The sequence below is a fragment of the Janthinobacterium lyxosi genome (assembly GCF_051380665.1).
Taxonomy (GTDB): Bacteria; Pseudomonadota; Gammaproteobacteria; order Burkholderiales; family Burkholderiaceae_D; genus Janthinobacterium.
Window position 1 is genome coordinate 1 of sequence record NZ_JBNYXM010000040.1, and the last position, 41,275, is coordinate 41,275.

Annotated in this window: 44 protein-coding genes and 3 pseudogenes; 19 read left to right on the top strand and 28 right to left on the bottom strand. The window is 63.2% G+C overall.

Features of this window, described 5'->3' with window-relative positions; genetic code table 11:
* Nucleotides 1-148: 148 nt before the first annotated feature.
* Together ACQ4WP_RS25985 and ACQ4WP_RS25990 are read right to left on the bottom strand one after the other, a co-directional pair.
* Complete coding sequence (locus ACQ4WP_RS25985; RefSeq protein WP_436525694.1) at nucleotides 149-643, bottom strand: MarR family winged helix-turn-helix transcriptional regulator; 495 nt, start codon at nucleotides 641-643, stop codon at nucleotides 149-151.
* A gap of 45 nt (nucleotides 644-688) precedes the next feature.
* A complete protein-coding gene (locus tag ACQ4WP_RS25990; RefSeq protein ID WP_436525696.1) occupies nucleotides 689-1,894 on the bottom strand; it encodes a citrate synthase in 1,206 nt (401 codons plus the stop codon).
* 76 nt (nucleotides 1,895-1,970) lie between these two features.
* Here ACQ4WP_RS25990 and ACQ4WP_RS25995 point away from each other — a divergent pair, with 76 nt between their 5' ends.
* The 3 genes and pseudogenes from ACQ4WP_RS25995 to ACQ4WP_RS26005 all read left to right on the top strand — a co-directional run bounded on the left by ACQ4WP_RS25995 (nucleotide 1,971) and on the right by ACQ4WP_RS26005 (nucleotide 3,588).
* Nucleotides 1,971-2,513, top strand: coding sequence for a GNAT family N-acetyltransferase (locus ACQ4WP_RS25995; RefSeq protein WP_436525698.1), 543 nt, complete (start codon nucleotides 1,971-1,973; stop codon nucleotides 2,511-2,513).
* Nucleotides 2,514-2,537: 24 nt separating this feature from the next.
* Nucleotides 2,538-2,918, top strand: a pseudogene (locus ACQ4WP_RS26000) (NAD(P)/FAD-dependent oxidoreductase); the annotation flags it as partial.
* A gap of 46 nt (nucleotides 2,919-2,964) precedes the next feature.
* Nucleotides 2,965-3,588 (top strand): NAD(P)/FAD-dependent oxidoreductase, encoded by a 624-nt coding sequence (locus ACQ4WP_RS26005; RefSeq protein WP_436525700.1) that lies wholly within the window; start codon nucleotides 2,965-2,967, stop codon nucleotides 3,586-3,588.
* Nucleotides 3,589-4,058: 470 nt separating this feature from the next.
* On the opposite strand, the gene ACQ4WP_RS26010 is transcribed toward ACQ4WP_RS26005, so the two are convergent.
* The gene (locus ACQ4WP_RS26010) at nucleotides 4,059-4,940 is read right to left on the bottom strand and encodes a LysR family transcriptional regulator (RefSeq protein ID WP_436525702.1); all 882 of its coding nucleotides are present in this window, start codon (nucleotides 4,938-4,940) and stop codon (nucleotides 4,059-4,061) included.
* Nucleotides 4,941-5,037: 97 nt separating this feature from the next.
* Here ACQ4WP_RS26010 and ACQ4WP_RS26015 point away from each other — a divergent pair, with 97 nt between their 5' ends.
* Both ACQ4WP_RS26015 and ACQ4WP_RS26020 read left to right on the top strand, forming a co-directional pair.
* A complete protein-coding gene (locus ACQ4WP_RS26015; protein WP_436525704.1) occupies nucleotides 5,038-5,619 on the top strand; it encodes a GNAT family N-acetyltransferase in 582 nt (193 codons plus the stop codon).
* A gap of 118 nt (nucleotides 5,620-5,737) precedes the next feature.
* A complete protein-coding gene (locus ACQ4WP_RS26020; RefSeq protein ID WP_436525772.1) occupies nucleotides 5,738-7,216 on the top strand; it encodes an MFS transporter in 1,479 nt (492 codons plus the stop codon).
* A 4-nt stretch (nucleotides 7,217-7,220) separates the two neighbouring features.
* Here ACQ4WP_RS26020 and ACQ4WP_RS26025 read toward each other — a convergent pair whose 3' ends face one another.
* The 4 genes from ACQ4WP_RS26025 to ACQ4WP_RS26040 form a co-directional block, all read right to left on the bottom strand.
* Nucleotides 7,221-7,463, bottom strand: coding sequence for a hypothetical protein (locus ACQ4WP_RS26025; RefSeq protein ID WP_436525706.1), 243 nt, complete (start codon nucleotides 7,461-7,463; stop codon nucleotides 7,221-7,223).
* 33 nt (nucleotides 7,464-7,496) lie between these two features.
* Nucleotides 7,497-8,264 carry an alpha/beta fold hydrolase gene (locus ACQ4WP_RS26030; RefSeq protein WP_436525708.1) on the bottom strand — a complete coding sequence of 256 codons (768 nt, stop codon included), beginning with the start codon at nucleotides 8,262-8,264 and terminating at the stop codon, nucleotides 7,497-7,499.
* A 29-nt stretch (nucleotides 8,265-8,293) separates the two neighbouring features.
* Nucleotides 8,294-9,745 (bottom strand): alpha/beta hydrolase, encoded by a 1,452-nt coding sequence (locus tag ACQ4WP_RS26035; RefSeq protein WP_436525710.1) that lies wholly within the window; start codon nucleotides 9,743-9,745, stop codon nucleotides 8,294-8,296.
* An 85-nt stretch (nucleotides 9,746-9,830) separates the two neighbouring features.
* A complete protein-coding gene (locus ACQ4WP_RS26040; protein ID WP_436525712.1) occupies nucleotides 9,831-12,131 on the bottom strand; it encodes a heavy metal translocating P-type ATPase in 2,301 nt (766 codons plus the stop codon).
* A 98-nt stretch (nucleotides 12,132-12,229) separates the two neighbouring features.
* Between ACQ4WP_RS26040 and cadR the strand changes: the two genes are divergently transcribed.
* Nucleotides 12,230-12,661, top strand: coding sequence for a Cd(II)/Pb(II)-responsive transcriptional regulator (gene cadR, locus ACQ4WP_RS26045; RefSeq protein WP_034787498.1), 432 nt, complete (start codon nucleotides 12,230-12,232; stop codon nucleotides 12,659-12,661).
* Between the two features lie 12 nt (nucleotides 12,662-12,673).
* A complete protein-coding gene (locus tag ACQ4WP_RS26050; RefSeq protein ID WP_436525714.1) occupies nucleotides 12,674-13,756 on the top strand; it encodes a hypothetical protein in 1,083 nt (360 codons plus the stop codon).
* Here ACQ4WP_RS26050 and ACQ4WP_RS26055 read toward each other — a convergent pair.
* The 7 genes from ACQ4WP_RS26055 to ACQ4WP_RS26085 all read right to left on the bottom strand — a co-directional run bounded on the left by ACQ4WP_RS26055 (nucleotide 13,753) and on the right by ACQ4WP_RS26085 (nucleotide 18,702).
* Entirely contained in the window at nucleotides 13,753-15,303 is a 1,551-nt protein-coding gene (locus ACQ4WP_RS26055; RefSeq protein WP_436525716.1) for a methyl-accepting chemotaxis protein, read from the bottom strand. The two genes, ACQ4WP_RS26050 and ACQ4WP_RS26055, sit on opposite strands and share 4 nt — an antisense overlap.
* 72 nt (nucleotides 15,304-15,375) lie before the next feature.
* Nucleotides 15,376-15,843, bottom strand: a complete 468-nt coding sequence (locus ACQ4WP_RS26060; RefSeq protein WP_436525718.1) for a cache domain-containing protein — start codon at nucleotides 15,841-15,843, stop codon at nucleotides 15,376-15,378.
* A 227-nt stretch (nucleotides 15,844-16,070) separates the two neighbouring features.
* Nucleotides 16,071-16,508 carry a hypothetical protein gene (locus ACQ4WP_RS26065; RefSeq protein ID WP_436525720.1) on the bottom strand — a complete coding sequence of 146 codons (438 nt, stop codon included), beginning with the start codon at nucleotides 16,506-16,508 and terminating at the stop codon, nucleotides 16,071-16,073.
* Between the two features lie 13 nt (nucleotides 16,509-16,521).
* Nucleotides 16,522-16,902, bottom strand: coding sequence for a hypothetical protein (locus ACQ4WP_RS26070; RefSeq protein WP_436525722.1), 381 nt, complete (start codon nucleotides 16,900-16,902; stop codon nucleotides 16,522-16,524).
* 103 nt (nucleotides 16,903-17,005) lie between these two features.
* A complete protein-coding gene (locus ACQ4WP_RS26075; protein WP_436525724.1) occupies nucleotides 17,006-17,557 on the bottom strand; it encodes a DUF4142 domain-containing protein in 552 nt (183 codons plus the stop codon).
* A 98-nt stretch (nucleotides 17,558-17,655) separates the two neighbouring features.
* On the bottom strand, nucleotides 17,656-18,306 hold the full coding sequence (locus tag ACQ4WP_RS26080; RefSeq protein ID WP_436525726.1) for an SMI1/KNR4 family protein: 651 nt from the start codon (nucleotides 18,304-18,306) through the stop codon (nucleotides 17,656-17,658).
* A gap of 3 nt (nucleotides 18,307-18,309) precedes the next feature.
* A complete protein-coding gene (locus ACQ4WP_RS26085) occupies nucleotides 18,310-18,702 on the bottom strand; it encodes a MerR family transcriptional regulator (RefSeq protein ID WP_436525728.1) in 393 nt (130 codons plus the stop codon).
* A 70-nt stretch (nucleotides 18,703-18,772) separates the two neighbouring features.
* Between ACQ4WP_RS26085 and ACQ4WP_RS26090 the strand changes: the two genes are divergently transcribed.
* Nucleotides 18,773-19,567: an SDR family NAD(P)-dependent oxidoreductase gene (locus ACQ4WP_RS26090; protein ID WP_436525730.1), complete on the top strand. Its 795-nt coding sequence runs from the start codon at nucleotides 18,773-18,775 to the stop codon at nucleotides 19,565-19,567.
* A 3-nt stretch (nucleotides 19,568-19,570) separates the two neighbouring features.
* On the opposite strand, the gene ACQ4WP_RS26095 is transcribed toward ACQ4WP_RS26090, so the two are convergent.
* From ACQ4WP_RS26095 to ACQ4WP_RS26105, 3 genes are all read right to left on the bottom strand, one after another.
* Nucleotides 19,571-20,872 carry an NRAMP family divalent metal transporter gene (locus tag ACQ4WP_RS26095; protein WP_436525732.1) on the bottom strand — a complete coding sequence of 434 codons (1,302 nt, stop codon included), beginning with the start codon at nucleotides 20,870-20,872 and terminating at the stop codon, nucleotides 19,571-19,573.
* A 98-nt stretch (nucleotides 20,873-20,970) separates the two neighbouring features.
* Nucleotides 20,971-22,983, bottom strand: a complete 2,013-nt coding sequence (locus ACQ4WP_RS26100; protein WP_436525774.1) for a c-type cytochrome — start codon at nucleotides 22,981-22,983, stop codon at nucleotides 20,971-20,973.
* 204 nt (nucleotides 22,984-23,187) lie between these two features.
* The gene (locus tag ACQ4WP_RS26105; RefSeq protein WP_436525734.1) at nucleotides 23,188-24,099 is read right to left on the bottom strand and encodes a LysR family transcriptional regulator; all 912 of its coding nucleotides are present in this window, start codon (nucleotides 24,097-24,099) and stop codon (nucleotides 23,188-23,190) included.
* A gap of 101 nt (nucleotides 24,100-24,200) precedes the next feature.
* Between ACQ4WP_RS26105 and ACQ4WP_RS26110 the strand changes: the two genes are divergently transcribed.
* Entirely contained in the window at nucleotides 24,201-25,637 is a 1,437-nt protein-coding gene (locus ACQ4WP_RS26110; RefSeq protein WP_436525736.1) for an amidase, read from the top strand.
* Between the two features lie 9 nt (nucleotides 25,638-25,646).
* Here ACQ4WP_RS26110 and ACQ4WP_RS26115 read toward each other — a convergent pair whose 3' ends face one another.
* From ACQ4WP_RS26115 to ACQ4WP_RS26135, 5 genes are all read right to left on the bottom strand, one after another.
* Nucleotides 25,647-26,069, bottom strand: coding sequence for a DUF2061 domain-containing protein (locus ACQ4WP_RS26115; RefSeq protein ID WP_436525738.1), 423 nt, complete (start codon nucleotides 26,067-26,069; stop codon nucleotides 25,647-25,649).
* 150 nt (nucleotides 26,070-26,219) lie between these two features.
* A complete protein-coding gene (locus tag ACQ4WP_RS26120; protein WP_436525740.1) occupies nucleotides 26,220-26,639 on the bottom strand; it encodes a hypothetical protein in 420 nt (139 codons plus the stop codon).
* Between the two features lie 166 nt (nucleotides 26,640-26,805).
* Nucleotides 26,806-27,591 (bottom strand): LytR/AlgR family response regulator transcription factor, encoded by a 786-nt coding sequence (locus tag ACQ4WP_RS26125; protein WP_436525742.1) that lies wholly within the window; start codon nucleotides 27,589-27,591, stop codon nucleotides 26,806-26,808.
* A complete protein-coding gene (locus tag ACQ4WP_RS26130) occupies nucleotides 27,588-28,643 on the bottom strand; it encodes a sensor histidine kinase (RefSeq protein WP_436525744.1) in 1,056 nt (351 codons plus the stop codon). Before ACQ4WP_RS26130 ends, ACQ4WP_RS26125 begins: the two co-directional genes overlap by 4 nt.
* A gap of 196 nt (nucleotides 28,644-28,839) precedes the next feature.
* The gene (locus ACQ4WP_RS26135; protein WP_436525746.1) at nucleotides 28,840-29,241 is read right to left on the bottom strand and encodes a nuclear transport factor 2 family protein; all 402 of its coding nucleotides are present in this window, start codon (nucleotides 29,239-29,241) and stop codon (nucleotides 28,840-28,842) included.
* Nucleotides 29,242-29,333: 92 nt separating this feature from the next.
* Here ACQ4WP_RS26135 and ACQ4WP_RS26140 point away from each other — a divergent pair.
* Nucleotides 29,334-29,423, top strand: a pseudogene (locus ACQ4WP_RS26140) (hypothetical protein); the annotation flags it as partial.
* A 22-nt stretch (nucleotides 29,424-29,445) separates the two neighbouring features.
* Complete coding sequence (locus ACQ4WP_RS26145; protein ID WP_436525775.1) at nucleotides 29,446-29,937, top strand: TetR family transcriptional regulator; 492 nt, start codon at nucleotides 29,446-29,448, stop codon at nucleotides 29,935-29,937.
* A gap of 36 nt (nucleotides 29,938-29,973) precedes the next feature.
* On the opposite strand, the gene ACQ4WP_RS26150 is transcribed toward ACQ4WP_RS26145, so the two are convergent.
* The 6 genes from ACQ4WP_RS26150 to ACQ4WP_RS26175 all read right to left on the bottom strand — a co-directional run bounded on the left by ACQ4WP_RS26150 (nucleotide 29,974) and on the right by ACQ4WP_RS26175 (nucleotide 37,565).
* Nucleotides 29,974-31,311: a chitinase gene (locus tag ACQ4WP_RS26150; protein WP_436525748.1), complete on the bottom strand. Its 1,338-nt coding sequence runs from the start codon at nucleotides 31,309-31,311 to the stop codon at nucleotides 29,974-29,976.
* Nucleotides 31,312-31,532: 221 nt separating this feature from the next.
* Complete coding sequence (locus ACQ4WP_RS26155; RefSeq protein ID WP_436525750.1) at nucleotides 31,533-32,681, bottom strand: porin; 1,149 nt, start codon at nucleotides 32,679-32,681, stop codon at nucleotides 31,533-31,535.
* Nucleotides 32,682-32,717: 36 nt separating this feature from the next.
* Complete coding sequence (locus ACQ4WP_RS26160; protein WP_436525777.1) at nucleotides 32,718-34,352, bottom strand: 3-(methylthio)propionyl-CoA ligase; 1,635 nt, start codon at nucleotides 34,350-34,352, stop codon at nucleotides 32,718-32,720.
* 151 nt (nucleotides 34,353-34,503) lie between these two features.
* Nucleotides 34,504-36,096 (bottom strand): PA domain protein, encoded by a 1,593-nt coding sequence (locus ACQ4WP_RS26165; protein ID WP_436525752.1) that lies wholly within the window; start codon nucleotides 36,094-36,096, stop codon nucleotides 34,504-34,506.
* 148 nt (nucleotides 36,097-36,244) lie between these two features.
* A complete protein-coding gene (locus tag ACQ4WP_RS26170) occupies nucleotides 36,245-37,045 on the bottom strand; it encodes a PAS domain S-box protein (RefSeq protein WP_436525754.1) in 801 nt (266 codons plus the stop codon).
* 190 nt (nucleotides 37,046-37,235) lie between these two features.
* A complete protein-coding gene (locus ACQ4WP_RS26175; protein WP_436525756.1) occupies nucleotides 37,236-37,565 on the bottom strand; it encodes a DUF3693 domain-containing protein in 330 nt (109 codons plus the stop codon).
* A gap of 234 nt (nucleotides 37,566-37,799) precedes the next feature.
* Here ACQ4WP_RS26175 and ACQ4WP_RS26180 point away from each other — a divergent pair, with 234 nt between their 5' ends.
* The 8 genes and pseudogenes from ACQ4WP_RS26180 to ACQ4WP_RS26215 all read left to right on the top strand — a co-directional run.
* A complete protein-coding gene (locus tag ACQ4WP_RS26180; protein WP_436525758.1) occupies nucleotides 37,800-37,991 on the top strand; it encodes a hypothetical protein in 192 nt (63 codons plus the stop codon).
* A gap of 2 nt (nucleotides 37,992-37,993) precedes the next feature.
* Nucleotides 37,994-38,260 carry a hypothetical protein gene (locus ACQ4WP_RS26185; RefSeq protein WP_436525760.1) on the top strand — a complete coding sequence of 89 codons (267 nt, stop codon included), beginning with the start codon at nucleotides 37,994-37,996 and terminating at the stop codon, nucleotides 38,258-38,260.
* Nucleotides 38,260-38,541: a hypothetical protein gene (locus ACQ4WP_RS26190; RefSeq protein WP_436525762.1), complete on the top strand. Its 282-nt coding sequence runs from the start codon at nucleotides 38,260-38,262 to the stop codon at nucleotides 38,539-38,541. Before ACQ4WP_RS26185 ends, ACQ4WP_RS26190 begins: the two co-directional genes overlap by 1 nt.
* The gene (locus ACQ4WP_RS26195; RefSeq protein WP_436525764.1) at nucleotides 38,541-40,313 is read left to right on the top strand and encodes a replication endonuclease; all 1,773 of its coding nucleotides are present in this window, start codon (nucleotides 38,541-38,543) and stop codon (nucleotides 40,311-40,313) included. The genes ACQ4WP_RS26190 and ACQ4WP_RS26195 overlap by 1 nt, the downstream gene beginning before the upstream one ends.
* The gene (locus tag ACQ4WP_RS26200; protein ID WP_436525766.1) at nucleotides 40,310-40,462 is read left to right on the top strand and encodes a hypothetical protein; all 153 of its coding nucleotides are present in this window, start codon (nucleotides 40,310-40,312) and stop codon (nucleotides 40,460-40,462) included. Before ACQ4WP_RS26195 ends, ACQ4WP_RS26200 begins: the two co-directional genes overlap by 4 nt.
* Entirely contained in the window at nucleotides 40,459-40,602 is a 144-nt protein-coding gene (locus tag ACQ4WP_RS26205) for a hypothetical protein (RefSeq protein WP_436525768.1), read from the top strand. The genes ACQ4WP_RS26200 and ACQ4WP_RS26205 overlap by 4 nt, the downstream gene beginning before the upstream one ends.
* Nucleotides 40,603-40,632: 30 nt before the next feature.
* Nucleotides 40,633-40,944 (top strand): hypothetical protein, encoded by a 312-nt coding sequence (locus tag ACQ4WP_RS26210; RefSeq protein WP_436525770.1) that lies wholly within the window; start codon nucleotides 40,633-40,635, stop codon nucleotides 40,942-40,944.
* Nucleotides 40,945-40,947: 3 nt separating this feature from the next.
* Nucleotides 40,948-41,275 (top strand): annotated as a pseudogene (locus tag ACQ4WP_RS26215) (hypothetical protein); the annotation flags it as partial.

Genomic DNA, 41,275 nt, shown 5'->3' on the forward strand with positions numbered 1-41,275 from the left:
TTAGGCGCTTTGACGCCGTAGGCCCGTGAGGATCCCCCCTATCGTGCTACCCGCTACCAGACCTACTTCGCCCGAATCGCCTGAATCGGGAGGGAGGCGTCCATTTCATTCTCCTGTGGGGTGAAGGTTAGGTTAAACGTCTTACAGGTTACATGTCTTGCTGGAAACGCAGGCGCGAGGCATGCAGCAGGAAGCGGGCGACGATGGCCAGCTCTTCTTCGCTGAAACCTTGCTTCAGTTGTTCATTCAGGCTGTCGAGCAGGGGCAGGGCGGCGGCCAGCACCTCGCCGCCCCTGGGCGACATGTGCAGGGTGCCGGCGCGCGCATCGAGCGCCGACTGGCCGCGCACGATCAGGCCGTTTTCTTCCATGCGCGCCACCAGGCCCGTCACAGCCGAGTTTTTCAATTGCAACAATCGCCCCAGATCCTTCAGCTGGCAGCCTTCCTCGCCCTTCAAGGCAAAAAGGGCGACGACTTGCGTGCCGGAAAACCCCAGTTCGCTGGCGAACACGGCATCGGCCGAGCGAAACAGGTTCTGGCGCGCCAGGTTGAGCAGATTGAACAGCCGCGGCGAACGCTCGCCCAGCGGGCAGGCTGCTGCTGTATCGGAAAGGTCGGGCCGGGGGGAGGTATTGGTACGCATGCGAAGTATACTACTACGTATGCGTAATAAATCAAGCGGATATGGTTAGTCGCGCTGGTGGCGCCCCACATAGCGGGCGCGGGGACGTATCAGGGTCGCGCTGGTAGCTTGCTCGGCGGCGTGCGCGATCCAGCCGGCCGAACGGGCCAGGGTAAACACGCTCATGCCCGCGCCCTCGGGCCAGCCGAACGCCAGCTCCATGGCCGCCAGCGCAAGGTCGGCGTTCGGCTTGGCGCCAAGCAACTCGCCCGCCGCCGTGCACAAAACCAGGATGGCGGCCAGTTGAGGCCGCTCGTGCGACAGCGTCGACAAGATTTCCAGCAAATATGCGGCGCGCGGGTCGCCGTGCGGATACAGCGGATGGCCAAAGCCGGCGAATTCCGGCGCGATGGTCGTGTAATAGGCACCGATGGCGGCGCTGGCGTCTGGCGCGGCCAGCGCCTGCGTCAACATGCGCCGGGCCGCCGCGCTGCCGCCGCCGTGTCTGTCTCCGGACAGAGCCGCCAGCCCGGCACCCAGCGCTGCCGGCAGGCTGGCGCCCGTCGAGGCGACGCAGCGCACGGCAAAGGTCGACGCATTCAATTCATGGTCGGCCAGCAGCACCAGCGCGGCGCGCAGCAATTCAGCCTGCTCCGCGTCGGCTAGCCATGCCTGGGCCAGTTGCCGGTGCAGCGGCTGGGCGGATGGCGCCGCTTGCAGCAGGGCGGCGGCCAGGATGCGCATCAGGGAGGGGCCGGATTGCAGCATGGTTGCGGGGCTGGTCGCAGGTTTGGACGCCAGCATGGCCATGGCAAGCATGGCGCGCGCCAGCGGCGTCGCGTCCGGCGTGCTGGCCAGCCCTTGCGGCAGGGCCCTTGCGTCTTGCTGAAAATAGTCGCTTGCGCCATCGTCCCACAACAGGCTGGCGGCCGCCTCCAGGCTTGCGTGCTGCGCCAGCGCCGTCGCATCGCAGCCCCGGTACAACAATCGTCCGTCAGCAATATGCGAAATCTGCGTCTCCAGCACGGGCAAGCCCCAGTGCATGGCGGCCACGGCCGTCTGGCCGCCCCGCTTGGCGTCATTCCTGCGCGCCGCCAGGCGCAGCACGTCTTCCTGCGGATAGCGCTTGCGGCGCGACGCTCCATTGCTGACGGAGGCCAGCAAACCCCGACTCACATAGGAATACAGGGTGGGCAGGCTGACGCCCAAGAGGCGCGCCGCGTCAAGAGCGGACAGATCATTGTTCATGGCGGCCATTGTAGCGTTTGTCACTTTATATTGATTGATGGAATCAAGATTGACGGGCCGGGTGGCGCTTCACTAGACTGATACCTTTCCAGGAGCCTCCATGAGCACATTGACCATTCGCACCCTGCGTCCGGACGACGCCGCCCCGTTGCTGGCATTCGAGCAAGCCAACCGGGCCTGGTTCGAGCGCCATATCGACCCGCGCCCCGATGATTTTTACAGTATCGACGGCATCCAGGCGCACGTCGCGCAATTCCTGGGCGAGCACCAACAAGGACGCTTGCACCCCTGCGTCATCGTCGACGAGCACGGAGAATTGATCGGGCGCGCCAACCTCAAGGATATCGACGGGCAGGCGCAAACGGCCGAAGTCGGCTACCGCATCGGGGAACAGCAAGCGGGCAAAGGCCTGGCCACGGCCGCACTGCGCTACCTGATTGCCCTGGCGCAAGACGAATGGCGGCTTGCCGGCCTGTGTGCCTACGCCATCGATGGCAATGCGGCTTCGATGCGCGTGCTGGAGCGCTGCGGTTTCGTGCAGGGAATTGCCGTGCCCGATATCGCCATCGTGGCGGGCAACGTCGTCGATGGCCATGCCTACGCGCTGAATTTGCGGGCGGCTGGGGTAGACTCTGCCCTGTGATAAACAAGGTCAGCATATATATATATGAGTTGTGAAAACCCCAAACGCATCATCGTCATCGGCGCCGGCATCGTGGGCGCGTCGCTGGCGTTTCACCTGGCCAAAAAGGGCGCGCAAGTCACCGTAGTCGAGGCGCAAGGCATCGCGTCCGGGGTGACGGGAACATCGTTTGCCTGGATTAACACGTCTTGCGCCTGGCCGGATCCCATTGCGGCACTGCGCGGCGGCGCCATCGCTGCCTACCGCCAGCTGGAAACGCAGGTGCCCGGACTGACGGTGCGCTGGCATGGAGCCTTGTCGTATGGCACGCAGGACGGGCGCGTGTCGCCCGCGTCCATATTGATTGACCGGGCGCGGATTGCCCGGCTTGAACCAAATCTAAGGCAGCCGCCGGAACAAGCGTTGTACGAGCCATCGAGGGCGCCCTCGATGGCGTCGCCGCCACGATGCCTTGCTGGCAGCGGCCCGGGCACTCGGCGCAACGGTCCTCACGCACACGCCCGTGCTGGGCTTTGCAATCCAGGACGCGAAGGTGATGGGCGTGGAAACGGCCACTGGCATCATCGAGGCGGACGTGATCGTCCTTGCGGCAGGCACAGGCACCGCTGCATTGGCCGCGCAAATGGGCGCAAGCCTGCCGATTCACGCCTCGCCCGCCATTTTCATGCGCTACAAGGCGCCACTCGGCCTGGTGCGCGGCATTATTTCCAGCCATGCAATGGAGGTGCGGCAAAACGCGGATGGAACACTGCTGGCAGCGGAAGACTACGTGGATGAGGCGCCGGAAAACCAGCCTGCCGCCATGGCGCAGCGCACGGCCAGCGCGATCCGCAATGAAGTTGAGGGCGCCGAGGCCATCGTCCCGGAACTCGCCTGCATCGGCCTGCGCCCCATGCCCTTTGACGGCGTGCCCGTCATCGGCTATTTGCCGCAAGTGGCCGGCGTGTACGTGTGCGCCATGCATCCGGGCGTGGTGCTGGCGGCCATCGTGGGCCAGCTGGCCAGCGAAGAAATCGTCGATGGACAGCCAGCGTCAGCCCTGGAGGCTTGCCGGCCCGCGCGTTTCCTGGCGTGATCAAGCAGCGCTGATTGAGAAAGCGCAGGCTTACGGCACAGGCGCCACAAACACGGGCAGGATGAACGGTGCTTGCTCCTGTTCATCGCCTTGCTGCGGCGTCCTATATATATAGTGCGCGTTGCGCCAGTCCCTGTGCACCACGCGGTCGACGATCAGTGCCAGATATTGGTCACGGCTTCGTGATTGATGTTATCCGGATCGATCGCCACGGCATCGTCTTTTGCCACGGCGAACCAGTTGTTGATGACAGTTGAGTGAATCGTGTAAAGCTTTCAGTACTTACCTGTAGTGCAGTTTGATGCCGCCAGTTCCAGTTGTGAGTGAGATGGCTGAAGTCTGGTCTCATCTTTCGGACACACCTTCATACTAATGTTTTAATTGCAACTATCATACTGCCTTTGCCATGCCATCAAAATGCAGGTGCCAGCTTTTCCTTCATTAAATTACCGGAGTGACCGCAGTACGCCTTACCCCCTCGGCCCATCCAGCAGCAATTCCGCCAGCCTCGTCGTCAGCCACAAACTCGTCTCGCTGAGTTTTTTGCCGTGAATCGATAAGCGCCGCACCGGCAGGCGCGACAAAGCCAGCGCTGGGCAGGGCACTTCCTGCAAATACCCTTTGTAGTTGTCGTAATTGGCGATATTCAGGGGCAAAATTGCCCAGCCCAGCTCATCCGCGACCATCTCCGCGATGCTGTAAAAGCTGTCGGAGAACCAGACGGCGGGGCTGAAGGCGTGTTCACGGTTGAGTTCGGAATCCATGATCAGCTGGCGGTAGCGGGTCAGCTCGTTGCGGCTCACTTCCTGGCCGTGCGCCATCGGGTGGCCTTTCGCCACGAACACGCCTTGCGCCACGCTGCCGATGTGCTGCTGTTCCAGTATGGGCGAGATGGGGCCGCGGTCAAAATGAAAAGCCACGTCGGCCTGCTGCTGCTCCACGTATTGCGCCACTTCCGACGCCGTGGCGTTGAGCATCACCAGTTCCAGCGCCGGGTAGCGCGCCGCCAACTCCTTCACCAGGGTACTGATGGCCAGGTAGGGCAGGGCTTCATCCAGTGCCAGGGTCAGCTGCGCTTCGGGCGCCTCGCTCAGCAGCTGGGCGCGCAGTTGCAATCGCTCGGCCTGGCGCAGCAGTTCGCACGCTTCCAGGTGCATCACCTTGCCCGCTTCCGTCAGCACGGCGCTGCGGCGCGAACGGTCGAACAATTCCACGCCGAATTCCGCTTCCAGCAAGCCGATCGAGGTGCTGACCACCGATTGGGCGCGGCCCAGCCGGCGCGCCGCGCCCGAAAATGAACCGGCCGCGACAGCCGCTTCAAAGTAGCGCATTTGTTCCAAAGTCCATTGCATGGCATCAACCTATCTGTTTTACAGATGGATTTTAACTTGAATGCCATTCAGGGGCGACATAAAATGCCTTTACTAATTCAATAACACGAGATTCGCCATGAAAAACGCCCAACAGAATACGCCCGCCATCAGCTTCAGCTGGTGTCACGACGCCACCGCCGAAGATGCGCTGTGCAAGTTATATCTTGATAACGTCAGCGCCGACTATATTTCCCATTCGGAGTTGCAGGGCGAACGCGCCGATGCGCCCGGCAACTGGCGCGCAGACTTGCCTGAGGTCATACGTGGCGAAATCCGCGCCGCCCTGTCGCATGACTGGGCGCATGGCGATTCGACCCTGCTGGCCGTGGCTACCTTGGGCGACGCCATCGTCGGCATGGCCCTCGTTTCCATCGACACGCGCCAGCGCGCCTCGAAATCGTTCGCCGCGCTGGACGACCTGGTCTTGCTGCCCTCCGTGCGCGGCAGCGGCATCGGCAGCCAGTTGGTGGAATGGGTTGCCGACGAGCTGCGCAGCCACGGCATCGCCCGTTTATTCCTCGAATGCGGCGCGCACAACCTGACGGCGCAAAAATTCTTCCAGGGCCGCGGTTTCAAGCAAGTCTCCGTCGTCATGCTGCGCGAACTTGACGTAGTCGATGCGGCCGCTGTGGATGACAAGGATGGCGACCGTGGCTGACGCCCGCCGCCCCCGACAAGCCCAGGCCCGTGGCAGCCTGGAACGTAAATATTTGCGCAGCACCAAATTCATCCAAACCGACAGTTGTTAAATAATACATGAGTTGTTTATGCATTCAATGAAAAAATGGCTGACGCTGGCCATCGTCTCCAGCGCCCTGTTCCTGATCGTGGTCGACATGACCGTGCTCTACACCGCCTTGCCCGCGCTGACGCGCGACTTGCAGGCATCCTCCTCGCAAAAACTGTGGATCATCAACGTCTACGCGCTGGTCGTCTCCGGTCTGCTGCCCGGCCTCGGCACCCTCGGTGACCGTTTGAGCCACAAACCCGTTTTCCTTGCCGGCCTGGCCGTGTTCGGCATCGCCTCGCTGTGCGCCGCGTTTTCGCCCGCGCCTGAACTTCTGATTTTTTCGCGCATCCTGCTGGCAATCGGTGCCGCCTTGATGATGCCGGCCACCTTGTCGATCATCCGCCTGACCTTTACGGACAACCGCGAACGCTCGTTCGCCATCGGCGTGTGGGCGGCGATTGCCTCCGGTGGCGCCGCGTTTGGCCCCGTGCTCGGCGGTTTCCTGATGGAACATTACTGGTGGGGTTCCGTCTTTCTGATTAACGTGCCCATCGTGCTGCTGACCCTGGTGCTGGCCGCCGTCATCCTGCCGAAACGGGCCGGTAACCGCGACAAGCCGTGGGATCTGAAGGGCTCGCTGCAAATCATGATGGGGCTGCTGGGTGGCGTGTATGCGATCAAGGAACTGGGCAAGCCGCAGCCGTCGTATGCGCTGGCCGCCGCCTCCTTCGCCGTGGGCGCCTACTTCATGCTGAAATTCGTGCGCCGCCAGAAGCGGCAAGCCAAGCCGTTGATCGACTTCGCCCTGTTCCGCGAACTGCCGTTTTCCAGCGCCGTGGCCGCCGCCATGGTGGCCTCGGCCGCTCTGATCGGCATGGAACTGGCGCTGAGCCAGCACATGCAACTGGTACGTGAATTGTCGCCGTTGGAAGCAGGCTTGCTGTTGTTGCCGCTGCCGCTGGCGTCCGTGTTTGCCGGCCCGCTGACGGGTTTCATGCTGCCGCGCGCCGACAAGGCCAAAGTACTGTGGGGTTCTTTGTTGCTGTCGGGCATCGGCATGGCCTCTTATTTGTTGCTGCATAACGCCGCCGTCTCGGCGCAAGTGGCCAGCCTGGTAATCCTGGGCCTGGGCTTGGGCGCCGTCATGACGGCCGCGTCCAGCGCCGTGATGCTGAACGTGGCGCCGCAGCAAGCCGGCATGGCCGCCTCGATCGAGGAAGTGTCGTATGAACTGGGCGCCGTGATCGGCGTGACGGTGCTGGGCACGATTTTGTCGGCCGTCTACAGCGCCACCCTGGTGATCCCGGAAAGCGCGGGCCTGTTGCCGAATGCGCATGACACCCTCGATGCGGCGCTGCTGGCCGCCGAGCAATTGCCGGCCGAACTGGGCTTGCAAGTGTCGGAACTGGCCCGTTCGGCCTTCGACAAGGCGTTTATTGTCGTGCTGGCGACGGCGTCGGGCATTTTGATGGTCTCGGCCATGGCGCTTCGCCACCTGCATCTGCGGGCACGCCGCGCGATTTAATTGCTCAGTGGCCGATCAACGGCGCCACCTTGTCGCGCAGAATCGTCCATTGGGCATCGAGCACGGCCTGGTTGGGGTCGTGTCCGGCACGTTTCACCAGGGTAAAACTCTTGACCGGCGCCGTGATGCTGTCGAAATACGTGCGCGCGATGGCGGGCGAAGTCAGCAGGTCCGCTTCGCCCATGATGAAAAACACGGGTAATCCAAAGCGCGTGCCCAGCGCAGGCAGGTTCACTGTCGAAAACATGCCATCGCCGCGCATGCCGATGAACTGGATGTACTAGTAATCATCGGCCGCCTCGGCATCTGCCAGGGCTTGCTGCGTGGCGTAGAACGGCGCAGGCTGCCACCAGTGCTTGGGCGGCGCATCCGTTGCCAGGGCTTCATATTTGCGGTCGAAACGGCGCAAGATGCCGAAGTTGCGCGGATCGCGCCATGGTGGCGGACCCAGCGCCGTCAGCTTGTCCACCGTGGGCGCGTCCTGCGCTGCTTGCGCCAGCGCAAGCACTTGCCCGTACATGCCGGTCTCGTTGTCCCGCGCATTGACCACCTGCGCCGTGCCGATATACGCATGGAACAGCTCCGGCTGAGCCTTTGCCATGTGCACGCCCAGAATCGCCCCCCAGGAACTACCCATCAGAATGAATTTATCCTTGCCCAAATGTTGCTGAAGGTAGCGGGCCACGGCGATGCCGTCGTCGCGCATCTGTTCCACGCTCAATGGCACATCTTCCGTCGGCCGCTGTTTCGCATACGTCATGCCGGCGCCGCGCTGGTCCCACTGCACCAGGGTGTAATGGCGTTCCCAGCCCGCGTAGATGGCATCCGCATAAGGACTCAGCGCGTTGCCGGGGCCGCCATGGATGAAGAGGATCACGGGATTGCCGCAGGCCGCGCCCGTGAGCGTGATCCATTGCTCGATGCCATTGATGGGCACGTAGCCCTGTTCGCGCACGGCTTGCGCGGGCGAGGCGCAGATGGACGGCGTGGCGGCCTGCGCCGCGCCGAAACAAGTTAGCAGCAGCAACGCGAGGCGTGTAATGCGCATATCGTCCTCTTCTATCTAGTTGCTGGAAACTACAGCGTACAATCCTGCGCCGCCTTGCCGGCAATAAAGCGGCTGCTGGCCTGTTCAAAGCAGGCGGGCGCCGTCCATAAAAGGAAATGCGGGGCATTCTGCACGGTGGCCAGGGCCACCTTGCCAGCCTTGTTCTGCGTCAAAGCCTGCACTTGCGCCTGCGCGCCCGCGTACGGCGTCTTCGGGTCCAGCGTTCCCTGCAGCGCCAGCATTGGTGGCACTTTCGCCGGCAGGCCTCCGAAGTAGGCATCGCGTGGGTAGGTGGGCAAGCCGCCGCCCAGCAAGATGCGGGGCAGGGGACTGGTAAACAGCAAGTCCGCCTCTTCGCGGTCGAGGTCGATGGCGGCCCAGTTGGGGCGCAACGATGGCTGCAGATTGTTTTCCGAATTGCTGATGATATTGACCAGCGGAATCGACAACGGCGACTGGGGATAGCTGCCCAGGCTGGCCGCCGCCTGCGTCAAGGTGGCGCGCACGGCCGTCAATTCGCCATCCTTACCCTGGTCCAGGTCCTGCAGCAGGTACGGAATGCGGGCGCGGGCGGCCGGCACGTCGAGCATGCCGCCCATAAAATGCTTGAGGTTCTTGCCGGGGATCTTCGCCAGCAGGGTGGAATCGGCTTGCGCCTTGTCCAGCACGCGGCGGTACAGCGACTCAGCCCCTTCGCCCAGCGCCGCATGACAAGCCGCATCCGCATCGCAGCGGGCCAGCACCTGCATGCCGACGGCATTGACCACCTGCGAGCGCTGGCTCAAGTCCCAGCGCGCATCCGTTTGCGGCGGCACCAGCGAGTCGAGGATGACGCCCTTGACGACCAGCGGCCCCAACTGCAAGGTGCGCAAGACCAGCTGCGTGCCATACGACACGCCATATACATAGACGGGGGGCTTCTTGCCACCCCTTTCGTTTTCTATCAGCGCCTTCAAGTCGCGCGCCGCCATGGTGATGGAAAACTGGCCCGCGTATTCCGGCATCAGATTGATGCCGGCAAAGCAACTGGCCCATTCGGCGCCCGCCAGCGCGCGGCCGCCCGGGCTTTGTTCGGACTCTTCCACCTTGCACAGGCGCGACGAGTGACCCGTGCCCCGGTGGTCGGGGATCAGGAATTCAAAACCGGGAAAGCTGCGGCGCAAGGTGGGCAGCAGGCTGTAGAACGAAGCGCCCGATTCGCCGGGACCGCCCGCCACCAGCCACAGGGTACCCTTGGCGGGTTTGCCGGCCGCCACGTCGGCGGCAATCTTGCGCACGAAGACGTGCATGGCATCCGCGTCGCCGATGGCGCGGCCCTGCGCATCGTAGCTGCCGGGCACGTTCAAGCCCGAGCACAGGCTGCCGGGAACAGCCGTATCGGAACAGGGCGTGACAAACAGGGGTTCGGCGTGCAGGCTGGCGCTGGCAATAAGGGTGGCAAGTGGGGCGGTCAGCAGGGTCAAGCGGAACAGAAAGGTCATCGGCTACTTTGGCGGCGGTGGAGAACAGCCGCCAAAGTAGCGTTTTTTACACCAATTGTCCAGATGGAACTATTTCTGGAGGGATTTAGTTGCGCCTATTACGCAGCAAGCGCAAACCGTTGGCCACCACCAGCAGGCTGGCGCCCACGTCCGCGAACACGGCCATCCACAGGGTCGCCGTGCCGGCCAGGGCCAGGCCGAAGAAGACGGCCTTGATGCCGATGGCAAAGCTGATGTTTTGCACGAGGATGCTGCGCGTGCGCTGGCTCAGGGCTATGAATTCGGGCACTTTGCCCAGTTCATCGTCCATCAGGGCCACGTCCGCCGTTTCGATGGCCGTGTCGCTGCCGGCCGCGCCCATGGCAAAGCCGATGTCGGCCTGCGCCAGGGCAGGGGCATCGTTGACGCCGTCGCCCAGCATGGCCACCACGCCGAACTGCTGCTGCAAGGCCTTGATCTCGTCCAGTTTATTTTCCGGCAGCAATTCCGCCTTGACCAGGCTGACACCGACCTCGGCCGCGATGCGCTGCGCCGTCAGCAGGTTGTCTCCCGTCAGCATCACGGTGGTCACGCCCAGCGCATTCAATTTGGCGATGGCAGACGCCGCCGTCGGGCGCAGCACGTCGGCCACGGCGATCACGCCCAGCGCGCCGGCTTCGGTCGCCAGCACCATGGCCGTGTAGGCTTGCTGTTCCAGCCGCGCCAGGATGGCTTGCAGTTCCGGGCTCAGCACCTTGAGTTCCGCCATCAGGCGCGCATTGCCCAGATAATAGGTCTGGCCAGCGATATCGCCTTGCACGCCGCGCCCATGCAGGGCGACAAACTGGGTGACGGGCAAGTGGCTGCTGGCGGGCGGACCCGCCTTGACGATGGCGGCGGCCAGTGGGTGGGCGGAATTGGCATCCAGGCTGGCGGCCAGCTGCAGGATGGCGTCGCGGCTGCTGCCTTCCAATGCGACCACGTCGGTGACGGCCGGTTTGCCCATGGTCAGGGTGCCCGTCTTGTCGACGGCGATGGCCTTGATGCGATAGCCCGTTTCCAGGAATTGCCCGCCTTTCACTAAAATGCCGCGCCGTGCGGCCGCCGTCAGGCCACTGACCACCGTGACGGGCGTGGAAATGACGAGAGCGCACGGGCAAGCGATCACCAGCATCACCAAGGCCTTGTAGACCCAGGCCATAAAGGGTGCGCCCAGCAGCAAAGGCGGCAGCACGGCCACCAGGATGGCGAACACGACCACGGCCGGCGTGTAGTAGCGGGCGAAATTGTCGACAAAGCGCTGCGTGGGCGCCTGTTTTCCCTGCGTTTCCTCGATCACCTTGACGATTTTTGCCAGGGTGCTGTTGCCGCTGTTGGCCGTCACGGTAACGTCGAGCAGACCCCGTTCATTGATGGTGCCCGCATACACGACGTCGCCCACAGCTTTGTCCACCGGCATGCTTTCACCCGTGATCGGCGCCTGGTTGACGGACGATGCGCCGCTGGCCACCACGCCGTCGAGCGCGATGCGCTCGCCCGGTTTGACGCGCATGAGGGTGCCGATAGCCACCGTGGCCACGCTTACCGGCTGCCAGGCGCCGCTGGCATCGGCGACCGTCGCCGTGTCGGGCGCCAGCTGCATCAGGCTGTGCACGGCATTGCGCGCGCGGTTCAGGGACAAGCCTTCGATCAGCTCGGCGATGGCGAACAGGAAGATGACCATGGCCGCTTCCGGCCACTGGCCGATGGCGATGGCGCCGAAGACCGCCAGGCTCATCAGGAAATTGATGTTCAGGGTGAACGTTTTCAGGGCGATCCAGCCCTTTTTCAGGGTTGGCCAGCCACCCGTGGCGATCGACAGCAGGGCCAGGGCGATGACGAGGGGTGAACTGTCTTCATGCGTGGTCCACGCCAGCGCCTCGGCGCCGGCAGCGGCCAGGCCGGAAACCACCAGCAAGCCTTTTTGCAGGCCGGACAGGCTGCCTTCGTCCGGATCGCGCGCGACGGCAACGTTCGCCTCCATGGGAATCGCCTGCATGCCGATGCCGTGCAGGGCCGCTTCCACCGTGGCCAGTGTAGGCAGGGTGTGATGCACGTCGAGTACCCGATTCATCAGGTTGAAATCGAGGCCCACCACGCCCGCCATATTGGCCAGCTTGTTGCGGATCAAGCGCTCTTCCGTAGGGCAATCCATGTTCGCGATGCGGTATTTTGCCGTGTTCGCGCCGGCGATGGGGGCGCTCGGCAACGCTGGGCCGGATGGCGCGGCAGGCGTGGACGAGCACGCATGCTGGCTGGAGCAGCAGCTGGCTGCCTTGGGCGCAGGGCTGGGCGCGTGCGCATGCTTGTGCTCATGGTCATGCTTATGGTCGTGGTCGTGCGCGTGGTTATGGCTATCGTGCGGCATCGCATCATCCTTCTGAATTGGTGTATGCTTCCATTAGAAACCCTGTAGCCGCTACAGGGTCAAGCGGAATTTGCACGACAGAATGAAAAGGGGATGCCATGCGTATCGGAGAACTGGCCAAACGGACAGATTGTGACGTGGAAACCGTGCGTTACTATGAAAAGGCGGGCTTGCTGCAGGAACCGGGCCGCAACAGCGCCGGCTACCGCGAATACCGCGAAGAACACCAGGAACGGCTGCAATTCATCCGCCATTGCCGCTCCTTGCAGATCGGCTTGACCGATATCCGCGCCTTGCTGGAATTTAAGAACAACCCTGCCGAAGGTTGCCAGAGCGTCAATGAATTGCTCGACCACCATATCTTGCGCATCGCCGAGCAAATGGCAAACTTGCAAACCTTGCAGCAGCAACTGGTGACCCTGCGCCACCAGTGCGACCAGCCGCAGCCGTCGCAAGACTGCGCGATTTTGCAAAACCTGTCCGAGGCGGCCAGCGGCCACGACTGCGCCTGCCATACCGAACTTCATTGATATGATTGCTGCATGCTGAAACTGTTGCCTAAAAAAACTTTACTGACCTTATCCCTGCTGTCGCCGCTGAGCCATGCGGCCGATGCGCCTGCCACCGCCGGCCACTACCTGACCCTGTACGCCGTACCCGGCGTGCCACAAGACGATGACCCCTACACCTGGAGCACGGCTGGCGGCAAGCAACTGACAAAAGGCGTGACCAAGGCGGACGGCCGCGCCTATGTCAAGGGGGAAGAGGGCGAAGAAAACTATATTTTGAAAACCGTCAGCATGCGCTGGCAACTGAAGGTGCCCGCCCAGTGCTGGCAGGGTGCGCCGGAAGCATTCCAGCAATGCATGCAACTGGCCAAAACCACCAGCCGCTATGACGAAGAGCAAGATGCGCTCAAGTTGGCGGAGCAGCAAAAAGACGTCAAGATGCAGGCCAGAATCGCCGCCTATGCCGTGGCGGCCCGCGCCAACGACGATGCGCTGGCCTGGCTGGGGCGCGTGCCGTCGAACTGGACAATAGAGAGCTATGGCACGCGCCTGCTGCGCATCGGCGACAAGGTAGCCGCGCAGATTAGCAACGCGCTCAAGGATGGCGGGCCAGATGCGCGCCAGTTCGTCTGCCGCGCGCCCGACCACTACGGTCCCGTGCCGAACCAGGCCGCTGTTGACGCCTGGATAGGCGCGCCGCGCGCCGTGCGTAGCGTACGCTCCGGTCCCGCCTGGCATGCGCTGGTGGCGGCTGGTGAAAAGGGCAACTGGATGGCCCGGCTGGAACTGTATTACACCTTGTCCAGCGTGAATGTCAGCGAGCTGAGCCTGCTGGAACAGTACCGCATCGTGCAATTGATGGAATGGCTGCACAAGAAGCAGGTGGGCGGCCTGTATAGCTACTTCAGCGCCAGTATGCCGGCCGCGCCCGGCAATTCCCGCAGCGCTACCTGGCGCATGCAGGACCAGGCCTCGCTGTATGCGGCCATGCTGGGCAGTTACGATGACCAGAACAGCAGGGGCAGGGTTTTGCAGGCGGAATCGGACACGGCACTGGCCGAAGCGGGCAATAACATGCTGGCCTGCGCCAAGGCCGCGTTGCCGAAACGGCACTAACGCGGCAGCAGCGGCGGGCCACCGTCGCCCAGGCGGAAGGCGTCGACTACCCTGAGCAAGTCATGCGCCTGGTCCTGCATGCTTTGCGCGGCGGCGGCCGACTGTTCGACCAGGGCGGCATTGCGCTGGGTCAATTCGTCCATTTCCGTGATGGCATTGTTGACTTCCTCGATGCCCTTGCTCTGGCGCTGGCTGGCCGCCGTGATGTCGTTCATGATTTCCGTCACCTGCTGGACGGAAGCGACAATATCTCCCATGGTGCGCCCGGCGCTGTCGGCCAGCTCGCTGCCCGTTTCTATCCTGGCAACGGAATCCTCGATCAGCTGCTTGATTTCGCGCGCCGCCGTGGCCGAACGCTGCGCCAGGCCCCGTACTTCCGTGGCGACGACGGCAAAGCCGCGGCCCTGTTCGCCCGCGCGCGCCGCTTCCACGGCCGCGTTCAAGGCGAGGATATTGGTCTGGAAAGCGATGCCGTCGATGACGGCGATGATATCGACGATGCGCCCGGAACTGGCCTTGATCGAGCCCATCGTCTCGACCACCTGGCCCACCACGCGGCCGCCTTCCAGCGCCACGTTCGAGGTCGACAGCACCATCTGGTTGGCCTGGTGCGCATGGCTGGCGTTGTCGCGCACGGTATCGGTCAAGACATGCATGGACGTTGCCGTTTCCTGCAAGGAATGAGCTTGCGACTCGGTGCGGGCCGACAAGTCTGCATTGCCGAGCGCGATTTCACTCGCTTCCACCGTGATGGTGGAGCCCGCCTGGCGTATCTCGCCCAATAAAGTGTTCCAGTTTTTCAGCACGGTGGCCAGCGCCCGCAACAGCTTGCCCACCTCGTCGTCGCCCCGGGCATCGAGGCGCATGGTCAGGTCGCCCGCAGCCAGGCTTTCGGCGGCGCGGCTAGCCTCGTCGATGGGGCCTACCACGGAGCGCGCCACCCAGATGGCGATCAAGGCGAGCAGGGCAAAGCCCACAGCCATGGTGCCCAGCGACAGCCAGCCGGCGCGCTGGCCCGCATTTTTCGTCTCCTGCAGCGCATCGACAGTGTGGTGGTCCAGGTTCAGCAGCACCTGGCGCAGCTGCCCGCGCACTTGCTGGTAGTGCGTGGCGGCATTTTGCATTGCGGCCACGCCCGTATTCGGGTCCATCGAGGCCAGGTCCAGCGCCTGCGTCACGCTGGCGCGGTAGCGCTCGATGCCCGGCAACGCCTGCGCCGCTTCCGTGGCGGCGCCCGAGAATTGCTTGAGTTCCGTCAAGCCTTGCGCGATGGCGTTCAGCTGGCCATCCGTTTGCGCGCCGAATTGCTTGAATTGCTCGTCCGACAGGCTGGCGGCAATGGCAATCTTCGCATACACATCGGCATGCACCTGGCCCAGAGCAATGGCTTGCTGGTTGGCAAGCCGCTCGGCCGTCAGGGTGACGTCTTTCAGTTCGCGCATGCGCTGCTCGTTCTGCTGCATGGCGAAGTACGACAAAGCCCCCATGGCCAGCAGGCAAGCCAGCGCGAGCACCGGGACGATCAACATCTTCTGTGCGATTTTCATTGAGGCCCGTATCGTTGAAAGATGCGTTGAGAGTTCGGTGTGCCTTCCCGGCGCTGGCGGCGCGGCGTCTGGCTACAGGTAGATGCCGCCGCAGACGACGGTCTCGGCCAGCTTTTCGCAATACATCACCTTCGGCTCGATCTTCTTGGTTTCCGGATTCGTGAATTTGTAGTCCTGCCAGAAGGTGCCCTTGCTTTTGGCCAGATCGACGCGCTCCTTGACGAAGGCCTTGCCGTCGATATCCTTCAATTCGATCAAGTTCTTGCCCACCATTTTCGGGTTGGCGCCATGCGCGGCGACCGTGCCGTCGAGTTTATAGACCACCAGGTACAGGTCGTGCAGGATGAATTGCGGCGACTTGGCCGTGATCTCGCCATACGCCTTGGCGTCGCCGGCGCTCTTGATGTAGGACACGCCTTTCTTCACCATGGCTTCGGCGTCGGCGCGCGTGGCGCCGCCTTCGGCAGCGCTGGCGACACTTGGCAGCGTAGCGGCAACAAGCATGACAGACAGGCAAATGGCAGGGGCGAACTGGGGCATGAGAATCTCCTTCAAATTGCGGCGAGGGACGCAGGCGGTGAACCGGCGCGGTGAGGGGAGTACCGACGGTTCATGGTAGCGCGATGCCAGCGGGCATGCGCTGGTGCAACAGATTTTTTTTCAGACGGGCGTTTTTGCAACGTCGCGTGCACGTTGCCGCAATCGGGTTTTCAGAGGGGAAACGGTGCGGCAGACTATCGATACGCTAGTGTGGCATCCGCACCGCGCTACCAGCTGGACGGGTCTTCCGCAGCCGCGCGCGCCAGATCATCGCGCCAGTCTTGCTGCACCAGGCGGTAGATATCGGCAAAGAAGGCGCGCGGGTCGGCCATCTCATCCCACCGGGCGGGCAGGGCATAGGTACTCTCTGGGTCATGTGCGACGATGGCCTGGAAGTCATAATCAGGGTCTTGCAGCGCCTGCGCCAGCACGGCCACCAGCGCATGGCGGTGGCGGTAGCTGAGTTCCTTGTACTGCGACGTAATGTCGCGCCGTATCAGTGCCGCGCGCTGGGCCGGATCGTTCATGTCCCAGGTGTTCAGTTCCACGCCCAGCGTGTGTTCGCGGTCGTACACGTCAAAGGGACCGAGAAATTGGTAAAGCGTGGCTTCATACGGCACGTCGACCCAGGGGCTGCGCAGCCCCTTTTGTTTTAGTTCTTGCATGATGGTTCCCCGTTCACGCGCATTCGGGCAAGGTCCAGCCTTCGTAGCCCATGTCGGTCGGGTAGATGGCGCGGTTGTTGCCCCAGCGGGCATGGTCGAGGATGCCGTCTTCATGCATGTCCAGCACCCATTCCGTGCTTTCCAGCAAGGTGCCATCCTTGTGGTACACGCGGAAGAAGGTGGATGTGCTGAGTGCGCGCACGATGTTCTGCGGCACGCCGTTGCCATAGTGGGGCACATAGGTCTTGATGACGCACGTACCCTGCTCGTTCCACTGTTGTGTATACACAGTGGCATTGCGCGCCGCCGCCACTTTGATGAACAGCCAGCCTGCCAGCAGGATGGCAAACAGGATGGCGGCGGCGATCAGGCCGGTTTTCTTGAGTAGCTGCATGAGGTCACGGCATGGCCGAAAACGAAGTTGCCGCATTGTATGTCAAGAGCAGAAATACTTGCTGTACAGCATGTACGGCAAGTATTTACCCGCGTACTGCTGTCTATTTCGCCAATGCCGCCTGCAAGGCGTTCGCCATGTCCAGATGATGTTGCAACGCTGACAAGGTTTTCTTGGCGAAGGCCTTGATGTCGGGGTCGCTGACATTCTGGCACGCATCCGTAAACAGTTTCACGGCCTCCTTGTGCGCGGCCACGCCGATGCTGGCCGCATATTCCTTGTCGAATTGCTGGCCTTCCAGGCGGCCCAGCTTGTCGATCTGCGCCTGATGCTTGGTACCGGGCTGATCGCTGACCTTGATCTGCTTGCTGCTGGCCAGCTGTTTCAGTTCCTCGGCCACTTTCGTGTGGTCCGTGAGCATGGCGTCGGCGAATGTCTTCACCTCGGGATTGCTGCTCTTGCTTTGCGCCACTTTGCTGGCGGCAATTTCCGTGCTGCCCGCGTCGGCGGCCTTGCTGAGAAATTGCTTGTCGTACGCGCCCGGTGCGGCAGCGGCGATGCTGTTGATGGCAATGCCGCTCAACAGCGCCACGGCGGCGCCGATGGCCACGCTCTTCAGGGACGGGGTACGGGAACTGGTGGTGGAGATGCGCATGGGATTCCTTTCGGTATGGTTTTTTCTGCAAGCTGATGGCAATGTTAAGCCCGCAGGCTGCGCACACCCATAGGACGCTCACGACTATCCCCGTAGGACTAGTCCTGTTCGTTAGCGCACAGTTCAACTTGTTTAAGAGCAAACAAGGCAGCGATGCCGGAATCCCGCCGCCAGGCTGGCATGCCGATATCGAGCCACTGCGCCATCGCCTCCAGGTGGGACGGCTCCGAGACGCTGTGTTCGAGCTCTTCGAGCACCGTGTCACGGTCGATGTACAGGCTGGCCAGCCAGGCATCGAAGGAGGGGGCCAGTTCGATGAAACCGTGGGCGCGCTTGCCCGTCCAGTCCGGCAACTCCTGCACATAGGCCAGCACCCGGCCGGCGCCTTCTTCTGTCAAGTCCAGGTAGACCATGGAATTGCCGCCATCGCGGGCGAATGGCAGGATGCGCACCGGCATGTCCGTATGCTTGCGCGCGGCGCGGATTTCGCCAATCAGGGTTTCATCGCAGAAATCGCCTTCGTCGGCGCTGAAGAAGGTGTTGAAGCCCATTTGTTCCACGCCGCCATTGCCGTCCGGCACATCCGTGGTGTAGTCGAACCAGGCGCCGTTGGCGACTTGTAAAAAAGCCAGGAAGGCGGGCGGCAGCGGCGCTTCCAGCAAGGCCTCGATGGCGGCGATCTGCCGCGCCGTGGGGGCAGGCTTGGCGCCCTCAAGCGCCAGGTGGCGGTACTGCGTGTAATAAGTCATTGATTATCCTTGTAAATTTCTTGCGACCGCCACGCCATCCTCGCAACCCGTCTCCACCTTCGCCAGCGCGTCGACGAGGCCGGCGCGCAGCACGGCCATCGAGCGGGCCTTGTCGTCGATCTGGGCAATTTTCGTTTCCAGCATGACACGCTTGGTGGCCGCATCGAGGGTGTTTTCCTGCCAGACGGCAATGACTTCGGCGATTTCCTTCAGGGTAAAACCCAGCGCCTTGGCGTGACCGATCAGCTCGATGCGCCGCAAGGCTTGTGCCGAGTACTCTTTATAGTTGTTCGTCATGCCCGGCTGCGGCGCTTCGTCCAGCAAGCCCTGGCGCTCGTAGAAGCGCACCGTATCCTTGGATACGCCCGTCAGGCGGGTGATTTCTCCGATGCGCATCGATTCCCCTTGACCGTGGACTAAAGTCTACAGTTTACAGTGAAAACCTCATTCACTACACACCGCTGCCATGACCGCTTTCAACTACACCAACCTGACCGTGCTGATCACGGGCGCCTCGTCCGGCATCGGCCGCGTCTTTGCGGAAACCCTGGCCGCGCGCGGCGCGCATTTGCTGCTGCTGGCCCGCTCCGGCGCCGTGCTCGACAGCCTGGCCAAGGAACTTTCCCAACGTCACGGTATCCGCGCACACGCGCTGGTGGCCGACCTGAGCTTGCCCGGCGCCGCCGCGCAAGCCCATGCGCAGGCTTGCGCGCTGGGCATGCCGCCCGACGTGCTGATCAATAATGCGGGATTCGCCACGCATGGCAGGTTTGAGGCCATTCCTCTGTTGCGCCAGGCGGCCGAAGTGACCGTCAATTGCACGGCCCTCATGGAACTCACGCACTGCGCCTTGCCCCACATGCTGGCGCAAGGGCGGGGCGCCATCATCAACGTGGCATCCACGGCAGCCCTGCAGCCCGATCCCTACATGGCGATTTACGGCGCCAGCAAGGCTTTCGTGCTGTCGTTTTCGGAAGCGCTATGGGCGGAAAACCGCAGCCGTGGCGTGCGCGTGCTGGCCCTGTGCCCGGGCGCCACGGACACGGCCTTCTTTGACGTGGTGGCCGCGCCCGAAGCGGCCGTGGGCCAGCGCATGGCGCCACAAGCCGTTGTCGATGAAGCGCTGCGCGCCCTGAACCGGGGCCGCAGCAGCCACGTGGCGGGCCGGCCCAATAGGCTGCTGGCCTGGCTGCCGCGCTTGCTGCCCCGTCAGACGGTGCTGGGCATCGTGGAAGGCATGCTCAAGCCGAAGGCGGCGTAGGCATCAAAAGGCCATGCTGGCGAACATGGCCAGCACAGCCGTCGCCATGACGAGGGTGGACAGCCAGCCCAGCACGCGCAGGCGGTGCGAAATGGTCAGTGTACCCATGATGGCGGGACGCGAGGCCATCACCATCATCAGGGCCATGATGGGTACGGAAATGACGCCATTGATGACGGCGCTCCAGTACAGGGCCTTGATGGGGTCGAGCGGCGTGAAGCACAGGGCGGCGCCGAGCACGGTGGAGGCGGCGATGATGCCATAGAATTTCTTGGCAGCCTTGGGCGCCAGTTCCAGGCTATTTTTCCAGTGGAAGGCGCCTGCCATGGCGTAGGCGGCCGAGCCGGCCAGCACGGGGATGGCCAGCAAGCCCGTGCCGATGATACCCAGGCTGAACAGGGCGAAGGCGAAGTCGCCGGCAATGGGGCGCAGGGCGGACGCGGCCTGGGCCGAGGTGTCGATGTGCGTAATGCCTTGCGCGCCCAGGGTCACGGCCGTGGTCAGCATGATGAAAAACGCCACCAGGTTGGAAAAGCCCATGCCGATGGTCGTGTCCATCTTGATGCGCTGGAATTGCCGTGGCGCCTGCTCGGGCGTGCGGCGCAAGGCTTGCGCGCCAGAATCCGCCTGCAAGTCTTCCACTTCCTGCGAGGCTTGCCAGAAAAATAAGTAAGGACTGATCGTGGTGCCGAACACGGCCACGATCATGGTCACCGTAGCGGCCGACCAGGCCAACTGGGGCCAGACGGTGCGCAGCGCCACTTCGCCCCAGGGAATGTGCACGGTCAGCACGGTGGCCACGTAGGCCAGCAAGCCCAGGGTCAGCCATTTCAGGATACGCACGTACTGTTGATACGGAATGAAGACTTGCAGCAGCAGGGACAGCAGGCCGAAACCCACGGCATACAGGTGGGTAGGACCGCCGATGATCAGGGTCAAGGCATCGCCCATGGCGGCCACGTCGGCGGCGATATTGATGACATTGGCCAGCAGCAACAAGCCGACGATGGCGTACAACAGGGAACGGGGATAGTGGCGGCGGATATTCGTCGCCAACCCATGCCCGCTGACCCGGCCAATCTTGGCGCTGATGACCTGGATACCCAGCATCAGGGGAAACGTCAGGCAGACGGTCCACAGCATGCCGAAGCCGAACTGGGCGCCGGCCTGCGAATACGTGGCGATACCGCTGGGGTCGTCGTCGGCCGCGCCCGTGATAAGGCCGGGGCCCAGCTTGCCCAGCCAGGTGTCGGAGGGGGCCGCCTGCTGGCGGACGGCGTCCGCGCGGCCGCTGTCGGTGTGCATGCGTGGCTCCTGTGTGGTGGAGCCAGCAGCGTATCACAGGCGGGCGGCGTCCAGCTGCCTACGTTTGCCAGCGCCCCCGGGACCGGGACCGGCGCGTGTCAGTAGCGCGCGTCCTTGGGCTTGCCGCCCTTCGGCCAATCCTTGACCTTGTCGGGGAAGTCCGGGCGCGGCATGTGCGTAAAGTATTCGGCCACGTCGACGGCATCCTGGTCGGACAGGTTGCCCTGGCCCAGCGGGAATTTCTGACCGTGACCCATCACCATGTTGGCCTTGACGAAGCCGGCCGCCGTGTAAGTGCGGGCCATGCCGGCGCCGATATTGAACGAGCGCTCGCCCCACAGCGGCGGGAAGGCTACCACGCCATTGGCGCCCTTGATGCCCTCGCCATTCGCGCCGTGGCAGACGGCGCATTGCTCTGCATACACCTTTTTGCCATGCACGGGATCGGGCAGCAGATTGCGGTCGATCTTCGCCACGCCGCGTCCCGGCACCTTGTCGTTCGCTTGCGTGGCGCCCTTCATCCAGTCGATATAGGCGACCATCGCTTGCAGGTCGGGGCCGTCCATGGGCAGCGGCTTGCCGTGCATGGAGCGGCGGAAGCAACCATTGATGCGCTCGCCCAAGCTGATCACCTTGCCGGCGCGCGGCGCTTCCGATGGGAAGAAGGCGGCAATACCGAGGAAGGGCGAGCCGTTCGCCACCGTGCCGCCGTTCAGGTGGCAGCTGCTGCAATTGAGGTCGTTGCCCACGTTTTGCGGCAGGCGCGCGCGCGTTTCCGTCATCAGCTGCATGCCGTGGATCAACTGGCTGGCATTCGGATCGGCTGTCAGGGCGGCGAAACGGGGCGTGACGAAGCCACCCGCGTCCGGCGCCTTGAGCTTGAGCTCCTTGCGCACTTTGGCGATCTGCGCCGTGGTCACGGGCGCGCCCTGATTGCCCCACTTGCCGCGCACAAAGGTGAGGATTTCCGCCAGTTCCGTGTCCGACAGGCGGTCATACGCGGGCATGCCGAAGGAACGGGGCGAGTGTTGCGTGACAGCCGACTGCCAGCCCGTCAGCGCGATATGGATGACGGAAGTGGCGTCCTTCGACTGCACCGAGTCGTTTTGCGCCAGCGGCGGGAAGATGTTTTCCACGCCACGGCCGTCACGGCGGTGGCAGGTGGCGCAAAACTGCAGGTAACCGAGGCCGCCGCGCGTGTTGTACAGCGCATCGTTGCTGGCCGCCACGATGAGTGCGGTTTTCTTCGGCGGCGCGCTGGCCCCGTCCTTGGCCGGCAAGCCGTGCAGGTAATGCGCCAGCGCATCGAGGTCGCCATCCGTGAAGTACTGCGTGCTGTGCGTAATGACTTCCGTCATGCTGCCGGCGGCCGTGCCGAAACTGTTGCGGCCAGTCTTGAGCAATTGCACGATGTCGCCTAGCGTCCACAGATTGCGCAGGTTGACCGCATGCCAGCCGTCGAAAGTGAAGCCGGACAGATAATGCTTGCCGCTGCTGCCATCCTGGCCCATGGTCTTTTCCTGGAAGGCCACGCCGCGCGGCGTGTGGCAGGAGCCGCAATGACCGAGGCCCTGGGCGAGATAGCTGCCCCGGTTCCACATGGCCGACTTGGCGCTGTCGGGCTTGAACGGCGCATTGTCGAGGAAGACAGCATTCCACAGCGACAAGCCCCAGCGCATGCTGAACGGCCATTTCATGTCCGTTTCGCGGTTTTGCTGCGCCACGGGCGCCACGCCGCGCTGCAGGTAGGCGTACAGGGCCTGCATGTCCTCGGGCGTGATCTTCGCGTAGGAAGGGTAGGGCATGGCCGGATACAGATTGTGGCCATCGGCCGCCACGCCCGTGCGCATGGCGCGGTCGAATTGCGCGTAGGTGTACGTGCCCAGGCCCGTCTTCGTGTCCGGCGTGATATTCGTGCTGTAGATCGTGCCGAATGGCGTTTTCAGTTCCAGGCCGCCGGCCATGGCGGCGCCGTTCGGGCTGGTGTGGCAGGCAACGCAGTCGCCCAGGCGGGCGACATATTCGCCGCGCTTGATCAGCTCGGCCGAGGCCGAGGGCATTTTGGCCGGCGCGGCGCTGGCGCAGAAGGCGAGCATGCCCAGGAGCAGCATTGCCGCCAGCCAGGTAGTTATTGAAAAGGAAAAAGCGGGAGGGCGGCGTACACCGCGGTCGTGGATGGAATTGGCGTTCATGGTGACCCTTTATTATTACGCGCAAGCTTACGCATCCGCCACCACGGCGAAAATTGGGAGTTTCTTTCGATCAACTAGGTAATCTTGCCTAGTGTTTCAAGATGGAAAATCGTCTAGGACAGCCTACAAGCTGGCCATGATGCGCTCGCGCAGCCAGCGGTGGGCTGGATCGAGATGCATGCGCTCGTGCCAGACCATGGCCATCTCGTAGTCGGGCAGGCGCATCGGCGGTTCCCACGTACGCAGCGCGCCCAGCGCGTTTTTCAACAGGCGCGACGGCAGCAGGGCCACCATGTCGGACTCGGCCAGCAAGGGCGGGACGATGAGAAAATGCGGCACGGACAGCACCACCTTGCGCGACCGCCCCAGCTGTTCCAGGGCCGTATCGACGTTGCTGCGGAAACCGCCGCCGTTGGGCGAGACGACGATGAATTCCAGCGCACAGAACTGCTCGAGGTCGGGCGGCGCTTGCAGAAACGGATGGTCGCGGCGGCCCGCCAGCACATAGTGTTCAGTGAACAAGGTGCGGTGGCGCAAACCGGGCGGCGCTTCTTCCTGCGCCAGGAAACCCAGGTCGACCTGGCCACTCTCCAGATCTTGCGCCATGCGCGCCGGCACGGCTTCGAACACGGCCATGCGCGACAACGGCGCCTGCGCGCGCAGGGATGGCAGCATGGGCAGCAAGATCGCATATTCGGTGGCATCGGCCGCCGCCAGGTTCCAGCGCACCTCGGCCGTGGCCGGGTCGAACGCCTGTTCCGGCTGCAAGACTTGCTCCAGCTGGGCCAGCACGGCTTGCAACGGTGCCAGCAGGGCTAGCGCGCGCGCCGTGGGCAACATGCCGCGCGGCCCGGGCAAAAGCAGCGGATCGTCGAAAGCCGTGCGCAGCTTGCCCAGCTGCACGCTGACGGATGGCTGGCTCAGGTGCAGCCGCGCCGCCGCCCGCGTGACATTGCGTTCGATCAATAAGGCGTTGAGGGTCAGCAGCAGATTCAAGTCCAGCTTATGCAAATCCAGTTTATGCAAATTGTTCATGGCTATACCTTGTATATCAACTATTCATTTCCACTATGATAGCGCAAGCCCTAGAGTAGTTCCTGTGACTTTCATTCTTCATCCATTACAGGAACTAACTGATGCAACTCCATGAATATACAAGCTTTGATGGCATAGGACTGGCCCAGCTTCTGCGCGAGGGCACCGTCTCTGCCGCCGAATTGCACGACTCTGCCGTGCGCGCCTGCGCCGCCGTCAACCCGCAGCTCAACGCCGTGGTCGAGCTGTGGCCAGCGGATGTTACGCAAATCGACAGCGCGGCGCCATTTGCCGGCGTGCCGTTCCTGATCAAGGATGTGGCCGTCACGATGGCGGGCCAGCGCAGTGAAGCGGGCAGCCGCCTGGGCGCCGGCCATATCGCCGCGCTAGATTCTCATCTGATGACACAGTTCCGCCAGGCGGGACTGGTAACGTTTGGCCGCACCAGCACGCCGGAAATGGCCTTTGCCACCACCACGGAACCTGTGCTGTACGGCGCCACGCGCAATCCCTGGAACCTGGCCCTGAGCGCGGGCGGCTCCAGCGGCGGCGCGGCGGCGGCCGTGGCCGCCGGCATCGTGCCCCTGGCCCATGCGACGGACGCGGCCGGTTCCATCCGCGTGCCGGCCGCCTCGACGGGCCTGTTCGGCTTGAAACCGAGCCGGGGCAGGGTCTCAAACGGCCCCGCCATGGACGAGATCTTCAGCGGCCTGGGCGTGCAGCTGGGCGTGAGCCGCACGGTACGCGACAGCGCGGCCTTGCTCGATTGCGTGCAGGGCGTGATGGCGGGCGAAGCGTATGTGACGGTTGCGCCCGGCCACAGCTGGCTGTCGCAGGTGAGTGTAGCGCCGGGCAGGCTGCGCATCGGCGTGCAGCGCGCCGCGTGCAATGGCGCCCGTCCCGCGCCTGCCGTCGATGCCGCGCTGGACGCCACCGTGCGCCTGCTGGAAAGCCTGGGCCACCAGGTGGAAGAAGTGAATCCGGCGCTGGGCGTGTCATGGGAAGCGTTTGTGCACGCCAACGCCAGCATCTGGTGCGCCAACCTGGTGCCGTGGATAGACGCCCTGGCGCACGAGAGCGGACGCAGCGTGTCGCTGGAGACGCTGGAGCCGGCCACGCTGGCCTGCTACCGCCATGGGCAGACGGTCTCGGCCGTGGATTTCGTGGCCGCCCTCGACGTGCGCAACACGGTCACGCGCCACGCCGGCGCCTTGTTTGGCCAGTACGACGTGCTGCTGACGCCCACCATGCCGGACTTGCCGTGGCAGCTGGGGCGCTATGGCAAGGACGAGGAAAAACGCGACGGTTTTGGCTGGACGGCGCGCCTGTTCGAGCATTCGCCCTACACGCCGCTGGCGAACGTGGCGGGCTTGCCGGCCATGTCCGTGCCACTGGCGCAGTCGCCTGATGACTTGCCGATCGGCATGCAGTTCATGGCCGGCTATGGAAAGGATGGCACCTTGCTGCGGCTGGCAGGGCAGCTGGAGCGGGCGGCGCCATGGCTTCCAAGGCGGCCGCCCGTGTGGGCAGGTAATTAGGAAGGGGAATTACAGGGCGGCGAGGCGGGCTGCGCCCCGGTTTTCCAGGCGAAAGCGGGCTTTTTCCCACAGCCGGTCGTGGAAGGGCAGGACGATCACGTTGCAGATCGGCTCGACCACGGCCAGCAAGCCGCCGAAGGCCATGGAACCCGTGGCCCAGTACATGACGCCGAAGGCCACACCCATGTGCAAGGTCGTCTGGCTGAGCTTTTCGCCAGCCAGGGCGGCAAAGCCCAGGCGGCTGGCGGCGTAGCGGCGGCGGATCGCATGCCAGGATTTTTCATGCCATGGTAGCAGGGCAACGTTGATGATGGGTTCGATGATTGCGGCCAAGCCACCGAGCGCCAACGACCCCGTCAGCAAATAGGCGAGGCCGAAGGCGATCGACATATGCGTGCAGACCTGGCTGAATGTTTTGATGGCTGTAAACAAGGGATGCTCCTTTCTGTTGAATTCGCTTATCCTTGATTTAGATAGTAACGATTCTCATTTACAAAAGGAAGTAAAATATTTCAACTGAATCAATAGATACAGACTATTAATAGTCTGTACAACATTGCCGCCGCCACGATGATGAATACATCAGCCGCCGGCAGGCCGTGCCGCCAGCCCGCGCAGCATGAGCCACAGGCCGGTGAGCGGGTACACCAGGCCCAACGGAATCAGCAAGGCGTGCATCACGTCCAGGCCAAACAGTTCGCGCGCGACGGCGATCCACTGCAGTACGCCGGCCAACATGCCGGCCAGCCCGAGCAAGGCCGTGAGCAGCCCGAGCATGACGATCAGCCCCACCTGTAGCGGCATGCCGGCCGCCCGCAAGAGGAAGCCCGGCGCGGCAAATACTTGCTCCTGCAGCCAGAAATTCGACCAGATGCCCAGGCCGAAAATGAATAGCAAGCCCAGTCCCAGCCACCGCCCCAGCGGGACGGCGGCGCCATGCTGCAGCGGCGAGGTGAACAGGGGAGCGGCTTGCCGCGTGGCGGCGGATATTGTTTGGTTCATCGATACACCTTTGTCGGAGTGGGATCAAGCCTGCCGAGGCAGGACCAGTCAGCGCAGTGTCGGCACACGGGCGCGCCGCGGCAAGGCCGATCCGACGCGTCACGCGCCCAAGGGGCCAAAGTGCGCCTATGCACGATGAGTGACGCGGCCCTGCCGCGCCCGGGGACTATTCCGCCTTGAACAGGTGGAGGAAGGAGCGGCTGACCGGCAGCACTTCCGGCCGGTGCTTCAAGGTCACTTCGGCCGTCTCGTGAGCGCCGCGCACGACCTGGCGGATGGCATGCAGGTTGACCACCACGGCCCGGTGGATTTGCTGGAACTGCTCTGGATCGAGCTGCACCAGCAATTCCTTGAGGGAATTGCGCAGCAGCGCTTCGGCGGGCTTGCCGCCGTCGCGCCAGGCAACCAGCGTGTACTTGTCGTCGGACTTCAGGTAATCGACGTCATCGACCGGTATCAGCCGCACGGCCGGGCCCACGCTGGCGCGCAGCCAACGCAGCGCAGCTGGCGCTGGTCCCGGCGCGGGGGCGGCCTGCAGGTACGCCGCCAGTTGCCGCAACAGCGTCTCGCTGGCCGCGCCGGGCTGGATGGCCGCCAGGCGTTCGCGCAAGCGCGTCACGGTACCGGCCAGGCGGGCCAATAGCACCGGCTTGACCAGGTAGTCGAGCGCGCCCTGTTCGAAGGCCCGCACCGCGTACTGGTCATAGGCGGTGACAAAGACCAAGTGGGCGCGGCGGCCGATCTGGCTGGCCACGTCCACGCCGGACAGGCCCGGCATGTGCACGTCGAGGAAGCAGACCGCCGGCTGGTGCCGCTCGAACAGCGCGAGCGCCTCTGGTCCGTTGCGCGCTTCGGCCACGACCAGCAGCTCCGGCCAGCACTCGGCCAGCTGGCGCCGCAGGCTGGCGCGCAGCAAGGGTTCATCGTCGGCAATCAGGGCGGTCAATGTCATGGCCATGCGGGGCATTCTATGGAAACACGGAAACCGTGGGGGGCAAGTTCGCTGATGCGCAAGGCCGCTTCGCCGCCAAACATCAGCGCCAGGCGCTCGCGCAGGCTGCCAAGTCCCGTGCCCAGGCCGGGGCTGCCCGCTTGCAGGCCCGCTCCGGTATCGCTCACCTCGATATGGCAACGGCCATTCGCCTCGGTAATGAGCACATCGATGCGCCCGCCATCCATGCAGGGATCGATGCCATGGCGCACCGCGTTCTCGACCAGGGTCATCAGGGTCATGGGCGGGCACTGCAGTCTTTCGCAGCCGGGCGCGACGTCTATGCCGAACTGCAGGCGGTCAGGCATGCGCATCTGCATCAGCACCAGATAGGCGCGCACCATTTCCAGTTCCTGTTCCAGGCGGGTGGCCGCTTCGCTCAGGCGCGGCACGGCGGCCCGCAGATACGTGACCAGATGCGCCAGGACGGGCGCCGCATGGCTGGACCCCGCATCGAGCAGGGCTTGCAGGCTGGCCAGCGTATTGAACAGGAAATGAGGCTGGACCTGGGCCTGCAGCAGCCACACGCGCGCATCGCGGGCCTGGCGCTCCAGCTTGCCGCGCCTGCGCTCGGCTTCGCGCACGCGGGCGTCGCGCTGGCGCAGCAGGGCGGCCATCGCCGTCCATGGGCCGAGCAACAGGCCCAGGAAAGCGAGCGAGATATAGCTCTGTAACCGCTCCGGCACCTGCCAGAACGGCGGCGCACCGGCCTGGGTATTGAACAGATACAGGCTGGCCAGGGTCAGCACGATCGCCAGCGCCACGCCCACCACCTGCAACACCCACTGGGGCAACCTGCCGGGCAACCGGCGCGGCCAGCGCTCGAACAGGCCATACGCCAGCAGCGCCGCCAGCGCCGGCAGGAAGACCGCCATGGCCAGGTACCCTAGCGGGTCTTCCCATGACAGGGTAAACAGGGCGAATTCGAATAGCGCAGCCAGCCCGGCCACGCACAATCGTCGCGCGGACAGGCAGGTTCGCAGGCCATCGATAGCGGAGCGCAGTGTGAACATGAATGTGACGGCCCCAGGAATTGCCATAAGAGCAGCAGAATAGGGCAAAGCCACGCGGCCCGCAATAGCGGCAGGCATGAAGCACGCTTTCCCGGGCGCCAGCGACGCCCTGCGGGGCCGGGCCGCGATGGCGCCACGAGCGGCGCGCGAGTCCGGGCAGGCCCACAGCGGCTGGATGGTGCCGCATTTGAACAAGTCAGCGTATTGCCGTCGCCTGCGACCAGACGGCTTGCCATCGCCCATCGCGCCATTCATAGCTATCCATATGCCAGTAGCGGGCGCGCGGCACGGCGTGTCCACCGAAGACGATTTCCAGCTGCGCCTGGTAACGCAGGACGGCGGCCGTGCCGTACAGGCACACGCTGATCGCTTCCGGCTCCCAGCTCACATAGCGCATGTGGCCGGAGGCGATGGCCCCCAGGTATTGTTCCCGCGACAGCATGCTGCCGACAGGCGTGATCAGCTGGAAGTCGTCGGCATGCAGGGCGCGCGCCGCCTGCGTATCGGCGGCCACGAGGGCGCGCAAACGGCTGCGTTCCGTGTGGCGCAGCAGGTCCATCTGCTGTTCTTCATTCAGTGCGGCATTGAAATCGCTCATGGCAGTCCTGTTCTTGAGGGAGAATGACACTTTGACGATTTTTGTCCAAAAGCCATGTTGACACTATATATTCAAAGTGTCAACATAGCCACATGTCACTCCACACCCTTAAAACCCAGCGGATACTCGATGCGGCCCTGGCCGTGTTTTGCCGCTACGGCTATCGCAAGACGTCCATGCTCGACATCGCGCAGGCGGCCGATCATCGCGCAGGCGGCCGATATGTCGCGCGCCGCGCTGTACCTGCACTTCAAGAACAAGGAAGACGTGTTTCGCGCCGGCTCCGAACGGGCGCATGCCACCGTCATGGCGCATGTGGCGGCGGCGCTGGCCGAACCCGGCCCCGTCTTCACGCGCATCGAAATGGCGCTGCTGGCATTCCAGCAAGGCTTGATGGCGGAAATTTCGTCCAGCGCGCATGGACAGGAACTATTCGATGCCAACATGACTCTGGCCGCCGACATCACCTTGAACGCGCGGGCAGCGCTGGTGGCGTCAACGGCCGGTGCGCTGGAACAGGCCGAAGCGGCGGGCGATATCGCGCTGCGTAGGCTGGACGCGACTGCCGCGCAAGTGGCCGCCTTGCTGGTAGCCACCATGGATGGTATCAAGCACACGCAAGGGGGAGGGGAGGCGTTGCGCCAGGGCATAGCGCTGCACATGCGCCTGCTGGGCGTGGCGCTGCTGCGCATGTGAGCGGATTGCCTCCCATGCGCAGGCGGACCAAGGCGGTTACGGCAAGGTCTTCAGCACAGTCTTCGTCGGCACGGAGAAATTATAGTTGTCGTGGCGGTCCCAGTTGATCGACCACGTCATCACGCCGCGGAAATCCGGATACGCCTGCAGCGGCTTGATGGTGCCGCAGTTGAGCAGGCGCGTCAGGCAATTCAGGGCATTGCTGACGTCGGCATTCGTGGTGAAACCCGAGCCGGCCGAGCTGCGCCCCGATGGCACGCCGAAGCCCACCTGATCCGGGCGCAGGCCGGCGAAGGTGTTGCCGCCATAGTTAAACCCTTCGATCAGCATGCGCGCCGTGGCCACCAGTTGGTCGGCCGAGCCCGCCTTGATGGCGCCCGTGGCATACGGCGTGTAGATGTCGCCATTGTTGTAATACTGCGGGTGCAGCACCGTCAACTCGCTGCGCAAGGCATTGATGATGGGAATGTAGGCGCCCCAGATGCTGCCGTAGCTCGTGTAGCCCCCTTCCACATACACCCATTCGGGCGCCATCGACAGGTAAAAGCTGCTGCCGACCTTGGTTTTCAGGTTTTTCACGGCGATCGGCAGATAGGTCTGGATGGCCGCGCCTTGCGCCACGCCATTTTCCAGGTCCAGGTCGATGCCGTCGAAGCCATACTTGCTGATGATGGCGTACAGGCTGTTGGTGAAATTCGTCGCTTCGGCCGTGTTGCCGACTGACACGGAACCGTTCTGACCGCCCAGCGACAGGATGACTTTCTTGCCTTTCGCCCGCTTGGCGGCCACGTCGGCGATGAATTGCGCTTCCGTGCCCGCACCCGGATCGATAGTCAGGCTGACATTGCCGCCACCCGCGTTATCGCCGAACGAGACGACGATCACGTCCCAGTCATCGCTGACCTGGCTGATCGGGTAGGTGGCGCCGCTGGGGTTGGTGAAGTTATGCCAGTAGCCGATCAGCGCGTGTTTCGCCAGGCCAGTGGGCGTTGGTGTTGGCGTCGGGGTAGGCGTCGGGGTAGGCGTGGGAGTTGGGGTGGGAGTTGGGGTAGGCGTGGGTGTCGGCGTTGGCGTAGGAGTGGGTGTCGGCGTGCCGCAGTCTCCCACCACCGTCCACGGCTGGCCGCTGCCGGCGCCGCCGCTGCTGGTCGACGGGTTATTTCCTTGCGTCCACCAGTTGGCCGTGTAGTTGACGTTGTTGTAGCTGGCCTGGCCGCCGCCATTGTAGGCGGTACCGCTGTTCCATGGCGTGTAGCAGGCCACCGCTTGGGCGGTGCCTGCCAGCAGTTGGCTGGCGCTGGCGCTGGCTCCGTCGCTGCCGCCGCCGCAGGCGGCCAACGTCCCCCCGAAGAGGGTAAGGATGAGGGTATTCATGACTGTCCGGTTCATCGCATCTCCTTGTGTGTTTTTTTCATGGCCGGCCGGCAGGACACCGTCCGATTTTTCAGAGTGCAAGCATTGCAGGTGGTCGTCAACTGGTTTTATTCTCTGCGCAATATCACAATACCAGTTGCGTCATCACAGACAAGGGCCACCAGGTTGAACCATACCAGTGGCGTATTTGCAAGCCGCTGGTATGGTCACCCGAAACGACTTCAGAACAGGTGCCGCGTGCCCAGCGCCAGGGCGCGTACCAGGGCGCCGGGGCCGGCCGGCGCCACGGCCGTATCGCCGGACAGCACGGAAAACGCGGCCGCGCCGTTATTGTTCATCTGGCCATACGAGGCATACAGGGTAGTGCGCTTCGACAGCGTATACATATAGGCGACGCCCAGGCCCGTACCCTGTTTCGTAGCGCCCAACAAGGCTTGCTGGCGCAGGCGCTGCAAGTTCAGCGAGAGCATTCCCACGCCCATGCGCACGGCGCCGCCCAGCCACAGCGCATCGCCGTCGCCGCGCGGCATGGGTAGCAAGGTGCGGAAGTAGCCGCCGCTCAGCGTATAGTCGCCCAGCACATACTTGGCCGCCACGCTCGCATCGCTACGCGTGCCCGTCTGGCCCGTAAAGGTCAACGGTGCGCCGGCCACAAGCGGCAGGGCAATGCGCTGGTACGCGCCCGTGACGATCAGCCCCCCTGCATCGTGGCTCAGCGACATGCCCCACATGCGGTTGGCGTCGCGGGGTGGGTTGCCCGGTGCGCCGCCGCTTTCCGAGCCCAGGCTGGCCATCAGCCGCGCCTGCAGTGTCCCGATGCGGGGCGCCGTATAGAACAGGGCATTGCTGGCGCGGCCAAAGCGGTCGGAACCCGTGCCAGACAACAACACCACGGATTGCATGTTGCCGTAGGAACCGAATTTCAGGCTGTCGCCGTCCAGCACCGTGAAGTAGATGGGCGTGTAGTCACGGCCCAGCGTCAAACTGCCGAAGCGGCCTTCCAGCCCCACAAAGGCACGCCGGTTGAACAGGCCAGTGACGGGCGCGCCACCCGTGGCGACTGGCGTGGCCGTGGATGGATTGCCGTAATACGTTTTCATGGCGCCCGTGTCCGATTCGTAGCTCGCTTCCAGCTGGAAAATGGCGCGCAGGCCGCCGCCCAGCTCTTCCTTGCCCTGCAAGCCGAACAGCGAACCGCTCATGATGCCTGAACTGAGCGACATGACCTTGGCCGACCCGGGACCGCCCTGGTCGGTGGCCGTGACCGCCGCGTCGACGATGCCATAGACAGTGATGCCGGACTGGCCATGGGCCGCGCCCGCCAGCGAGCATGCGGCCAGCAGCAAGGCCGGAGTGGTGATTTTGTTCATACTGTTGTCTCCTGCTATTGTTATTCTTGCATGGGTTCAGGCGACGCCGGGCAGCTGATAGCCGCAGTAACTGGCCCGCAGCGCATTCTTGAGTATCTTGCCGGTGGCGCCGATGGGCAGGCTGTCGACGAACAGCACGTCGTCCGGCGTCCACCATTTGGCGATCTTGCCTTCGTAAAAGGCCAGCATTTGCGCGCGCTCCAGGCGGGCGCCGGGTTTCAGCACCACCAGCAGCAAGGGCCGCTCATCCCATTTGGGGTGAGGCACGCCGATGCAGGCGGCCATGGCCACGGCCGGGTGCGCCATGGCGATGTTTTCCAGGTCGATCGAGCCTATCCATTCACCGCCCGACTTGATCACATCCTTGCTGCGGTCCGCGATCTGCATATAGCCATCCGCGTCGATGGTGGCCACGTCGCCCGTGGCGAACCAGCCATCCTGCAGCGCATCATCGTTGTCGTGGCGGTAATAGTGCTGCATCACCCAGTGGCCGCGCACCAGCAGGTCGCCGCGCGCCATGCCGTCCCACGGCAGCTCGCCACCGTCCGCATCGACGATCTTCATGTCGATGCCGAACACCGCATGCCCTTGTTTTTCCAGGATTTTTTGCTGCGCTTCCGGCGCCAGCGCCAAGTCCAAGTGCCGGGCTTGCAAGGTGCTGGTGGTGCCCAGCGGCGACGTTTCCGTCATGCCCCAGCCATGCACCACGTCGATGCCATGCGCGCTGCGCATCAGCCCCATCAATGCGGGCGGACAGGCGGCGCCACCGATGATGGTGCGCCGGAAGGTGGAGAAGCGCAGTTGCTGCTGCGTCACGTAATTCATCAGGCCCAGCCAGACGGTGGGCACGCCAGCGGCAAACGTCACCTGTTCCTGCTCGAACAGTTCATACAGCGAAGCGCCATCCATGGCCGCACCCGGCAACACCAGCTTGGCACCCGTCAATGGCGCCGCATACGGCATGCCCCAGGCATTCACGTGGAACATGGGCACGACAGGCAAGGCCACTTCGCGCGCCGACATGTTCAAGGCGTCGGGCAGGGCGGCCGCATACGCATGCAGCACGGTGGCACGGTGGGTGTACAGCACGCCTTTCGGATGGCCGGTGGTGCCCGAGGTGTAGCACAGGCTGGACGCCGCGTGCTCGTCGAGCGCGGGCCAGTCATATTGCACCGCTTGCGCATCAAGCAATTCCTCATAGCACAGCAGATTGTCCAGGCTGCTGGACGGCGGCATGTGGGCGCCGCCGCACAGCATCACATAGCCCTTGACGGCAGGGCAGTGGGGCGCCACGGCTTCCACCAGCGGCAAGAAGGTCATGTCGAAGAACACATATTGGTCTTCCGCATGGTTCAGCAGATAGGCGATCTGGTCGACATGCAATCGGGGATTCAGCGTATGGATGACCCTGCCGCTGCCGGACACGCCGTAATACAGCTCCAGGTGGCGATAACCGTTCCAGGCCAGCGTGGCGACGCGCTGACCAGCGTCCACCCCCAGGGCTTGCAGGACGTTGGCCAGCTGTTGCGCCCGCGCATGGCAATCGCGGTAGGTGTAGCGGTGCACGTCGCCCTCGACCCTGCGCGAGACGATTTCATTGGCGCCGTAATGGCGTGCGGCATGTTGCAGAATGCTGGAAATGAGCAGCGGCTGGCTCATCATGTTGCCCATCAGGGCGGCGGAATGGTTCAATATCGTCTCCAAAACACGTAAAACGGGCGCACGGCTCCGCAGCGCAGGAAAAACCGGCGCCGGGAGCAGGGCGGGGAAGGGAGGAGGACGCCAGGCGGCGCCCTTTCAGGTCAATGCATCACGGCGGGCATCACGGCGCGGCCGTGGTTTCCTTGCGCAATTCATCGTACGGCACGCGCGACAGGTCCAGCAGCAGCTGGGTAAATGCCACGGTTTCGCGGTGCAGGCGCTGGAAATCGACCTTGTCCGTTGTCAGCATGCCATAGTTCAACAAATAGGTCGGTCCGGTGATGTAGTTGATCGTTGGAATGCGCTGCAAGCCCCAGAAATACTGGCCTTCGCCAGGCCAGACAGCGTCGTTCGGACTGCCGTCACCGTTGGGATTGGTGGGCGGCATCACGAACGCGGGCGCCGCATTCGCGTGTTTCAGCATGGCATACGAAGCATCCATCAAGGCGGGCGTGCGCGGGGAAAACATGCCGGCCGGCTCGAACTTGCCCGTGGGACGCAAGAAACCGTTGCTGTCAGGTAGCCATTCCAGCGCGCCAAGGTGCTCGATGGTAACAATCGAGGCGATGCGCCGGGTCAAGCCATCGTCCTTGTGGCTGTCAAGAAAATGCTCGATGCCCACGCCGCCGGCGAAATGGCCGCTCGACAGCATCAGCATGATGCTGCGCGGCAGGCTGTCCTGCGGCAAGCGCGTCAGGTATTGGGCGATATCGACGATGGCATTCGGGCCATTGTCTTCGAGGCCATTCGTGCCATCCGTGTGGCTGTTGATCACCGTAAATTCCTCGGACTTGCCGGGGATAATGCCAATCAGGTTGCGCGTCTGTACCTGCCGCACCTCGGCATCCATGGTCAGTTTGATCACCGGCGCCGTGCCCGCCAAGACCCGCTCGCGCAGGCGCTTGCCCATGTCGCGGTCGACAAACACGCCGGGCAGCTGGCGCACTTCGCGGTCGTAGGGCGCATACAGGCCGTGCGCCGCCGAGGCGGGTGCATCGATGATGGCGATCACGCCGGCCGCGCCCGCCGCCTGCAAGCGTTCCAGCAGGGTGACGAATGGCCCCAGCATCTGGAACGGACGCGCAAACGGCGCATCCGGCCCCATGACGTTCTCCGGGTCGTGCACATGCACGGCCGACTGGTGGAAAAACTTGCCTGTCAACGCCACTTTCGGCAGGTCAACCAGGACCAGCTTGCCCGCCAGACTGGCATCGGGCCTGGCACCGGGGGCCAGGTAGACGATGCGTCCCGTAATGCCGGACGGCGGCGTCACGCCCGAATACGGAATGTAGCCGACCGACGCGAGGACGCCAGTGCGTTCACCATCGAGCACTTGCAAATTCCAGCGGCCCGGTTCCACTGACCACTGCTGGAAGCTGACGGGTTCGAAACGCAACTGCTTGACACCGGCGCGCACCAGGCGTTCATGCAGCGCGTCGATGTACGCTTCATGCTGGGGCGAGCCCGTCGCGCGCAGGTAGCGCTCATCGAGGTCCAGCTGCCAGTCGACCAGCTGTTTCTTGGACAAAAATTGCGTGGCATCCACCGTCACGGCGGCTTCTGGCGGCAGGGCGCGCGACGGCCATGGACCAGGCTTGCTGGCGCAGGCGGACAAGGTCGCCGCGATGGCCAGCGCGCCAGCAAGGCGCAGCAAGCGCGGTGGAGAGCGTAAAAAGGGCGGTGAAACAGCGGTGCGTGGATGCGCCTGGGTCATGCGTGTCTCCTGTTTTTATGATGTTTTTGGCGTGCCTGGATTGGCACTGGGAACGATTATCAGCCGGGCAGCGTTTGCCGGCCAGACCACCGACAGGGGGAAAGCACCCCCAATCGGGTGGTTCATCGAGGAAAGTTCATTGTGAACATCAGCTGTCGGCCGTCAGCAGGCCCAGCTTCAAGGCGCAGGCCACAGCCTCGGCGCGCCGCTTGGCGCCCAGTTTCTGCATGATTTTCTTGACGCTATCCTTGACCGTATGCGGGCTGCGGCAGACGACTTGCGCAATTTCCCCATTCGAGCGGCCTTCAGCCAGCAGCTGCAAGATGGTCAGGTCAGCCGCATTCAAACCATGTTTCTCGGCTGCCACGCGGTGCAGGGTGCTCTGGATTTCGCGCAAACCCGCGTCGCTGGCGCCGGGCGGCTTGCCGCCATGGGCGGGACCCAGGTCCTCATAGACCAGTTCGGCAATGCGGGCATACATGCCCATGGCGATGCGCGTGCGTTCTTCCAGCAAGGTCATGCGTTGAGACTTTTCATGCACAATCGTCTGCAACGCCTTGATTTCATTGATATCGCGCGCAATACCTTGCCGCCCAACCAGCACGCCGTCGCGCATCAGCATGCCGGCGCGTATTTCCAGGTGCACGATGGCACCATTGCGGTGCCGCGCCTCGACCTCGAAAAACGGCGTATGTTCCTGACCCGCCAAGCCTTGCTGGTAATGCCGCGACGCCACGGCCGCACCGGTCGGCGTCAGCAGCTCCGTGAACGGCCGGCCCATCATCTCGGCTGCAGAATAGCCGAGAACGCGCTCGACGGCCTGGTTGAAGAAAGTAAAGCATCCTTCCAGATCGAGCGTATAAATCAGATCGCCGGCAGCCTCGATCAAGGTTTCAAAGTCCGGCGCCTGCGCAAGACGGGCGAGTTTGCTGGAAGTGGAAGAAGTCATGAAGGCGCCAAGCATGGCAGGAGTTGATCATGGGCGGCAATGGTACACGAGACTCGCTGGCGGACAAGCACGCAGCGGTATGTGGCGAAAACGCATATGCGACTGGGGAAGCTGGGAAAATGAGGATTTCACAATAGTAGCCATAACTTCGCATAATTTATAGAGTGTAGTGCCAGCACGAAAACTGTTATCAGCGCGTCAAGAACGAGGCTCGGCGCGGGCTGGCGCCCAATAACAGTAAATTAAAAGACAGTGAGAATTTTTCCATAACGCCCGACCAGCGCGCACGCTGCTCGGGCGTTTTTGCACGTTCGGCATTCACGGATGCAATCACTGTGAACGGATGAACATCAAGTGCCAGGGCGATAGTAAGCGCGGCGTCGTCATCAAGCACGCGGCGGCCCGTCCGGTAATTGCTGACCGTGGACAGCGAGAAACCAAGGCGCTTAGCCAGGGCGTAATCGGACTCAATGCCGAGTTTTTCCTTGACGGCGTCAAGGAATTGAATAGTGGTTTTCATAGCTCCTCCTCAGGGCTTTACCGTGTGTACACACAGTATTTCGTGAACATACACGCTTACAAGTCATGCGACAAGCTACACACATGAAACATGTTTCCGTTGACACATGTTTCATGTGAAGCGTATTCTTCGTGCTGTCGGGCGGATTATTCCGTCCCTCCTCAGGCAACTAGCGGCCCTGCCGCCCGCCCGGCACTTTCGCCCGAGGAGAAAAAACAGCCTGAGGAGGCCACCATGAGCGTTACAGAATCTTACAAAAAGCCTACTCTTACGCCCTTCATGGCCGAAGAGTTGATTAGTGCCGCGCAAGAGCGGCGGGCGGCCTTGTTGGTAATGCTTGGGGATAAAAGCCTACCGTTCTACATCGCGGCAAATCTCAAGATGCGCCGTGAAGCGCTGCTCAATTCAATACGGGAGTTGAGCTAATTATGCGCCAGCCTATCGACAACCATACCCTGGAACTGCCAGGCATCAAACCGCCAATGGTGACGAAAAAGCGGGGGAGAAAAGCGATTTACGCAAACGCAGCCGCCCGCCAGCGCGCCTATGTGGAGCGCAATGGCCTCGTGGTCATGACCGTACAACTGCCTGAGGCGCTGCACGCCGATTTCATGGCCTGGCTCAAATTCAAAGACAAACAGCAAAGCGCCGTTGTCGCGCATCTGATCCGCACTCAACTGCTGAGGAAACGATAATGCGCGTCATTACTGCCCCCGCCGAAGTCGCCGCGTTGGTTGCCGCTGAAAAAGTGGAAGAGGCGCGCATTACCATTTGGCTCCTGCTGCCGGTGCAAGTCCGCCGCCTGGTGCTGGCCTTTGCTGAAATGCCACGCGAGCGCGCCGAAGACGACCTCACAAAATTTTCTCGTAACGAGCGCGCCAGCATCACTGGAGCGCTGCAATCCATGATGGTGCATCTGTCCATGGCGGAAAATTGCATGCGCGACACTGAACCCCGCACAACGGTGTTGCACTGATGCCGACCATTCAGCAAGAAAACGGCATACGCACGGTCAAGGGCTTGCCTGCGCGCTGGGCCGCACGCGCATACAAGGAACTGCATGCGGCGCAAGAGGGCGCCATTGGCGCCATGCCTGCACGTTACAAACAGCTTTCCGCCTTGCTGGACGAGGTGACAGACGCGCCGCTACCGCTGGACGCTACGGACGCACAAATCTGCATCCTGGCTGAACGCTACGCAAACGACTGCATCAGCCAGGCCGCCACCATTCACGACCTGAAAGCCTTGCGCGCACGCCTCGCCTGGATGGTCACGGATCGCGGTATGGAAGTGCCGGACGAGTCCGACGACAAGCAATTCATCTACCGATGCAACGATGCCGGGTGGTGGCGCAAGAGCTTGCGCCGTGTGCATGGTCGCGCCTTTGAGCATGCCGCTATCCGCCTGGGCTTTGTGTCGGTGCGCGCTGGCGCCTATTGCAGCGACGAGACGGTCAAGCGACGCCTGGCGCAAAACCGCCGCAATGCCAAGGCGCTCGATGCAATGACGATGACGAACGAGGACGGCCAGGAATTTGCGCTGTCGGCGCTGGCGGCCAAGTCCACAAGCAACAAATCTATTCGCCGCGGCGAATTGATGCTGCGCATGGCAGGCTGTGAAGAGGTTGCGGCAGAGTTGGGTCATGTCGGCCTTTTCGTTACGCTCACGGCGCCGTCGAAGTATCACGCGGTGTTGGCCAAGAGTGGAACATTGAATCCCAAGTACAACGGCGCCACGCCCCGCGAGGCGCAACAGGCGCTGATGGACGTATGGACATCATGGCGGGCGAAGAATTCCCGCGATGGCGTGCGCCCCTACGGTTTCCGCATTGCCGAACCGCATCACGACGGTTGCCCACATTGGCACGTTCTCATGTTCGTGCCAGCCGACAAGGTAGACCGCGTGACGGAAACGCTCACGGCCTACGCGCTGGCCGAAGACGGCGATGAGCCAGGCGCACGCGCCAATCGTGTCAAGTTCGTGCAGATCGACCCGGCGTTGGGTACGGCGGCGGGCTATATAGCCAAGTACGTCGGCAAGAACATTGATGACGCCCATGTGGACGCGCACCGAGACGACGACGGCGAGGTGCGCACCGATATGGTGGGCGATGAAGTCATCCGGCCCTCCCAGCGCGTCGAGGCCTGGGCGGCTACGTGGGGCATTCGCCAATTTCAGCCCATGGGACAGCCACCTGTGACGGTATGGCGCGAACTGCGCCGGGTGGAACAAGAGCGCATCGCCAGCGCGCCCGCGCACGTCGTGCAAGCCTGGACGGCGTGCCAGCGCGAAACAGCCACCGATGCCGACGGCGTGGTGGAAGTGACCAAGCCAGCCGATTTTGCCCCGTACATTCGGGCGCAGGGCGGCGTCAATCAGGGGCGGGCCTATCGCATCGCCGTCGCCGCGCCCATTAAGGCCGTCGAGGGCCGGTATGGCCTGGCAGACAGGCCCGTGCCGGTGGGCGTGTATTGCCGCCAGGCGCCAGACATTACCTATGCATCGAAACGCTACACCTGGCGCCGCACGGGGGCTGCTGTTGCTCTTCGCAGTCCTCGGAGTCCTGTCAATAACTGTACGCCCGCCGCCGCTCCATTTTGGGAAGAGGGGGCGCCGTGGCCGGAAAAAATCCCGCCGCACCACGATTTAGCCTATTACGCCGACTGCGATTTCGCCTGTTTTGACAAGTTTGGCGACTTCAACCCGGATTTATTTATCGAAATGCCACTTAAGGAGCGTCACCAGTGACGAATATCGAACAGGGCGCCGCGCTAGAGCGCGAAGCCGTCGCGCTGTACCGGCAGTACGGGTTTTTCTTGCCAGGCCCGGCGAAAGCGTTTTTTCGCAAACTGGCAATTCACCTGCAATGGCAAGAACTGATGAAAGTGACGAAATGAACCGCAATCCCTACGTGCCGCCTGAACAGCAGGCGGACTACCTGAAAAGCACCATCGTGAACAAGAAACAAAAAGCCCCGGCGCGTGCGCCGGTTCCCAGCAAGCCCCAGGCCAAGAAGCCAGCGGCCAAGCGCAAATAACCGGGCGCGGCCTAGCGGGCCGCGTACATCATGAAAAAAACACCCATCGGGCACGTGACGTGCCCTGTCTGTGACTTTGCCGATGCCCAGGTGAAGGAAGACAAGAACGGCCACGCCTATATCCATTGCAGCGACTGCAACGCGCAAACCTTCACCCGGAACGACTTTCGCAACAGCAAGTTGCGGGGGCGCATGCGGGCTGTAACGGTAACGGTACCGGACGATACCGTTACCGTTACAGCACCTGTGCCAGTGCCGAAGGCGCCGGAAAAGCCTGTGCCCGTGCCACCACCAGCCAAAAAGCCGGGCGGTTGGCTTCAACCACTTTTAGCGCAAGGATAGGCCATGGCCGACTTAAACGAGAGCCAGGCGGAACCGCCGAAGCTCGACCCGAATGACCCGCTTGACCGCATCGCCATGGAAGCCATGGGCGAGGAGCGGGAGCGTGCCCAGGCTGACGCCGACTTTATCGACCCGCCGCAACCGCCAGGCATCGACCCGGCGCAGACGTGGGGGCAAATCCCCTTCATGTTCGGCAAGGTGCTGGGTATGGCCATGCCGGAACTGGCGGGCGTATACACGGAAGAGAAGTGCTATCAATGGGGCGTGGGCATGGCTGCGGTGTCAGAGAAATACGGCTGGGATGCCGGTGAGGTAATCGGGCGCTTTGGGC

Coding starts and splice junctions, on each gene's coding strand:
- ACQ4WP_RS25985 (WP_436525694.1), bottom strand. CDS start 643: ATGCGTACCAATACCTCCCCCCGGCCCGACCTTTCCGATACAGCAGCA.
- ACQ4WP_RS25995 (WP_436525698.1), top strand. CDS start 1,971: ATGAGCACATTGACCATTCGCACCCTGCGTCCGGACGACGCCGCCCCG.
- ACQ4WP_RS26010 (WP_436525702.1), bottom strand. CDS start 4,940: ATGCAATGGACTTTGGAACAAATGCGCTACTTTGAAGCGGCTGTCGCG.
- ACQ4WP_RS26015 (WP_436525704.1), top strand. CDS start 5,038: ATGAAAAACGCCCAACAGAATACGCCCGCCATCAGCTTCAGCTGGTGT.
- ACQ4WP_RS26020 (WP_436525772.1), top strand. CDS start 5,738: ATGAAAAAATGGCTGACGCTGGCCATCGTCTCCAGCGCCCTGTTCCTG.
- ACQ4WP_RS26025 (WP_436525706.1), bottom strand. CDS start 7,463: ATGTTTTCGACAGTGAACCTGCCTGCGCTGGGCACGCGCTTTGGATTA.
- ACQ4WP_RS26030 (WP_436525708.1), bottom strand. CDS start 8,264: ATGCGCATTACACGCCTCGCGTTGCTGCTGCTAACTTGTTTCGGCGCG.
- ACQ4WP_RS26035 (WP_436525710.1), bottom strand. CDS start 9,745: ATGACCTTTCTGTTCCGCTTGACCCTGCTGACCGCCCCACTTGCCACC.
- ACQ4WP_RS26040 (WP_436525712.1), bottom strand. CDS start 12,131: ATGCCGCACGATAGCCATAACCACGCGCACGACCACGACCATAAGCAT.
- cadR (WP_034787498.1), top strand. CDS start 12,230: ATGCGTATCGGAGAACTGGCCAAACGGACAGATTGTGACGTGGAAACC.
- ACQ4WP_RS26050 (WP_436525714.1), top strand. CDS start 12,674: ATGCTGAAACTGTTGCCTAAAAAAACTTTACTGACCTTATCCCTGCTG.
- ACQ4WP_RS26055 (WP_436525716.1), bottom strand. CDS start 15,303: ATGAAAATCGCACAGAAGATGTTGATCGTCCCGGTGCTCGCGCTGGCT.
- ACQ4WP_RS26060 (WP_436525718.1), bottom strand. CDS start 15,843: ATGCCCCAGTTCGCCCCTGCCATTTGCCTGTCTGTCATGCTTGTTGCC.
- ACQ4WP_RS26065 (WP_436525720.1), bottom strand. CDS start 16,508: ATGCAAGAACTAAAACAAAAGGGGCTGCGCAGCCCCTGGGTCGACGTG.
- ACQ4WP_RS26070 (WP_436525722.1), bottom strand. CDS start 16,902: ATGCAGCTACTCAAGAAAACCGGCCTGATCGCCGCCGCCATCCTGTTT.
- ACQ4WP_RS26075 (WP_436525724.1), bottom strand. CDS start 17,557: ATGCGCATCTCCACCACCAGTTCCCGTACCCCGTCCCTGAAGAGCGTG.
- ACQ4WP_RS26080 (WP_436525726.1), bottom strand. CDS start 18,306: ATGACTTATTACACGCAGTACCGCCACCTGGCGCTTGAGGGCGCCAAG.
- ACQ4WP_RS26085 (WP_436525728.1), bottom strand. CDS start 18,702: ATGCGCATCGGAGAAATCACCCGCCTGACGGGCGTATCCAAGGATACG.
- ACQ4WP_RS26090 (WP_436525730.1), top strand. CDS start 18,773: ATGACCGCTTTCAACTACACCAACCTGACCGTGCTGATCACGGGCGCC.
- ACQ4WP_RS26095 (WP_436525732.1), bottom strand. CDS start 20,872: ATGCACACCGACAGCGGCCGCGCGGACGCCGTCCGCCAGCAGGCGGCC.
- ACQ4WP_RS26100 (WP_436525774.1), bottom strand. CDS start 22,983: ATGCTGCTCCTGGGCATGCTCGCCTTCTGCGCCAGCGCCGCGCCGGCC.
- ACQ4WP_RS26105 (WP_436525734.1), bottom strand. CDS start 24,099: ATGAACAATTTGCATAAACTGGATTTGCATAAGCTGGACTTGAATCTG.
- ACQ4WP_RS26110 (WP_436525736.1), top strand. CDS start 24,201: ATGCAACTCCATGAATATACAAGCTTTGATGGCATAGGACTGGCCCAG.
- ACQ4WP_RS26120 (WP_436525740.1), bottom strand. CDS start 26,639: ATGAACCAAACAATATCCGCCGCCACGCGGCAAGCCGCTCCCCTGTTC.
- ACQ4WP_RS26125 (WP_436525742.1), bottom strand. CDS start 27,591: ATGACATTGACCGCCCTGATTGCCGACGATGAACCCTTGCTGCGCGCC.
- ACQ4WP_RS26130 (WP_436525744.1), bottom strand. CDS start 28,643: ATGTTCACACTGCGCTCCGCTATCGATGGCCTGCGAACCTGCCTGTCC.
- ACQ4WP_RS26135 (WP_436525746.1), bottom strand. CDS start 29,241: ATGAGCGATTTCAATGCCGCACTGAATGAAGAACAGCAGATGGACCTG.
- ACQ4WP_RS26150 (WP_436525748.1), bottom strand. CDS start 31,311: ATGAATACCCTCATCCTTACCCTCTTCGGGGGGACGTTGGCCGCCTGC.
- ACQ4WP_RS26155 (WP_436525750.1), bottom strand. CDS start 32,681: ATGAACAAAATCACCACTCCGGCCTTGCTGCTGGCCGCATGCTCGCTG.
- ACQ4WP_RS26160 (WP_436525777.1), bottom strand. CDS start 34,352: ATGGGCAACATGATGAGCCAGCCGCTGCTCATTTCCAGCATTCTGCAA.
- ACQ4WP_RS26165 (WP_436525752.1), bottom strand. CDS start 36,096: ATGACCCAGGCGCATCCACGCACCGCTGTTTCACCGCCCTTTTTACGC.
- ACQ4WP_RS26170 (WP_436525754.1), bottom strand. CDS start 37,045: ATGACTTCTTCCACTTCCAGCAAACTCGCCCGTCTTGCGCAGGCGCCG.
- ACQ4WP_RS26175 (WP_436525756.1), bottom strand. CDS start 37,565: ATGAAAACCACTATTCAATTCCTTGACGCCGTCAAGGAAAAACTCGGC.
- ACQ4WP_RS26180 (WP_436525758.1), top strand. CDS start 37,800: ATGAGCGTTACAGAATCTTACAAAAAGCCTACTCTTACGCCCTTCATG.
- ACQ4WP_RS26185 (WP_436525760.1), top strand. CDS start 37,994: ATGCGCCAGCCTATCGACAACCATACCCTGGAACTGCCAGGCATCAAA.
- ACQ4WP_RS26190 (WP_436525762.1), top strand. CDS start 38,260: ATGCGCGTCATTACTGCCCCCGCCGAAGTCGCCGCGTTGGTTGCCGCT.
- ACQ4WP_RS26195 (WP_436525764.1), top strand. CDS start 38,541: ATGCCGACCATTCAGCAAGAAAACGGCATACGCACGGTCAAGGGCTTG.
- ACQ4WP_RS26205 (WP_436525768.1), top strand. CDS start 40,459: ATGAACCGCAATCCCTACGTGCCGCCTGAACAGCAGGCGGACTACCTG.
- ACQ4WP_RS26210 (WP_436525770.1), top strand. CDS start 40,633: ATGAAAAAAACACCCATCGGGCACGTGACGTGCCCTGTCTGTGACTTT.